Origin of the sequence: Streptococcus sp. HMSC078H03 (assembly GCF_001808655.1) — a bacterium.
In the GTDB taxonomy this organism is placed as follows: Bacteria; Bacillota; Bacilli; order Lactobacillales; family Streptococcaceae; genus Streptococcus; species Streptococcus salivarius_G.
The window spans coordinates 1-57,671 of the sequence record NZ_KV794086.1 but is presented as its reverse complement, the minus strand read 5'-3'; the positions used below and the strand labels follow the sequence as shown (position 1 = coordinate 57,671).

58 protein-coding genes and 1 other annotated feature (1 of these 59 running past the window's edge) are annotated in these 57,671 nt (G+C 40.2%); of the genes, 9 read left to right on the top strand and 49 right to left on the bottom strand.

The window, feature by feature from the left end; genetic code table 11:
• The 13 genes from cvfB to gdhA all read right to left on the bottom strand — a co-directional run.
• A protein-coding gene (gene cvfB, locus HMPREF2607_RS02940) for an RNA-binding virulence regulatory protein CvfB (protein ID WP_070475754.1) crosses the window boundary here: on the bottom strand, positions 1-254 show its start. The gene continues 604 nt to the left of window position 1, outside the view; only the first 254 of its 858 coding nucleotides appear in the window; its start codon is at positions 252-254; its stop codon lies off the left edge, out of view.
• 90 nt (positions 255-344) lie between these two features.
• A complete protein-coding gene (gene frr / locus HMPREF2607_RS02935) occupies positions 345-902 on the bottom strand; it encodes a ribosome recycling factor (RefSeq protein ID WP_014633971.1) in 558 nt (185 codons plus the stop codon).
• 14 nt (positions 903-916) lie between these two features.
• On the bottom strand, positions 917-1,654 hold the full coding sequence (pyrH, locus tag HMPREF2607_RS02930) for a UMP kinase (protein WP_002885551.1): 738 nt from the start codon (positions 1,652-1,654) through the stop codon (positions 917-919).
• A gap of 236 nt (positions 1,655-1,890) precedes the next feature.
• Entirely contained in the window at positions 1,891-3,114 is a 1,224-nt protein-coding gene (locus tag HMPREF2607_RS02925) for a sensor histidine kinase (RefSeq protein ID WP_070475742.1), read from the bottom strand.
• 13 nt (positions 3,115-3,127) lie between these two features.
• A complete protein-coding gene (locus HMPREF2607_RS02920; protein ID WP_070475739.1) occupies positions 3,128-3,805 on the bottom strand; it encodes a response regulator transcription factor in 678 nt (225 codons plus the stop codon).
• Position 3,806: 1 nt separating this feature from the next.
• Entirely contained in the window at positions 3,807-4,430 is a 624-nt protein-coding gene (locus HMPREF2607_RS02915) for a GTP pyrophosphokinase (protein ID WP_070475736.1), read from the bottom strand.
• Between the two features lie 148 nt (positions 4,431-4,578).
• On the bottom strand, positions 4,579-5,202 hold the full coding sequence (locus HMPREF2607_RS02910) for a GNAT family N-acetyltransferase (protein ID WP_070475733.1): 624 nt from the start codon (positions 5,200-5,202) through the stop codon (positions 4,579-4,581).
• Positions 5,203-5,309: 107 nt separating this feature from the next.
• Positions 5,310-7,088 (bottom strand): ABC transporter ATP-binding protein, encoded by a 1,779-nt coding sequence (locus HMPREF2607_RS02905; RefSeq protein WP_070475729.1) that lies wholly within the window; start codon positions 7,086-7,088, stop codon positions 5,310-5,312.
• A complete protein-coding gene (locus tag HMPREF2607_RS02900; RefSeq protein ID WP_070475726.1) occupies positions 7,078-8,892 on the bottom strand; it encodes an ABC transporter ATP-binding protein in 1,815 nt (604 codons plus the stop codon). The genes HMPREF2607_RS02905 and HMPREF2607_RS02900 overlap by 11 nt, the downstream gene beginning before the upstream one ends.
• A 3-nt stretch (positions 8,893-8,895) precedes the next feature.
• Complete coding sequence (locus HMPREF2607_RS02895; RefSeq protein ID WP_002885568.1) at positions 8,896-9,339, bottom strand: MarR family winged helix-turn-helix transcriptional regulator; 444 nt, start codon at positions 9,337-9,339, stop codon at positions 8,896-8,898.
• Between the two features lie 185 nt (positions 9,340-9,524).
• A complete protein-coding gene (locus tag HMPREF2607_RS02890; RefSeq protein ID WP_014633963.1) occupies positions 9,525-9,935 on the bottom strand; it encodes a peptide deformylase in 411 nt (136 codons plus the stop codon).
• Between the two features lie 157 nt (positions 9,936-10,092).
• Complete coding sequence (locus tag HMPREF2607_RS02885) at positions 10,093-11,340, bottom strand: YfhO family protein (RefSeq protein ID WP_261674263.1); 1,248 nt, start codon at positions 11,338-11,340, stop codon at positions 10,093-10,095.
• Between the two features lie 598 nt (positions 11,341-11,938).
• A complete protein-coding gene (gene gdhA / locus HMPREF2607_RS02880) occupies positions 11,939-13,291 on the bottom strand; it encodes an NADP-specific glutamate dehydrogenase (RefSeq protein ID WP_002885547.1) in 1,353 nt (450 codons plus the stop codon).
• 358 nt (positions 13,292-13,649) lie between these two features.
• Between gdhA and HMPREF2607_RS02875 the strand changes: the two genes are divergently transcribed.
• From HMPREF2607_RS02875 to HMPREF2607_RS02865, 3 genes are all read left to right on the top strand, one after another.
• Positions 13,650-14,756 carry an AAA family ATPase gene (locus tag HMPREF2607_RS02875; RefSeq protein WP_070475719.1) on the top strand — a complete coding sequence of 369 codons (1,107 nt, stop codon included), beginning with the start codon at positions 13,650-13,652 and terminating at the stop codon, positions 14,754-14,756.
• A 52-nt stretch (positions 14,757-14,808) separates the two neighbouring features.
• A complete protein-coding gene (locus HMPREF2607_RS02870; RefSeq protein ID WP_070475716.1) occupies positions 14,809-15,570 on the top strand; it encodes an NUDIX domain-containing protein in 762 nt (253 codons plus the stop codon).
• A 68-nt stretch (positions 15,571-15,638) separates the two neighbouring features.
• Positions 15,639-16,142: an HdeD family acid-resistance protein gene (locus HMPREF2607_RS02865; protein ID WP_021144633.1), complete on the top strand. Its 504-nt coding sequence runs from the start codon at positions 15,639-15,641 to the stop codon at positions 16,140-16,142.
• A gap of 78 nt (positions 16,143-16,220) precedes the next feature.
• Here the strand turns inward: HMPREF2607_RS02865 and HMPREF2607_RS02860 are convergent, their stop codons facing one another.
• The 13 genes from HMPREF2607_RS02860 to HMPREF2607_RS02800 form a co-directional block, all read right to left on the bottom strand.
• A complete protein-coding gene (locus HMPREF2607_RS02860; RefSeq protein ID WP_070475713.1) occupies positions 16,221-18,101 on the bottom strand; it encodes an ABC-F family ATP-binding cassette domain-containing protein in 1,881 nt (626 codons plus the stop codon).
• Positions 18,102-18,184: 83 nt separating this feature from the next.
• Positions 18,185-19,387, bottom strand: a complete 1,203-nt coding sequence (locus tag HMPREF2607_RS02855) for a CCA tRNA nucleotidyltransferase (RefSeq protein ID WP_070475710.1) — start codon at positions 19,385-19,387, stop codon at positions 18,185-18,187.
• A complete protein-coding gene (gene dapB / locus HMPREF2607_RS02850) occupies positions 19,384-20,151 on the bottom strand; it encodes a 4-hydroxy-tetrahydrodipicolinate reductase (protein ID WP_037601855.1) in 768 nt (255 codons plus the stop codon). The genes HMPREF2607_RS02855 and dapB overlap by 4 nt, the downstream gene beginning before the upstream one ends.
• Positions 20,152-20,211: 60 nt before the next feature.
• Positions 20,212-21,054, bottom strand: coding sequence for a DegV family protein (locus tag HMPREF2607_RS02845; RefSeq protein ID WP_070475706.1), 843 nt, complete (start codon positions 21,052-21,054; stop codon positions 20,212-20,214).
• Between the two features lies 1 nt (position 21,055).
• On the bottom strand, positions 21,056-21,430 hold the full coding sequence (locus HMPREF2607_RS02840; RefSeq protein ID WP_002885550.1) for a DUF1149 family protein: 375 nt from the start codon (positions 21,428-21,430) through the stop codon (positions 21,056-21,058).
• 199 nt (positions 21,431-21,629) lie between these two features.
• Positions 21,630-22,325 (bottom strand): GNAT family N-acetyltransferase, encoded by a 696-nt coding sequence (locus tag HMPREF2607_RS02835; protein ID WP_070475703.1) that lies wholly within the window; start codon positions 22,323-22,325, stop codon positions 21,630-21,632.
• A gap of 57 nt (positions 22,326-22,382) precedes the next feature.
• Positions 22,383-22,673: a 50S ribosomal protein L27 gene (gene rpmA, locus HMPREF2607_RS02830; RefSeq protein ID WP_002885483.1), complete on the bottom strand. Its 291-nt coding sequence runs from the start codon at positions 22,671-22,673 to the stop codon at positions 22,383-22,385.
• Between the two features lie 35 nt (positions 22,674-22,708).
• Entirely contained in the window at positions 22,709-23,023 is a 315-nt protein-coding gene (gene rplU / locus HMPREF2607_RS02825; RefSeq protein ID WP_002885597.1) for a 50S ribosomal protein L21, read from the bottom strand.
• A 40-nt stretch (positions 23,024-23,063) separates the two neighbouring features.
• Positions 23,064-23,138, bottom strand: a sequence feature (ribosomal protein L21 leader region).
• 112 nt (positions 23,139-23,250) lie between these two features.
• On the bottom strand, positions 23,251-23,787 hold the full coding sequence (locus tag HMPREF2607_RS02820; protein WP_070475751.1) for a GNAT family N-acetyltransferase: 537 nt from the start codon (positions 23,785-23,787) through the stop codon (positions 23,251-23,253).
• Between the two features lie 4 nt (positions 23,788-23,791).
• Positions 23,792-25,111, bottom strand: a complete 1,320-nt coding sequence (gene gtfB, locus HMPREF2607_RS02815; RefSeq protein ID WP_070475699.1) for an accessory Sec system glycosylation chaperone GtfB — start codon at positions 25,109-25,111, stop codon at positions 23,792-23,794.
• Entirely contained in the window at positions 25,104-26,615 is a 1,512-nt protein-coding gene (gene gtfA, locus HMPREF2607_RS02810) for an accessory Sec system glycosyltransferase GtfA (RefSeq protein WP_070475696.1), read from the bottom strand. Before gtfA ends, gtfB begins: the two co-directional genes overlap by 8 nt.
• 105 nt (positions 26,616-26,720) lie before the next feature.
• Entirely contained in the window at positions 26,721-27,944 is a 1,224-nt protein-coding gene (thiI, locus tag HMPREF2607_RS02805) for a tRNA uracil 4-sulfurtransferase ThiI (protein WP_070475693.1), read from the bottom strand.
• 54 nt (positions 27,945-27,998) lie between these two features.
• Positions 27,999-29,144 carry a cysteine desulfurase family protein gene (locus HMPREF2607_RS02800; protein ID WP_021144643.1) on the bottom strand — a complete coding sequence of 382 codons (1,146 nt, stop codon included), beginning with the start codon at positions 29,142-29,144 and terminating at the stop codon, positions 27,999-28,001.
• Positions 29,145-29,252: 108 nt separating this feature from the next.
• Between HMPREF2607_RS02800 and HMPREF2607_RS02795 the strand changes: the two genes are divergently transcribed.
• Both HMPREF2607_RS02795 and HMPREF2607_RS02790 read left to right on the top strand, forming a co-directional pair.
• Positions 29,253-29,714, top strand: coding sequence for a DUF6556 family protein (locus HMPREF2607_RS02795; protein ID WP_002885527.1), 462 nt, complete (start codon positions 29,253-29,255; stop codon positions 29,712-29,714).
• A gap of 44 nt (positions 29,715-29,758) precedes the next feature.
• The gene (locus tag HMPREF2607_RS02790; RefSeq protein WP_002885570.1) at positions 29,759-31,003 is read left to right on the top strand and encodes a bifunctional folylpolyglutamate synthase/dihydrofolate synthase; all 1,245 of its coding nucleotides are present in this window, start codon (positions 29,759-29,761) and stop codon (positions 31,001-31,003) included.
• 224 nt (positions 31,004-31,227) lie between these two features.
• On the opposite strand, the gene gorA is transcribed toward HMPREF2607_RS02790, so the two are convergent.
• The 5 genes from gorA to HMPREF2607_RS02765 all read right to left on the bottom strand — a co-directional run bounded on the left by gorA (position 31,228) and on the right by HMPREF2607_RS02765 (position 38,174).
• Positions 31,228-32,580 (bottom strand): glutathione-disulfide reductase, encoded by a 1,353-nt coding sequence (gorA, locus tag HMPREF2607_RS02785; RefSeq protein ID WP_070475690.1) that lies wholly within the window; start codon positions 32,578-32,580, stop codon positions 31,228-31,230.
• A 147-nt stretch (positions 32,581-32,727) separates the two neighbouring features.
• Positions 32,728-34,704, bottom strand: a complete 1,977-nt coding sequence (locus tag HMPREF2607_RS02780; RefSeq protein WP_002885474.1) for a PTS fructose transporter subunit IIABC — start codon at positions 34,702-34,704, stop codon at positions 32,728-32,730.
• Positions 34,701-35,612: a 1-phosphofructokinase gene (pfkB, locus tag HMPREF2607_RS02775; protein ID WP_002885581.1), complete on the bottom strand. Its 912-nt coding sequence runs from the start codon at positions 35,610-35,612 to the stop codon at positions 34,701-34,703. Before pfkB ends, HMPREF2607_RS02780 begins: the two co-directional genes overlap by 4 nt.
• Positions 35,609-36,355 (bottom strand): DeoR/GlpR family DNA-binding transcription regulator, encoded by a 747-nt coding sequence (locus tag HMPREF2607_RS02770; protein ID WP_014633945.1) that lies wholly within the window; start codon positions 36,353-36,355, stop codon positions 35,609-35,611. The genes pfkB and HMPREF2607_RS02770 overlap by 4 nt, the downstream gene beginning before the upstream one ends.
• Before the next feature lie 211 nt (positions 36,356-36,566).
• Complete coding sequence (locus tag HMPREF2607_RS02765) at positions 36,567-38,174, bottom strand: ribonuclease Y (RefSeq protein ID WP_002885478.1); 1,608 nt, start codon at positions 38,172-38,174, stop codon at positions 36,567-36,569.
• A gap of 143 nt (positions 38,175-38,317) precedes the next feature.
• Here HMPREF2607_RS02765 and HMPREF2607_RS02760 point away from each other — a divergent pair, with 143 nt between their 5' ends.
• Positions 38,318-38,800 (top strand): S-ribosylhomocysteine lyase, encoded by a 483-nt coding sequence (locus HMPREF2607_RS02760; protein ID WP_002885585.1) that lies wholly within the window; start codon positions 38,318-38,320, stop codon positions 38,798-38,800.
• 29 nt (positions 38,801-38,829) lie between these two features.
• Here HMPREF2607_RS02760 and HMPREF2607_RS02755 read toward each other — a convergent pair whose 3' ends face one another.
• From HMPREF2607_RS02755 to HMPREF2607_RS02690, 14 genes are all read right to left on the bottom strand, one after another.
• Positions 38,830-39,600, bottom strand: coding sequence for an acetyl-CoA carboxylase carboxyl transferase subunit alpha (locus tag HMPREF2607_RS02755; RefSeq protein ID WP_002886662.1), 771 nt, complete (start codon positions 39,598-39,600; stop codon positions 38,830-38,832).
• Positions 39,597-40,463 (bottom strand): acetyl-CoA carboxylase, carboxyltransferase subunit beta, encoded by an 867-nt coding sequence (accD, locus tag HMPREF2607_RS02750; RefSeq protein WP_070475687.1) that lies wholly within the window; start codon positions 40,461-40,463, stop codon positions 39,597-39,599. Before accD ends, HMPREF2607_RS02755 begins: the two co-directional genes overlap by 4 nt.
• 5 nt (positions 40,464-40,468) lie before the next feature.
• Positions 40,469-41,839 (bottom strand): acetyl-CoA carboxylase biotin carboxylase subunit, encoded by a 1,371-nt coding sequence (locus tag HMPREF2607_RS02745; RefSeq protein ID WP_002885488.1) that lies wholly within the window; start codon positions 41,837-41,839, stop codon positions 40,469-40,471.
• A gap of 118 nt (positions 41,840-41,957) precedes the next feature.
• A complete protein-coding gene (gene fabZ / locus HMPREF2607_RS02740) occupies positions 41,958-42,383 on the bottom strand; it encodes a 3-hydroxyacyl-ACP dehydratase FabZ (RefSeq protein WP_002885470.1) in 426 nt (141 codons plus the stop codon).
• The gene (accB, locus tag HMPREF2607_RS02735) at positions 42,380-42,874 is read right to left on the bottom strand and encodes an acetyl-CoA carboxylase biotin carboxyl carrier protein (RefSeq protein ID WP_002885548.1); all 495 of its coding nucleotides are present in this window, start codon (positions 42,872-42,874) and stop codon (positions 42,380-42,382) included. The genes fabZ and accB overlap by 4 nt, the downstream gene beginning before the upstream one ends.
• A 3-nt stretch (positions 42,875-42,877) precedes the next feature.
• Positions 42,878-44,110, bottom strand: a complete 1,233-nt coding sequence (fabF, locus tag HMPREF2607_RS02730; protein ID WP_002885574.1) for a beta-ketoacyl-ACP synthase II — start codon at positions 44,108-44,110, stop codon at positions 42,878-42,880.
• Between the two features lie 61 nt (positions 44,111-44,171).
• Complete coding sequence (gene fabG, locus HMPREF2607_RS02725) at positions 44,172-44,906, bottom strand: 3-oxoacyl-[acyl-carrier-protein] reductase (protein ID WP_002886656.1); 735 nt, start codon at positions 44,904-44,906, stop codon at positions 44,172-44,174.
• A gap of 12 nt (positions 44,907-44,918) precedes the next feature.
• Complete coding sequence (fabD, locus tag HMPREF2607_RS02720) at positions 44,919-45,839, bottom strand: ACP S-malonyltransferase (RefSeq protein ID WP_021147171.1); 921 nt, start codon at positions 45,837-45,839, stop codon at positions 44,919-44,921.
• Between the two features lie 22 nt (positions 45,840-45,861).
• Positions 45,862-46,827, bottom strand: coding sequence for an enoyl-[acyl-carrier-protein] reductase FabK (fabK, locus tag HMPREF2607_RS02715; protein ID WP_021144652.1), 966 nt, complete (start codon positions 46,825-46,827; stop codon positions 45,862-45,864).
• 105 nt (positions 46,828-46,932) lie between these two features.
• Positions 46,933-47,157 carry an acyl carrier protein gene (locus tag HMPREF2607_RS02710; RefSeq protein WP_002885495.1) on the bottom strand — a complete coding sequence of 75 codons (225 nt, stop codon included), beginning with the start codon at positions 47,155-47,157 and terminating at the stop codon, positions 46,933-46,935.
• Between the two features lie 63 nt (positions 47,158-47,220).
• Entirely contained in the window at positions 47,221-48,183 is a 963-nt protein-coding gene (locus HMPREF2607_RS02705) for a beta-ketoacyl-ACP synthase III (protein ID WP_021144653.1), read from the bottom strand.
• Entirely contained in the window at positions 48,183-48,617 is a 435-nt protein-coding gene (locus HMPREF2607_RS02700) for a fatty acid biosynthesis transcriptional regulator FabT (RefSeq protein WP_002885562.1), read from the bottom strand. The genes HMPREF2607_RS02705 and HMPREF2607_RS02700 overlap by 1 nt, the downstream gene beginning before the upstream one ends.
• Positions 48,618-48,721: 104 nt before the next feature.
• Positions 48,722-49,513: an enoyl-CoA hydratase gene (locus HMPREF2607_RS02695; RefSeq protein WP_013990100.1), complete on the bottom strand. Its 792-nt coding sequence runs from the start codon at positions 49,511-49,513 to the stop codon at positions 48,722-48,724.
• Between the two features lie 211 nt (positions 49,514-49,724).
• Positions 49,725-50,363, bottom strand: coding sequence for an HAD family hydrolase (locus HMPREF2607_RS02690; protein ID WP_002886650.1), 639 nt, complete (start codon positions 50,361-50,363; stop codon positions 49,725-49,727).
• Positions 50,364-50,492: 129 nt separating this feature from the next.
• Here HMPREF2607_RS02690 and HMPREF2607_RS02685 point away from each other — a divergent pair, with 129 nt between their 5' ends.
• On the top strand, positions 50,493-51,851 hold the full coding sequence (locus HMPREF2607_RS02685; protein ID WP_002886649.1) for an aspartate kinase: 1,359 nt from the start codon (positions 50,493-50,495) through the stop codon (positions 51,849-51,851).
• 149 nt (positions 51,852-52,000) lie between these two features.
• On the opposite strand, the gene asnA is transcribed toward HMPREF2607_RS02685, so the two are convergent.
• On the bottom strand, positions 52,001-52,993 hold the full coding sequence (gene asnA, locus HMPREF2607_RS02680) for an aspartate--ammonia ligase (RefSeq protein ID WP_013990097.1): 993 nt from the start codon (positions 52,991-52,993) through the stop codon (positions 52,001-52,003).
• A 109-nt stretch (positions 52,994-53,102) separates the two neighbouring features.
• The gene (gene rlmD / locus HMPREF2607_RS02675; protein ID WP_070475684.1) at positions 53,103-54,458 is read right to left on the bottom strand and encodes a 23S rRNA (uracil(1939)-C(5))-methyltransferase RlmD; all 1,356 of its coding nucleotides are present in this window, start codon (positions 54,456-54,458) and stop codon (positions 53,103-53,105) included.
• A 34-nt stretch (positions 54,459-54,492) separates the two neighbouring features.
• Between rlmD and recX the strand changes: the two genes are divergently transcribed.
• Together recX and HMPREF2607_RS02665 are read left to right on the top strand one after the other, a co-directional pair.
• Entirely contained in the window at positions 54,493-55,269 is a 777-nt protein-coding gene (gene recX / locus HMPREF2607_RS02670) for a recombination regulator RecX (protein WP_070475681.1), read from the top strand.
• A gap of 70 nt (positions 55,270-55,339) precedes the next feature.
• On the top strand, positions 55,340-55,873 hold the full coding sequence (locus HMPREF2607_RS02665) for a nucleoside tri-diphosphate phosphatase (RefSeq protein ID WP_002886644.1): 534 nt from the start codon (positions 55,340-55,342) through the stop codon (positions 55,871-55,873).
• Positions 55,874-55,902: 29 nt separating this feature from the next.
• Here the strand turns inward: HMPREF2607_RS02665 and HMPREF2607_RS02660 are convergent, their stop codons facing one another.
• Positions 55,903-56,562 carry a DUF1803 domain-containing protein gene (locus tag HMPREF2607_RS02660; RefSeq protein WP_070475677.1) on the bottom strand — a complete coding sequence of 220 codons (660 nt, stop codon included), beginning with the start codon at positions 56,560-56,562 and terminating at the stop codon, positions 55,903-55,905.
• 54 nt (positions 56,563-56,616) lie between these two features.
• A complete protein-coding gene (locus tag HMPREF2607_RS02655; protein WP_048790253.1) occupies positions 56,617-57,549 on the bottom strand; it encodes a manganese-dependent inorganic pyrophosphatase in 933 nt (310 codons plus the stop codon).
• Positions 57,550-57,671 lie beyond the last annotated feature (122 nt).

The window sequence follows — 57,671 nt, the reverse complement described above, 5'->3', positions numbered from 1 at the left end:
ACACCCAAATCCTTACGAACTTCAGTGACCTCTCCCCAATCATAAGAATCACGAGTTGCTTTGATCTCCTTTTGAGTCAGACGTGATTTTTGCTTGCTATCTGTATAGGCGAAACCTGTCACCATGTCACCAATGGCGTGTTTCCCTTCTTCTTTGGACAAGGCAAAGGTCACACCGTCCTTTTGAACAAAATAAAATTTGTCATTTTCATCAGTTACTAGGGCAGTAATAATTGTTCCAAGTAATGTATTCATCTTTTTTCCTCTAAAAAGAGAGTCGGACAAGGAAGCTAACATAGTCCATGCTCTTTTGCTTCTGTCCCACTCTCCTTATTTTTCTATTGATTAAACAGTAAGGAGTTCTTTTTCCTTTTCTGCTGTCATGCTGTCAATCTTCTTAACAGCGTCATCAGTTGCTTTTTGAATATCTTTTTCCAAAGATTTCAATTGATCTTCTGTGATTTCTTTGTCTTTTTCTTGCTTCTTAGCTTCATCCATAGCATCACGACGGATGTTACGGATAGCGATTTTAGCATTTTCACCGACTTTTTTCACTTCTTTAGCCAACTCTTTACGCGTTTCTTCTGTAAGTGCTGGGATAACCAAGCGCACAACAGAACCATCGTTAGCTGGGTTAATACCAAGATCAGATTCGTTGATTGCACGTTCGATATCAGCAATTGAACCTTTATCAAATGGTGAAATCAAAAGGACACGTGCTTCAGGAACAGTGATTGAAGCCAATTGGTTAAGTGGTGTTGGAGCACCATAGTATTCTACAGTGATGCGGTCAAGAAGTGATGCATTGGCACGGCCTGCACGGATAGATCCAAATTCACGGGCCAATGACTCGTGTGAGTGGGCGAAACGTTCTTTTGCTTTTTCAATAATTGCGTTTGTCATAAATTCTCTCTTTCTTATTTGTGTGATTCTGCTTTGTTAGATACAGTTGTTCCAATTTGTTCACCAAAGATAACACGTTTGATGTTTCCTGGTTCGTTCATATTGAAGACAACAAGGTCAATGTCATTATCCATTGAAAGGGTAGAAGCTGTGGCATCCATAATTTTCAAACCACGTTTAATTACTTCCACGTGTGTCAATTCATCAAATTTGACAGCATCAGCGTTTTTACGAGGGTCGTCATTGTAGACACCATCAACGCCGTTTTTAGCCATAAGAATAGCATCAGCTTCAATTTCAGCTGCACGAAGAGCCGCTGTTGTATCTGTTGAGAAGTACGGTGAACCAATACCTGCTGCAAAGATAACAATACGACCTTTTTCAAGGTGACGAAGGGCACGACCACGAATATAAGGCTCTGCCACAGATTTCATATCAATCGCTGTCTGAACACGTGTATCAACACCGAGTTGTTTCAAACTATCTGCCATAACAAGGGCATTCATAGTTGTTCCAAGCATTCCAGTATAGTCCGCTTGAACACGATCCATTCCTGCTTCAGCTGCAGGTTCCCCACGCCAAAGGTTACCGCCACCGATAACTAGAGCAATTTGAATACCTGAATCCGCTACCTCAGCAATTTCCTTAGCCATAGCTTGGACAGTTGGAAGATCAATCCCAACACCTCGTTCACCAGCTAGAGCTTCACCTGAAAGCTTAATGAGGACACGTTTGTATTTTGGTTCTGCCATGATTTCTCCCTATTAACTATTTTGTTTTATGATTTGATTCTTAGCTGAGATTTATCTTTCCTAAGTCATCCATTACCAGCCTTTTAAGGTGGTTAAGGGGGCTCATTCGAGCATCTCCTTTTTATGATTAGGATAGGAAAATGGTTTCTTTTTTGCAAAGAAAACACTAAATCTTCATCCTTACTATTTTATCATAAATTAGGGTTTTCACCTAGTCAAATATTTAAAAAATATCCTTACAAGATGACCGTAAAGGTGATGGTGTCATTTTTATAAGAGGCAAAGATTCGACCTTTAAATAATTTGACCATGCTTTGAGCCATAGAGAGGCCAATACCAAAACCCTTGTGTTCTCTGTTATTATGGGATTCTTCAATACGATAAAAACGTTCAAAAAATTTACTATAGTCAACATCCTTACCATCTTTATAGGTGTTCGATACTTCTAAACGAGCCCGTTTTCGTGTCCTTCCAATCTGACGGAGCCTTACGGTTACTGTCCCTTCTGGATCACAATACTTGTTAGCATTATCCACAAGGAGGGTTACAAGTTCAAAGAGGGACTTTTCCTCTGCTTTCACATGAATATCCGGTGTGATGTCCATAACGAAAGATTTACCATCTCGGACAACAGGCCCCTTAAAGTCCTCTGCTGCATCCTCAGTAATATAGGAAAAATCTACATCTTGAAGAACAATATCCGGCTGCTCCTCCAGACGAGATAGGGCTACAAGAGAATTGATTAGAGTGGTCAAACGTGCCACCTGGTCGTTCGTCGACTTGGTCCATTCGTTCTCTCCAGTCATGAGTTCTTGTAGCTCAGTATTAGCAGAAATAATGGCCAATGGTGTCTTTAATTCATGACCGGCATTGGTAATAAAACGTCGCTGCTTTTCGTAGTTTCGAATGAAGGGACGAATGACAATTCCTGATAAGGCACTGACAATGATGACAAAAAAGATAAAGCCAAACATTGATAAAAGGATAGAAAGACTTAACAAGGCTTGGGAAGAATTATAATAAGAGGTTGTGTCCAGAAAGACCACAAGGATCTTATTTTTGCTGACTTTACTAACCTGATAACTGAGATTGATATTTTTTTCTCTAATGGTTCCAAGAGTGCCTGTCATTCGGCTAGCTGCACGGGCATAAGTAGCGGCCTCTTCATCATTTATCAAGGAAGTATGACTGGTGTCCTGACTGACCACTTCATCACCAGACAAGGTCACGCTGAAAAAACGAAAACTATCTGATGGAATTTCACGCCCTTGATTGGTCTCAATTTTTTTAGTTTTTCCAAAACTACCATTATTTTCTGTGAGTGTGTTGAGAACCTTACTAATTTCCTGCTCCGTCTGAAAGGACCTCACAGTATTGATGATTCCCACCGTAAAGACCAAGATAAAGAGGATAGCCAAGGAAGCAATCGTAATAAATTGAAGTCGTAAACGTCTAAACATGAGCTACTCCTCTCTAATTGGCGAGAAGGCAAAAGTCGCCTCCTTTTTCACCAAGAATGCTGATGTCGGCCTGGATGGCTTGCAATTTCTGACGCAGATAGGATATATAGACCCAGACAATCGACTCATCCACATCCTCCTCATCCTCCCAGACGGTCTTAAAAAGGTGCTCAGTCGTTAATTTCTTGGCAGGATTAAGCATAAAGTGGGCCATTAACTTGGTCTCTCTGCTTGAAAGTCGAATGGCGTTCCCAGCTACCAACTCCTGCTCTTCTTGGTCCAAACGAACAGAACCAAGAGTCAAAATTTTGGCTGTGAAGCTCTCACTCACACGACGCTCTAATGAGCGCAAACGCGCCAAAAGTTCCTTCAGGGAAATAGGCTTGGTCAAGTAATCGTCTGCCCCAGCATCAAGCCCGGTCACACGATCATCAATTTCAGCCATAGCTGTCAACATAATGACATGCGTCCTATCCCCAGAGGAGCGAATCTCTTTCAGGGCCTCAATACCTGTTTTGATAGGCATCATAATATCCATAATCATTACTTGATAGGCATTCTGTGCAGCTAGGTCTACTGCCTCTTGCCCATTGAATGCTTGATCCACCTCATAACCCTGATGCTCTAGGGCTGCCTTATAAACTCGAGAAAGAGCTTCTTCATCCTCAGCTAGTAGAATTTTCAAAGCCATTCTAGTCCCCTCCTTCTTGAATTAAGTTACGGATGGTCTGCATGGTCAAATCGCATGAAGCTAATTCATCCGCACAACGCTTAAGCTCACGGGTAATCATTTCTGGATTCTTGATGTCATGCTTGTACTTCATCTGATGCTCCAAACTGGCCCAGGAATCCTGAGCAATGGTCCGTAGCTGAACCTCAACAAAATAGGTCCCTCTCTCATTTCCTAGCACATCTGGAAACTCGGTTTCGATTTCCAAAATGAGATGGTAAGAACGATAACCATTGGGCTTAGCATTTAAAATATAATCTTTCTCATTATAGATAGAAACGCCAGGGATAGCCTTGATGACATCAATAGTTTTGTAAATATCATCGACAAAGCCACAAACGATTCGAATACCAATACTGTCACGAATTTCCTTGAGGGCAGATTGGCTGGTTTCAGGCAAATTTTTCCTACGACACTTTTCACGCATAGAATCGATTTCTTTGATTCGTGAAATAAAATGTTCATAGAGTTTAAAGCCTGTTTCTTTTTTGCTAGTAATATTAGCCGCAATAATTGGGTCTGTTATTTCTTGTAAAATCTTGGGGAGATACTGAGCATATTCCCCATAAATACTTGGAGTTGACATATAAACCTCCTCTAATAGCGTTTCTTAATTATAGCATAGTTAGGCTTAAAATTAAGGAATGAGCCAGACAAGAAGGACTCTAAAGCTAAGAAAAAAATCCAGCCGAAGCCGGATTTTTTTTAGTTATCTAAGTTTCATTAGCACTCGACTATTCATCAAGCGATTTGACAAAAGGCCAGTTGCCTAGTTTGTGTGTTTCATAAGTCAAAACCTTATAACCACATTGCTTGTAGCCATTTTTCTCGTAGAAAGGTACATTGTAATCGCGATTGGTAATCAAGCCAAGACTGTGACCTCCTGTACTACGTACAAAGGGTTCAACCCCTTCAAGCAAGAAGCGACTCCCTATCCCTTTTCTTTGATAATCTGGAGTCACTGCCAACATCATCAGGTACCAGTCATATTCCGCAGAATCTTCCAGATGTCTTTCAGACTCTTCAACAAAGTTAAAATACTTGAACAACTTAGTGATGCTTATAAAACGGAAAAGCTTGGTCGCTCCGTTCTGGAGATAGTTAAGCATAGAAATCGTCTGATGCTGTAAAATAGCTGCCGCAACAATGCGACCGTCCTTTTCAGCCACCAAACATGAGTCCCGTTTAATCGCCAAACGCACCAATATTTCCTGCAAGGCTAAGACAAATTCCTTATACTGTTCAGGCTTCTTTAAATTACTGGCAATCATTGAAAGATAGGGGTAATCTTCAAAGGCATCTGCACATACTTGTGCAACTTCCTGAACTTCGTCTAGTCTTGCTTTGCGATATTGCATCATAATCTCCTAATCTGTCTGTTTTTTTTAGTATAACACAAAACGTATGACTGACAGTCATACGTTCTATGGCCTTTTGTAAAATCTTATAATTTTATAAGAAAAGTTTAGGCAACTTCTTCTGTAAATTGACTATTATAAAGATCAGCATAGAAACCATCTGCTGCCATGAGCTCATCATGATTGCCCTGTTCAATAATGTTACCATCTTTCATGACAAGGATAAGGTCAGCATTTCGAATGGTTGATAAGCGGTGGGCAATGACAAAAGAAGTCCGACCTTCCATAAGCTTGTCCATGGCTTTTTGAATCAATTCTTCTGTTCGGGTGTCAACTGATGAGGTCGCTTCATCCAATATAAGAAGAGGGGCGTCCTTAAGAAGCGCACGCGCAATGGTCAAGAGCTGCTTCTGTCCAACCGATAAGGTCACAGAATCATCCAAATAAGTATCATAACCTTTTGGAAGTGTGGTGATGAAGTGGTGAACACCTACAGCCTTAGCTGCAGCAACAACTTGCTCGTCAGAGATATTTTCTTGGTTGTAAATCAAATTCTCACGAATAGTACCTTCAAAGAGCCAAGTGTCTTGAAGTACCATAGAGAATTGATCATGAACGGTCTCACGCTTCATGTCGTTAGTATCCACACCGTCAATGGTGATACGACCTTGGTCGATGTTATAGAACTTCATAAGCAGGTTAACAATAGTCGTCTTACCAGCACCCGTTGGACCAACGATCGCAATCTTTTGACCTGGCTTAGCAAGAGCTGAAAAGTCATGAATAATAGTCTTTTCAGGAGTATAACCAAAGGAAACATGGTCAAAGACTACTTGACCTTTAGTATCTGTCAACTCGGCTGTCTTAGCTGACTCGTCGTCCATATCTTTTTCTTCCAAAAATTCAAAGATACGACCAATGGCTGCAGTAGCTGATTGGAGTTGTGTAATCCCTTGTGCAATTTGAGAAAGAGGTTGGGAGAAGATACGAACATAGGTCATGAAGGCTACCACATCACCAATCGTCAAGCTACCATCAATAACTTTGATAGCACCTACAAGACAGACCATGACATAACCAAAGTTCCCAATGAAAATCATAAGTGGCATCATAATACCTGAGATAAACTGTGATTGCCACATCGATTTATAGAGTTTATCATTAAGCCCCTTGAAAGCCTGACTGCTTTCTTGAGCGGCATTGTAACTCGTTACGACTGCTTGACCTGTGTAGATTTCTTCAATATAACCATTAATATTAGCCAAATTTTCTTGTTGGCGTTTGAAAAGGGGTTGTGAGAAGCCCATGATGAAGGCTACTAGAACAAACCCTATCAAGACTGAACCAATCGCAGTGAAAGCCATAGTGACATTTGAGTAGAACATCATAATAATGGCTGCCACCAAGAGAACACTTGAAGTAATCAAGGTACCTAACCCTTGGCTAAGCGATTGTCCCAAAAGGTCAACGTCATTGGTCACACGAGAGAGGGTATCCCCTTGAGAGTGACTATCAAAATAATTAAGAGGAACACCGTTGATTTTCTTTTGGATAGCTGTACGGAAACGTTGTGAAAAGCGTTGTGTAACCGTCGCAACGGTAAAGCTTTGTAAGTAACCCACAATCGCTGAAATGGCATAGAGAACAGCCAAGGTCATAGCAATACCTGCTACCTTGTCCAAATCAATACCTGGAATCGTCCCCATTTTTGTAGGTGTGATACCTTCAGTAATAGTATTGGTAATTTCTTTAAGCTTATCTGGTCCAATAACTGTAATGACCGCTGAAATAATTGCTCCAAAAATCGCAAGGACAAACGGAATTTGGAAACCTTTAATATAGGGTTTTAAGCGTTTATAGGATGATGTTTTTGGCTTATTTTCCATTTTCTAACTCCTCCTTAGACAATTGTGAATAGGCAATTTCTTGGTAAACCTCATTATCTGCCAAGAGTTCCTTGTGAGTTCCTTGACCAACGACCTTACCTTGGTCAAGTACCAAGATTTGGTCCGCATCCATAATAGTAGAGATACGTTGAGCAACAATCAACTTGGTCATATCTTGTGTTTTTTCAGCCAATTCTTGACGTAACTTACGATCGGTCTTATAATCCAAGGCTGAGAAGGAATCATCGAAAATCAAGATTTCAGGCTTACGTGCCAAAGCACGCGCAATAGCCAAACGTTGCTTCTGTCCACCTGAGAAGTTAGACCCAGCTTGGGCAACTTCTGCTTTAAGTTGACCTTCTTTATTTTCAACAAAGTCTTTTCCTTGAGCCAATTCGAGAGCTTCCCAAATCTTAGCATCATCAAGAGGACTGTTATTGCTCGTTCCCATCGTCATATTTGACGTGATATCACCTGAGAAAAGCACTGCCTTCTGTGGAATATAACCGACTATATTGTGCAAGGTTTCATGGTCATAATGTCGCACATCGACACCGTCAACCTTGATCATTCCTTGCGTGGCATCATAAAAACGTGGGATAAGGTTGACAAGCGTTGATTTACCAGATCCAGTCGAACCAATAAAGGCCACCGTGTCACCTTTTTTAGCTTTGAAGCTAACATGCTCCAAAACAGGCTCTGAAGTTTCAGAATAACGGAAGGAAACATCATCAAATTCGACAGTACCCACTTCTTTAGGTTTTTCAGAACTATTTTCAGGGTAAGAGACTGACGATTGGGTATCTAGAACTTCATTGATACGACTAGCTGCTACAACTGCACGTGGAAGAAGGAAGAAAACAACAATCATCATCATGAATCCCATAACAACCTGCATGGCATAAGATGAATAAACCACCATGTCTGAGAAGAGATGGACCTTATTTTCCATGGCACCAGCAATCTTAGTTGGATCTGTTGGAATCTTAACATCTTCAATCAAATGCGCACCAATCCAATAAATAGCCAGTGTCAAACCACTTGATACAGCAGTCATCACGGGTGTCAGTAAGGCAAAAGAACGACCGATAAAGAGGTTGTTTTGGGTCAAATCAGTATTGGCCTTTTCAAATTTATCCTCTTGATAACTTTCAGCGTTATAGGCACGCACCACACGAATTCCTGTAAGAGATTCACGCGTTACGCTATTCAGTTTATCGGTCAGAGTTTGAATCAAGCGTTGCTTAGGCATAACCATAATCAAGAGGAAGAGCATGAGAATGGCAATCACTGCCACAGCGACAAGCAAGGCAAGGAGCCAGTTCCCATTTTTATCGGCAATCTTTGTAATCGCCCAAATGGCCATGATAGGCCCCTGTGTAATAACCTGTAACCCCATGGTAAGTACCAGCTGCAATTGGGTAATATCATTTGTCGTACGGGTCAAAAGACTAGGAATTGAGAATTTCTTAATCTCAGCATCCGAAAAATCTAGAACCTGATGGAAGATATCATCACGAAGACGGGTGGTAAAACTTGCCGCTGTTCTGGCAGCTAAGAAACCAACAACTACAGAGGCCATAAAGCCTGCAAATGACATTAAAAGCATTCGCATCCCTGGGGCATCTGTATTCCAGGCAAAAATATCCGACGCTTTAGTTCCCTTAGTTGATAAGAGTGTCGTAATATCAGACATATAGTCTGGAATTTTCAAGTTTAGATAGACGTTCAAGCAAACAAAAATCACCACTAAGACAATCATGATTAACTCTTTTGTCGTCAAACGTTTAAAAATTTTAAACATAAGTTACTCCTTATTTTTTTCTAAATTCATACGAATTTGGTGAAAGACACGGAAAGCTGTTTCAGCATCTTCTTTGGAAATACCTTCTAACAGCTGTTCATGGATGGCCTCTCGAAAATGTTTGACATCTCGAGCTTTCTTTTTACCTAAGTCTGTCAGATGAACATACTTGTAGCGTTTATCCTTGTCCGATGTCACCAACTCAACAAAACCATTTTTTTCCATTCGTTTGACCAAATTACTAGCCACTGATTTAGAAATACATAGTCTTTTTTCAATGTCTTTGATAAAGATTTCTTTATCTTGATTGTCAGACAAATACTTGACAGCAAATCCTTGAGGGCCAGCTAAATGCTCAACCCCATGGACCTTTCCTAACTCTTGCACGCGAGATTCCATAGTATTGATGAATTCTCTGAATTCACTAAAAGTATCTTTTCCATGCATCGCAAGTCCCTCCTTGAATAATTCTCATGGAAACTATTTTAGTTCTTATGAGAACTAATGTCAAGAAAAAAGTTCTTATGAGAACTAAAAAAGAGTGAGAAAAAAATTGCTTTCCACTCTCACTCCCATAACTATGATTATTAAGGATTTGAACTCAAAAACCTAGCCCACTTGGGCTAGGCTATCTAAATAATAATCCCCTCCAAATGATCCAATTCATGTTGAATAATTTGGGCTGGCATGCCAGAAAAACTTAACTGTTTAGGCATCCATTGTTCATCTAAATAAGCAACCTCAATCGACTCATAACGTTTTGTTGGACGACTTCCCTCTAATGACAAACAAGACTCCTCTGTTTGAAAAGGTGAGGACTTGCTGACTAAAATAGGATTAAACATAACTAGATTAACAAAACCGATATTGACGATAATAACACGCTTTTTAACGCCAATCATATTGGCAGCCATACCCACACAGGCATCCTTATGAAACTCCAGTGTATCACGTAAATCTTTAGCCAAATAGAGGTCTTCTTTAGTCGCTTCTGTCGATTTTTGTCCAAGGAAAAAGACATCCTTTACGATAGTTTTTATCATCTATTTACTCCCTTTTCTTATCTAAACTATGAAATCATATACCCTTCTTTTATCGAAACCAAAGGTTTTCAATTTCATATTAATGATCTTGACCTATTATATCAAAAGGCCTACCCTCTAGTAAAACAGACAAAAAAAGAAACCCGCAGGCTTCTTTTTAGTCATCTTTCTTCACTCTATACAAATAACCAATAAACGCCAAAAGACTAATAGTTGAAACACCCATTGCCAATTTGGCAACTGGGGTATAGCTATAGGTCAAAACGACACCATGCTTACCTGATGGTAGGACTAGATTAGTTGGATTCTTTTCCTTAGCTAAGTAAGTAGTTACTCGCTTCCCATCAATTCTCGCTTCTTGTCCTTTGTAGTAGAAAACTGGTAGCGACAAGACCTTAGCTTCTTTTGACTCGTTGTTTACCTTAAGTCTTAGTTCATTTGAGGTACGACTAATCGTTGACTTAATTTCCTGATTATCCAAGAACAGGTATTTGTCAAAAACAAAGCCAAAGGGTACCTCTTTATTAGTATAATCACCATTTATATTTTTGTAAGTTCCCTTGGCCAACATTTCTCTTGTGACTTTTATATTGCTTGGCAATATATTCTTGGCTTTAGTCATCTTATCTTGGACAGTAACAATCTGAAACATATTCAGACAAAGACCCATCAAGACAAGCATCGTCGTTGCCTTCATAGACATATTTTCCAAGATATTCGCCAAGGCTAAACTGAAGAAAAGCAAGGCAAAGCTCCATAATCTCCAAGGAAATTGAAGGTTGGACACTGGACTCTCCTGTAATAACTGCCAAGGAAAACTCTTCAAGGTTAAAAAGGCTAAAACAAGAGAAATAAAAAGGTAAATTCTAGCTTCTCTAGCCTTCACAAAACGCTTAGCAAAGATTAAGCTTAGAACTAGGCCCACAAGATAGAGAAGATTAACTGACGGAGTCCTTAGATCGCTTCTTAGAATAAGCTCCCAGTTGTCTACCAGACTTAAAGCAGTCTTGGATAGGAGTGGTTTAAAAGTCGTTCGTAGGGTGACATACTTGAATTGCTCTATCATAGGAACAAAGAAAGCTAGCGACATACTCAGAGTGACTAAGGTGGCCTTAAGAAATCCTTGGATACGTTCTTTTTTATCACCCCATGTCCAAAAACTAGTTACCACTGCTAAGAAAATCATAAGGGAAGCCAAAAGGACCGATAAAACATGGGAATAGACTAAGCCAAGCATCCCAAGGGTCAAGACCCACCATTTCTTATAATCTCCAAATGTTATCAATCGGACACCAACGAAAACTAGAGGTAGAAAAATCATCGCCAGCGTTTCGCCAACGGCTGCCCTATAATAAGAATTGTGCAAGAAATAACCCGAAAAGAGATAAAAGGTAGCAAATATCATCACCTGTTTATCAGAATATTTCAATAAACGTAATCCGTAAAAACTAAGTAAACAGGTTACAAAGCGAACAAGAAATTGAAAACTCATCCAGGCTACAAAGACTGACTGAGTCAGCTTATAGATTAAAAAAATAGGATAATAGGTCAACCAGGGATAAAAGGTATTGATTAACTGTCCAGTCCCTCCGTTAGTGGTAAAATTGATAGGACCCTTCCAGACAGTATCTAAGGATAACAGTCGGTTAATGTGAAAGACAATGTCATCACCATAAAGCTTGTCCCTAAAAAAGAACATGGGCAGTATTGACACTATACTAATCAAAAAGCTTATTAGAAGGATTGTCTGATTCGTAAACTTCTTCTCTTTTGCCCCACAGGGAGTCTTTTCAACACTCACAATTATTCCTCTCTTATTCTATTTCATAAAGTCTGCTCTAAAAAGAGTTTTCACACAAGCCCATTATACCAAAAAAGCACTGGACTCCTCCCCCATATCTGTCTAAGCAAAATATCCTAGTATAAATCTTCCTATACAAAAAAAGAAACCCGCAGGCTTCTTTTCTTATTTTATTGAGAGGCTAGCGGTAATTGTTTCTTAATTAGACAATACCTTGAGCTGACATAGCATCTGCAACTTTAAGGAATCCAGCAATGTTAGCACCTACAACAAGGTTACCTTCATGACCAAATTCTTTAGCAGCTGCTGCAGCATTTTCGTAGATACCTTTCATGATATCGTAAAGTTTAGCATCAACTTCTTCGAATGTCCATTGTGTACGTCCGCTGTTTTGTGCCATTTCAAGTGCTGATACAGCAACACCACCAGCGTTAGCAGCTTTGGCAGGACCAAATGATACACCAGCTTTAAGGAAGACATCAATAGCACCCAAAGTTGATGGCATGTTAGCACCTTCTGAAACAGCCAATACACCATTTGCTACAAGTGTTTCTGCATCTGTTTCATCCAATTCATTTTGAGTTGCACATGGGAATGCCAAGTCAGCTTTAACTGACCAAACTGTCTTTTCACCACCAGCAGGTGTGAAGGTTGCATTTGGACGAGCTTCCGCATATTTAACGATACGTTCACGTTTAACTTCTTTGATTTCTTTCAACAAGTCAACGTCGATTCCGTCTGGATCATAAACAAAACCAGATGAGTCAGAACATGTCACCGCTTTAGCACCAAGGCTTTGCAATTTTTCGATAGCGTAGATGGCAACGTTACCAGCACCTGAAACAACTGCAGTTTTACCGTTAAAGTTTTCACCACGTGCATTAAGCATTTGTTCTGCAAAGTAAACAGCACCGTAACCAGTTGCTTCTGTACGAGCAAGTGATCCACCCCAGTTCAAACCTTTACCAGTAAGAACACCTGTGTACTCGTTACGAAGACGTTTGTATTGGCCGTAGAGGTAACCAATTTCACGTCCACCAACACCGATATCACCTGCAGGTACGTCTGTATCTGCACCAATGTGTTTGCTCAATTCAGTCATGAAGCTTTGGCAGAAACGCATGATTTCGTTATCTGATTTACCTTTAGGATCGAAGTTTGATCCACCTTTACCACCACCGATTGGTTGACCAGTCAATGAGTTTTTAAAGATTTGTTCGAAACCAAGGAATTTGATGATTGATTGGTTTACAGATGGGTGGAAACGAAGACCACCTTTGTAAGGACCAATAGCTGATGAGAATTGTACACGGAAACCACGGTTTACTTGTACTTGTCCTTTATCGTCAACCCATGGCACACGGAATGAAACGATACGTTCTGGTTCAACCAAACGTTCCAAAAGGTTTTCTTCAATATATTTAGGATATTTATCGAAGACAGGAACAAGTGAATCGAAAACTTCTTCAACTGCTTGAAGGAACTCAGCCTCATGGCCATTTTGAGCTTTCACTTTTTCAAAAACGCTAGCAACGTACTCTTTACCTGTTGTCATATCAATGTTTCCTTTCAAATAATTACCTTAGTAATTTAATTACATGAATAGTATAAATTTTCAGAATCTTCTTGTCAAGTATTTTCTGCTATTTTTTTGATTTTTATGTTAGGTTTTGTGACATAACAAGTGACCTCTCTTTTTTTAGTTAATCCTAAAATGTTATCAATTCAACAATGTAAGCGGATTCTATTTTTCTGGTTTTTCTCCAAAATTTTTTAAACTTTTTTTGAACTTTAAGGCTAAAATGGGTAAAAAAACAATTTAGTAAATTTACTATTTTTACATTTACAAAGATTCCCAACTATGTTATCATTAATTTAGTAATTTTACTAAATCTCAAAAAGGATCATTTTTTATGAAAAGAAAACAATTATCAGGAAAGCGCATCGGCATTGTTTTTGGAACTTTCGCTCCAATGCACGTTGGACACGTTGACCTCATTACCAAGGCAAAACGCGCTAATGACAATGTGCTTGTCATCGTAAGTGGCAGCAACACACAAGAAGATCGTGGGACACGCGCAGGCCTATCACTCAATCGACGTTTCCGTTATGTTCGAGAAGTGTTCTATGATGATGAATTAGTCGTTGTGGATAAACTAGACGAAGCTGGGATGCCAGCCTATCCTGAAGGCTGGGTGCCTTGGGTAAATCGTGTCAAAGAGCTTATCGCTAAGAATACGGATGATCCTGGAAAGATTACCTTCTATGTTGGAGAGCCAGAGTATGTGACTGAGCTCAATCGCTATTACCCTCAAGCTCAGGTAGAACTCATCGAACGTTCTATTATCAATATCTCTGCTACTGAGATTCGCGACAATCCGATGGAAAATTGGCGTTTTATCACCAAGCCTTTCCGTCGCCACTTTACGCGCAAGGTCCTTGTTGTGGGCTCTGCTAGTGGTGGAAAGACTACTCTTGTTAAGGATTTGGCCCGCACTTACAATGCTCCCTGCTCTCTGGAATATGCTAGGGAATATCAAGAAAAGTATAATGTACGAGATGACGAGTTAGATACCAACGACTATATTCACCTCCTAACAGATCAATATGCCCAGACCTCTGATATCATTGACAAGGGGCAACACTCAGGACTTATCTTTGCGGATACCAATTCAACAGTCACTAAGGTCTATATCGACTACTATTTGAAAGAAAATATCTCCCAAGAAGAGTTCGACATGTTGGATCGTCTCTATCAGGTAACTCAGGCCCGTGAAAAATGGGATTTGATTTTTGTGATCCTTCCAAAATCAAACTATGTAGATGATGGTTTCCGTGACATGACTATGGCCGATAATCAAACACGTGACTGGTTTACCAAGCATCTCTTAAACCTCCTATCACCATTCAAGGATAAAATCGTTATTTTAGGGGAAAATAGTAATAGCGACAGCTTCTTTGCGGACAACTACCACAATGCCAAAAAAGCAATCAAGGAACGTCTACACATCGAGATTTAGAAGACTGGTGTAAAGCAATCATTGAACTTACAATAAATAAAGGAGGAAACCTATGACTAAAACCTTCGAAAACTCTGGTAGTGAAAAGGAGTTTTTGGACATCTATCGGCGAGAAGAGATAGATAAGTACGTTAAGCCCTCAGTGACCGTTGACTCAGTCATCTTCCGCTATTATGAAGGAAGAGTCCAAACCTTACTTATCAAGCGAAAAAACCATCCCTTCATGGGGAAATACGCCCTCAGTGGTGGCTTCGTTCAGGAGCAAGAAGACCTCAATCTAGCTGTCTGTCGCGAAGTACAGGAGGAAACATCTGTTAAACTCGACCCTGATCATATTGAGCAACTCATTACAGTGGGAACACCTTATCGTGATCCTCGAATGTGGACCATTACAGTGGCTTATCTCTGCTTTATGACCTTTAATGACATTCAAGTGGAAAAAGCTGCCGACGATGCAGCATCTACGCATTGGTTAGACATCGCCATGGTAGACGGTCAACTGCAACTTGTTGATGGCGATAAGCAACTCTCACACGATGACCTCGCATTTGACCACTGGGAAATCCTCTTAACGGCTATGGAACGTATCAAGGGGCGACTCGAATACTATCCAACTATCCTTTCCATTATGCCCGAGGAAAACACCTTGACCACCTACCGTCAACTTTTTGGTACCTTTAATGAGGACTACCTCAAGATGGATTCCACAAATTTCTTGCGCCGCTTTAAACACCTCTTCCAAAAAACAGGTCGTCAGGTAGCTACGAGAACCAGAAAGGCTGCCACCTACACTTATCACATCAAGCCACTCTAAACGGGGTCTTTGTTTGACAATTTGATACTTACATAGTAGTATTAAGAAAAATTAATAAGAGGTATCCTATGAAAAGTTTTACATTGATTAGTGGCATTCTCATTACACTCTTGGGTGTCTTTTTCTTCGCTAATCCTACAAATCTTCTTGCCATCGTTGGTTGGCTATTTGCCCTAGTAATGCTGGTATCTGGTGTTTCAAGTCTCATGGTTTATTTTAAACGAGATAACGAAAACCGCTCCTTCTTCCAACTACTTCAGAGTATCATTTCCATTGTTTTTGGAATTATTTTGCTATCAACATCAGCATGGGTACTCTCAGGTGTAGCTGTAACCATTATCGCTTGGTGGCTTCTTGTCTCAGCCTTTACACAAGGCTTTCAAGCTTATCGCCAACGTCAATTCGGTTTCTCAGGACAACCTGCCCTGTCAGTCGCCTTGATTTGTTTGGTATTTGGGCTCTTGCTCTTTAGCGCTCCGTTTTTCTCAGCATTTCTTATTGGGCGCTTAGTAGCTTCCTTAATTATCTTTACGGGTGTTTCAGTCCTCTCCTTTTCATTCCGCTTGTGGTAGGAAGAAACTAGACACTACATAAACATAAAAAAGCCTTGCATATGCAAGGCTTTTGTCATACTTTGATTACTAAAGAGCTTATCCCTCTAGCTCACTCAAATACTCATAGCGTTCATACTTTTCAAGTAAAGTTTCGTTAGTAGCATCCAAATCACGTTGAAGGGTAGCTAACTGTCCATAATCGCTAGCATTTTCAAGCATAGCTGCTTCAATCTCTTCGATTTTAGCTTCAAGGTCAGCAATCTCATCCTCGATGGTCGCCCACTCTTGTTTTTCAAAGTAGCTCATGCGTTTTTTGTCTTCTTTGACTTTCTCAACTTTAGCGCTAGCTTGCTCTTTTTCCTTCTCTAAGAGGGTTGCTTGCTCTTGGAAGAAGGCTTTTTCATCAAGGTAGTCAGTGTAGTTACCAAAGAACTCTCGCACACCACCCTCTTCAAAGGCTAGAATCTTGTTAGCCACCTTGTCCAAGAAATAGCGGTCGTGACTTACGGTAACGACAGGGCCGCCAAAACCATTAAGGAAGTTTTCCAAAACCGTCAAAGTCGCAATGTCCAAATCATTTGTCGGCTCATCCAAGAGCAGAACGTTAGGCTTTTCAATCAGAATCTTAAGTAGATAAAGACGTTTCTTTTCCCCACCAGAGAGCTTAGCAATCTGTGTCCCATGGGTAGAACGAGGGAAAAGGAATTGCTCTAAGAGCTCTGTGATACTGGTTGTCCCAACCGTTGTCTTAACCTCATCTGCAACTTCTTGCAAGTAGTTAATGACACGCTTGCTCTCATCCATGTCCTTAATTTGCTGCGAGAAATAGCCAATACGTACCGTCTCACCAATATCCAGGACACCAGCTGTAGGCACAAGGTCACCATTAATCAGATTGAGCAAGGTCGATTTCCCGACACCATTATCCCCAACAATACCGATACGATCACGGTTTTGCATGATAAGATTGAAATCACTGAGAATTTGCTTGCCATCTTCATAAGCAAAATCGACATGCTCGAAGTTCACTACTTTCTTACCAATACGGCTAGTCTCAAAATTAATTTCAAGATCGTCATTATTAACCGTTTGGTGAACCTCACCCTTAAGCTCCTTAAAACGATTGATACGAGCTTGTTGCTTGGTCGCACGTGCCTGTGGTTGCGTTCGCATCCATGCCAACTCCTGCTTATAGAGTTGCTTTTTCTTGTGAAGAGCTGCTGCATCTCGTTCATCTTGTTCGGCCTTTAGACGCACATAGTCTTGATAATTCCCCTGGTATTCAATCAGATTAGCCTGGTCTAACTCAAAGATACGTGTGGCTACATTGTCCAAGAAATAACGGTCGTGGGTAATAAAGAGTACCGTCTTTTTAGAAGACTTGAGAAAATTCGTCAACCAAGCAATAGTATCAATATCCAAATGGTTGGTTGGCTCATCCAAGAGCAGGAGATCTGCATCATTCAAGAGAACCTGAGCCAACTGCACACGGCGACGAAGACCACCTGAGAGGTCCCCGACCTTTTGCGAGAGGTCTGACAATCCTAGCTTAGATAAAACCGTCTTAACCTCGCTCTCAATGGACCAAGCATCAAGACTATCCATCTCAGCCATAACCTTCTCTAAACGAGATTGATTCTCCTCAGAATAATCTGCCATAAGGGTTTCATATTCACGAATCAAAGCCATCTCACGAAGGTCTGATGACAAGACAGTATCAAGCACTGTCTTGCTATCATCAAATTCTGGCTCCTGAGTCAAATAAGCAATCTTATAGCCATTAGCCTTAGTGAAAGGTGACACATCACCATCAAAACCAATACGCTCAGAGACAACATCTAGCAAGGTTGTCTTACCTGTCCCATTGACACCAATAATCCCAATACGATCCAAATCATGAATAATGAATGAAATCTCTTTAAAAACCGTCTTATCTCCAACGGACTTGGTTAATTTTTCAACAATAAAATCTGACATCTTACTTCCTTCTTACAAATAACACCGCTACGGATCCTACGCATGCTCTGTAGCGGTGTGTCATTTTTATAACGTCCGTAGACTTATTTCATCGCTTGAACAAAGGCCATAATGGCTTCCTTGTCATTAGCTAGTTTCCCATCAACGATGGCATTTTCAATGGCTTTAAGTGCACGTCCAAGGTCCGGACCAGGTTTGAATCCTAGCTCCTTCATCAGCGTGCCACCATTCACAACGATTTCGTGCTTATCATGGATGAGCAACTGACCATCCAAATCGGCAATACGCTCATAATCGACGTCCAAGCCCTGAGCCTGTCTCAAAGTTTCAGCCGCTTCTAAGAGCTCCTTACCATACTGATAAACATCTTGTTTAGTCACGACTCTCTCCAAACGGAAATTGAAAATCTCAATCAAGGACTGAACTGTCTTTTGGAAATTAACAGACGTCTTCCATTTTTTTAGGAAAGAGCGTGGATTATCATGCTTGAGAGCCAAAAGAGTTGCCGCCCAAGCCTGTTCAGAACTTGTAAATCTAAAGTCCTCCACATAGTCTGCCACAAAAGACTGCCATTCTTCAGCAGTTTCTTGAAAATCCGGAAGGTACTGATAAGCCTTAGTCGCTAGAAGTGCCTTGATTCCCTTTTTCCAATGTGGGGCCAAAAGCAACTTATCGAACTCGATGAAACTTCGCTCAATCGAGATCTTTTCCAGAAGTGGGGCATGGCTGGTCATAGCCTGAAAAGTCTTTTCTTCGATATCAAAGTCTAAGCTCGCGGCAAAACGTAGTCCTCGCATGATACGAAGGGCATCCTCGTTAAAGCGTTCCTCAGCCTTACCAACAGCCCTTAAGACACGGTTGTCCAAATCAGCTAGACCATTGAACTTGTCGATAACCTCAGCATTTTCATTAAGAGCAAAAGCATTGACTGTAAAATCACGACGCTTAAGATCTTCTTCCAATGAACGCACAAAGGACACGCTAGACGGACGACGGTAATCTACATAGACGTCCTCTGTTCGGAAGGTCGTCACTTCATACTCACCGCCATTTTCCAAGACCAAAACGGTCCCATGCTCAATACCGATATCCACCGTACGCTCGAAAATCTGCTTGGTCTCTTCAGGATATGAAGACGAAGCAATATCTACATCATGAATGGGGCGGTTAAGAAGGGCATCTCGTACCGAACCACCAACAAAGTAAGCCTCAAAACCCGCAGCCTTAATCTTCTCTAATATTGGTAAAGCCTTCTGAAACTCAGAAGGCAAATAACTTAATCTCATAGTAAATGTTCCAAACCATAAACAAGCTGATCACGTTTAACCACTTCTTTAATACCGAGGTTAACCCCACCCATAAAGGATATACGGTCATAAGAATCATGACGCAAGGTCAAACCTTCTCCTTGAGCACCAAAGATAACCTCTTGGTGAGCCACAAGTCCTGGCAAACGTACACTGTGAATACGGAAACCATCAAACTCTGCACCACGTGCTCCAGCAAGTGTTTCCACCTCATCCTCAGCACCTTGACGTTTCGTTTCGCGAACCTCACGAATAAGTTCAGCTGTTTTCACTGCTGTACCTGAAGGCGCATCCTTTTTCTTGTCATGGTGAAGCTCAATGATTTCAAGATCTGGGAAATATTTGCTAGCTTCTGCCGCAAACTTCATAAGAAGGATAGCACCAATAGCAAAGTTAGGTGCAATCAAACCACCAATAGACTTGTCTTTAGAAAGGTCTGTCAATTCCTGAATTTGTGCTTCAGTAAATCCTGTGGTACCCACAACTGGTGCAAAACCATTCTCCAAAGCAAAACGAGTATTTTCATAGGCAACAGCTGGCATAGTGAAATCCACCCAGACATCTGCGTCAAAGCCAACCAAATCCGCTTTATCTGTGAAGACAGGAACACCGTCCACTTCTTTTTCTGTCGCAAATGGGTCAAGCAAGGCAGCCAAAGTCAATTCGTCATCTCCCTTGACCATTTCAACCGCAGTTGAACCCATTCTTCCTTTAAATCCAGCAACAATAACTTTAATAGACATGTCATTTTTCCTCTCTATTGATCTTAATCATAGACAAGCCCCACCCCAGATGGATAGTACTTATTTGGTAAATTTAGGTGTTAGACCTAACACTAGTGCTCCTTCACCCAAGTGTGTCGCAATTACGGCACATAAGGATACCACTGTTGAAACGCTAATTCCCTGTGCTTCTAGCTGTCTTTTAAAATCTTCAGCTTTTTCAGGAGCATTCGTGTGAAGGATACTAAGTTCCATTTCACGATTTTCCTCAGCTAGGGCAACCAAACGTTTCACAGCTTTCTTCTCTGTACGCACCTTTTCAAAAACAACGATTTTTCCTTCGTCATTAAAATTCAAAATAGGTTTGATAGACAAAAGATTTCCTAAAATCGCCGAACCATTCGACAAACGACCACCTTTTACCAGATGATTAAGATCATCCACAAGAATATAAGCCGTCGTTTGGTCAACCTGCTCCTCAAGCTTCTTCAAAATGTTCTCAAAAGACACCCCTTGAGCTGACCAATGCAAAACGTTTCTCACCATGGCTCCCATAGGAGCTGCTGTGATTTTTGTATCAGGAAAAGCAATCTTCAACTTGGCATGGTCCTCAATCAAAAACTGACTATTAGCCCAAAAACCAGAGATTCCTGAAGAAAGGAAAAGCCCAATGACATGGGTATAACCTTCCGCCTCCAACTCCATAAGCAAGTTATCCAAGTCAGCTAGATTTGGTTGTGATGTCTTGAGCAGTTCCTCAGAGTTTGCCATTTGCGCATAAAACTGATTGACATCCAAGTTTTTTCCTTCAACAAAAGGCTGCCCCTCAATGATGACCGGAATATCTAAAACATAAACATCAGCATGACCCTGAATTTCAGCAGGGAGATTAACCGATGAGTCCGTAATAACTGCAAGAGACATCTTAGAACTCCAAATTGATACCTGGACGATCCAAGGCAATTTCAGTTACTTCATAAGTCAAACGTTGAAGCGTATCCAAGAGCGGTGCAGCCAAGGCTTCTGCTTCTTCTTGTGAAAAGTCTTTTGGTTCATTGACGATACGGTTTTGAATGTGGTCCATTTGAGAAACAATCCCTGAGATAACAAACTCATCACGGACAATCATAAATTGCAAAACAGCTACAACAGACGTATTGTTAGCTTCTTCATCTTTATTGTGCAACTGGAAAGTTACTTCAACATTTGTTTTAGGAACACCATTCTCTTTTTCCCACTCATGGTTACGAACATCATAGTGGTAACGGTTAACAAATACTTTTTCGCGAATTAAATCCATTAGTCATATTCTCCTTGATACAATTACTCTTTATTATAGCATAAATATGCTTTATTATGGGAATATTATTGACAGAAAAATGAGTATTTAGACTGATTTTGACAGCAACAATAATCACTAGAAAAGTAGGATCTTTGATTTAGGACTAAGACTACTAAAATAAGGCTCCTTCATCAGAAGAGAGCCCTTATATTGCCAGCTAACAGTCTCTTAAAGAATGTTTCTGCTGTCCCTTTTCATCAAAATTCTCAGGATCTAGCCAATTCTCAAATCGTTTCTTAAGTGCCGGCCACTCACTATCAATAATCGAGAACCAGTCCGTATCACGGCTACGTCCCTTATAGATAGCATGGTTACGAAAACGCCCCTCATAGGTGAACCCTAAACGCATGGCAGCATTGGCAGAAGGACGGTTGAGACTATCACATTTCCACTCATAACGACGATAGTTAAGATCTTCAAAGACATATTTCATAAGCAGGTATTGAGCTTCTGTAGCTGCTCGAGTCTTTTGTAAAGCAGGTGCCAAAATCACCCGCCCCATCTCAACACTACGATTTTTGGGTGTAATAGCCATAAGTGAAAAGGTTCCTAGAACCTTCCCAGAAGCCTTGTCCCTGATGGCAAAGAAATAAGGATTTTGGGATTGCTCATAATCCTCCAAACACTGACGTACAGCTTCTTCAGATTCAAAAGGATCCGCATACATATAGGTCCAATCAGAAAGGATCTGATTCGTAAAGTAAAAGTCTAAAATGTCCTCATAATGTTCTGCTACCGTCAAATGTTCAACGCTACAATAACGACCTTCTAATAGGGCAACATCTGGCATCTTACCCGGACTAGCATCCGCTAGACTTGGCCCCACCTCTTGTTGGTAGTGATTTAAAGGCATAGGATTCTCCTTTTTTCATAAAGAAAAGCCTACACAAAAGTGCAGACTTTAGCTTAATTATTTAGCAACTGGGTATACAGATACTTGTTTTTTGTCGCGACCTTTACGTTCGAAACGTACAACACCTTCAACTTTAGCGAAGAGTGTATCGTCACCACCACGGCCTACGTTTACACCTGGGTAGATGTGTGTACCGCGTTGACGGTAAAGGATTGATCCACCTGATACAGTTTGTCCATCAGCTGCTTTAGCACCAAGACGTTTAGCTTGTGAATCACGACCATTGGAAGTAGAACCCCCACCTTTTTTGTGGGCGAAAAGTTGCAAGTTTTCAAGAGTTTTCAACATAAGATTGTGTCCTTTCTTAGTGATTAGTCGCTAACTTACGCGTTGATAGCGTTGATAACAACTTTTGTATAAGGTTGACGGTGACCTTGTTTACGGTGGCTACCTTTTTTAGGTTTGTATTTGAAAGTAACAACTTTCTTTTGTTTACCTTGTTTTTCGATAGTTCCGACAACAGTAGCTCCCTCAACAACTGGAGTACCTACTACAGTTTTATCACCACCGACAAGAACAACTTCGTTAAAAGTTACTTCTGATCCTGCTTCAGCGTTGATTTTTTCAACGTAGATTGCTTGACCTACTTCAACTTTAACTTGTTTTCCACCAGTTTTGATGATTGCGTATGTGCTCATGATGCACCTCCTATTAAAATTTTTAATGTGTCTGAGGTTTCCCTCTGTGAAGACTCGCCTAGTACTGCGGGGACGAACCCACTTGCAAACAGTAGTCGTGCGGTTGCACAGGACGTGCATTTAGTCAACGTTACAATTCTATCATTTTTTCCCTCTAATGACAAGAGAAAAAGTTATTTTGATTATTCTTATTCTGCTCATTGACCTTTAACCAAGTAATGATTCCCCTACTCAACCCTTATACCATATTTTCCTAAGAAGGTCTTAGCTAGATCCTGCTCCAAATCAGCTAAACAAAGGCTCCTATCCGTTGTCAAAATTTGATAGCGTTCAGTCCCTTCGAAATAGAAGTGATTCAATAACTGATAGCCATTTCGCTCATAAAATGCCAAACGTTTTAAGCGCTGATTACGATTAGAAGCATCCTTCTCATCCATGGGTTCAATCGTAAGCACACACGGTCGTACCCCTGCTTCTTTCTTAACTTGTGCCAAAATCTGACTGCCATATCCCAGAGATTGTTTACTTTCCTCAACTGCAAGAAAAAGTAGGTAGACCAGGTTGTCAGTATAAATGGTATAGGTCAAGCCAACGAAGACTCCCTGATCAAAATAGGCCAAGAAAGATTGTCCTCTTTTCAAGCTGTTCCAAGACAATTGCCAAAGTGGGAGACGCTCCTCCACAGGAAAAGCCACTTCATAAAGCGAAGCGACCTTCTTAAATGTTGGTGTCAGAGGATAAATGTTACGAACCTCTAATGTCATTTCCCTAACCAATAACCTTCTTATAATCTTCTGGTGTTGCTACATGAGCATGCTCACGTTGACGATCAAGCAAGTGACTAAGGAAATCACGGTTGCCCAAGGCTTCTTTAAGTGTTTGCTTAAATTGCCCAGCATTCATTGGTGAGAAGATATTACTTGGCGCGGTATACTCAGGACCATGGCTAGTGTTCGTAAAGGCAAGGATAAGCAAGTTATTTTCAAAGGCAGCACGTGTCGCTGACAAGATTTCATTTTGATGGTTAATATCCAAGTAGAAATCAGCTTCCTTATAAAGACGCTTAACCTGCTCTGTTGTAATATTAGGGTAAAGGCTAACATTACTATATTTAGCCAAATCCATCAAGCGGCTTGACATTTCTGTGATTGCCCCAACATGATAGTGCATGGTAGGCACTTCACTGACAATGCTTTCCAAATGTTCAATCTGATCTGAATTGGTCAAGATAAGCGCTTGATTTTGGAAGTTGTTCTGACGGGCAAATGGATACATGAAGCCAAGGAAGGCCACGCGAGAAGCTTGCTCTGGACTAACCAACTTTAGAAGATTCGTATAAGCTGTGTAATCTTGTACAACAATCTTAGTCTGACGATGGTTGCTCTCAAGAAGCAGACGCATATTCCCAGGAACTGAATCAGTGATAGGCTCTTGCCAGAAGAGAACGTCTTGACCAGAATTTGGAAGATTCATAGTTGTCAAGAAAGGTGTCGCCAGTGAGTTGTATAGAATACGACTCAAATCATAACCAGCTTCTTTAAGATAGAAGACTACAAATTCAGATTTATTTTTGAAAATGTAGACCCTGTCTTTCCAATTCAAGATAACGTCTTTAGTCAAATGATTGATGACGATAACTTCCTTGTTGTCAGGAGTGAAATAGCTCGTAATGGTCGCTTCTTGCTTAACATTATAGGTTGTTTGTGAGAATCGGTAACCCTTGTTATTGTAGCGATCAGTCACGCGCAAGCGTCCTGACTCATCATACCAGTCCACTGCTTTAACTAAACGTTGGTGAGCAGGATGGGCATAATGAATATGACCACGTTTCTTATCAAAACGGAAGATTTCCGCATTGCTATTTGTTCCTATAATTTCCCAGTAGTCAGGCACAGGGACCTGATTAAAGTAAAGTGCAGAACCTTGAACCTTGTCAAAACCAGTGAAATAAAGGTAAGGTGAGGTCACATCACTAGGCAGAAAGCCATCATCTGAAAGACAAACTGTTGTATTTACATAGCCAGCGACAATCAGTGAGTAATGGAGATCCCAACTACCCTGACTATAGTTTTCAAATAAATTAATCATGACTAGTCATCTCCTTTACTAAGTTAAGCCACTTCTGCTCGATTTCCTCTGTCAAAAAGCCTTTGGCGATATCATAAGAAACTTGATGAACATGCTCCAAATCTGAGCGATTGAAGAAAGCTACAATTTTCTCTGCCAAGGCAGCTACGATAGCAGGCTCATCATCTTTTTCAAAACGAGGAATGAGGTACCCATTCTCATTATCCTTGATAAAGGTTTGGTTCCCATAACGAACATCAAAACCAATCATACCTAGACCAGATCCCACAGCTTCTAGAAGTGTCAAGCCAAACCCTTCACTCTTAGAACCTGATAGGTAAAGTTCGTAGTCCTTGTAGACTTCTGTTAAGTCTTGGTGACCCTTGAGGTGGATATAATCCTGAGCTTGATTTTCCTCGATAATGGCCTTAAGTTTGGCTTCTTCAGCACCTGTTCCATAGATATCAAAGTTTACTTGTGGCAGACTTTCTTTAGCCTTAACGACAGCCTTGGCCAACCAGTCCACGTGTTTTTCATTGGCCAAACGTGAGGCTGTGATGATTGAGAATGGTTTACGCTCTCCTTCAGGCTTTCTCAGTTTATCCACACTTCCCACAGGGATGGTTACGATATGAGGTGTAAATGGTGTGTATTTATTGAACTGATCTAGCATAATGCTACGTTGACGTTCTGTCGCTGTGATAAAGAAATCAACCTTATCTGCATTGCTGAATTGGTACTCGTAGAAGTTATTCCATAAAATAGTCTTGTCTGTCACAGCATTTTCACTAAAGTGCTCTGCATGAACCACAACCCCAAGCTTAGCAGGTTTGGTGTTACGGAAAACAGCCTGTCCGGTACCAGTTGCACGGTCCAAGATGACGATATCTTGGTCAGTTAGACCAAGTTGCGACATGAAGTAAGCGATAAATTCATGCTTAGATGACAAAATCTTATCTGGAAAACGGAAGACACTATCCTTACCATCAACAATTTCATCATAAGCAACACTGCCATCCTCATTGAAGAAACGGCGTTGATAGAGGTGAGCCTTATTGTCTACCGGTGTGTAGTACTCCGTGAACATCTTAGTGTAAGAGTAAAAATCTTTACGGATTAAGCAACCACGCGATACTTTTTCCACACGGTGAACAATATCTTCACCTTCTTTACGCAAGTAGGCTGCATAGAAGATATCTTCCTTGGCACAAAAAAGCTTAACCACTTTACCATTAATCTCACGACGCGTGATGTCATAAGGAATTTCCTTTTCCAAATCCTTGACAGTATAGGTCGTTGGAGCAATTTTTAGGTCTGTAAAATAGCTGTAGAGCCAGATGATGTCTTCATCCGCAAACCCCATGTTACGGGTCAAATCAGAAAGATTGTCCTGCAAGAACATATCCATAAAGACAAATTTGGCCTTAATACCTGTGTTTTTGAAAATTGTAGAACGATAGGCCTGGGCGTACTCAACACCACTTGATGCCCAACCGATTCCTAAATTGATGTTATAAACAGTCATGTATTTTCCTTTCTGGGTAAAAGTTCAACATCGACATTTCTTTTTCGACATACCTTACTCTAGTAGCACCTAGGCACTACTATGTTAGTACTATAGCCTCCTAGATTAGAGCAAGTCTTCAATAAGTGTATCCACTTCGTCTTGCGCCTCTTCAATAGGTGTGATTTCAGTTACCATGATTCCTGCAACCGCACGTTCAACCAAGGCGTCAACATCCATACGACGTTCATATTGTTCGACATTTTTGATTTTTGGATTAGTTTTTGGACGGTCAGGTGCAAAGATAGTACAGCAATCCTCAAAAGGTTGGATGGAAATGTCAAAGGTATCAATTTTTTGTGCCAAATCAATGATTTCCAACTTGTCCATAGTGACAACCGGGCGAATCACTGGCGTACATGTAACAGCATTAATCGCCTGCATAGACTCCATAGTCTGACTAGCAACCTGACCAAGACTTTCACCATTGATAATCACAAGGCCTCGGCGTTCTTCACGAATACGGTCAGTAATACGCATCATAAAGCGACGTGTCAAGGTCATCAAATAAGCTTCTGGTGCTTTTTCTTTGATTTCTTCTTGAATTTCAGTAAATGGTACTTCGATGAACTGAATATTACCACCAAATTTAGTCAACTTACGGGTCAAATCTTGAGCCTTTTTAAGAGCTCCAGGACTAGTGTAAGGAGGACTTGCAAAGTGGACAGCTTCAATATCCACACCACGTTTAAGGGCAAGATAACCTGCCACTGGCGAATCAATCCCACCTGAAAGCATGAGCATTCCTTTACCAGCAGTACCTACAGGTAGACCGCCTGCTCCTTTGATTTCCTCGTGAGAAATATAAGCCGCCTCGGCACGAATTTCTACCTTGAGGTTGACATCTGGTCCCTTCATCTGAGCCTTAATGTCAGGCAATACATCAAAAACTGCATTTCCTAAAGTAAGATTGAGCTCACGACTGTCGAGAACAAAGTCATGGTCACTACGTTTAGCAGTTACTTTAAAAGTAAGACCGTCACGATAGAGTCCAGTCATAATGTCTTGAACAGCTTTTTTCAAGACCTCGACATCTTTTTCAAACTTGTAAACAGGACTAAAGGCTTGAATACCAAAAATTTGCTTCAAAGACTCTGCTACTAGCTCGTATTCTGTACCATTGAGGTAGATATGTCCACGGTCTCGATCAAAAGTCACTTTAACTTCTGGATAGATGGATAGGACATCTTTAATATTATTTCTAAGTTTATTGATAAATCGCATACGGTTCTTGCCCTTAGTAGACAATTCACCATAGCGAACCATAATTTCTGAATATGTTAGTGTCATTCCTTTTCCTTTTAAATGTGAATTTAGTTTTATTGTTTAATCGATTAAATCTTGCTATCTCACTTTTTGTGTCTTGGCGTAGACCTGCTTGAAAATCGTGAGGAACTGTTCCACCTGTCCCATATCATTGTCATCATCAAGACTGATACGAACAGCTGTTTGAGCTAACTTAGTCGGTACACCCATAGAAATAAGGGTTCCCGCTGGTTTACCCGCCTTAGATGAACATGCTGATGTCGTTGAAATATAGATTTGATGCTCTTCAAAAGCATGGACAATAACTTCACCTCGAACACCCTTGATTCCAAAGGTTAAAATATTGGGAGCAAAGTCTTCACCCTCACCTGAGAAAATAGTAATATCCTCGTACTTAGCCAATTCGTCAAAGATAATCTTTTTCATCTTGGCAATTTTAGGAAGAGAAAATTCCTCTTTGTCAGTTACCAAGCGCAAGGCCTTGGCCATACTCGCAATGCCGGCAACATTTTCAGTTGTTGAACGAAAATCTTTTTCTTGACCACCACCGGTTAAGAGTGGCGTAATCTTTTTCCCTGCCTTTTTGTAGACAAAACCGACACCACGAACAGCATGAAACTTGTGACCAGAAAATGTCGCAAAATCTACACGATCAGTTAAATAGGACGATACTGGAATCTTCCCAATAGCCTGAACAGCATCCACATGGAAAGATATGGTAGGCTCATTAGCCAAGAGATCTGAGATGGCTTGAATAGGTTGAATTGATCCAATTTCATTATTGACTGCCATAACCGAAACCAAGATCGTGTCAGAGCGCAATAATCCAGCAAGAGCTTCAACATCCACAAAGCCTTGCTCATTAACTGGTGCATAGGACACTTCGAAACCATGCTCTGAAAGCCATTTGGCAGACTCTTTTACCGCAGGGTGCTCGATATCAGAAACAATGATGTGTTTGCCGTAAGGTTCTTTTTCAAAAGCCACTCCTTTAATGACCCAGTTGTCGCCTTCGGTTCCTCCAGACGTAAAGAAAATCTCATCGGCTGATTTTCCAATGAGTTCCGCAACTTGCTTACGAGAAGCCTCCAAAATACGTGTCGCAGATGTTCCTAATTGGTGTAGGCTGGATGGGTTCCCAAAAATTTTAGTAGCCACTTCTTGATAGGTTCTAAGTGCCTCTGGATAAGGCACCGTCGTGGCCGAATTATCAAAATAAATCATGATTTTTCCTCGATTTTTATTTACTATTTATTATAGCATAATTTTTTTAGCAATTTTTGCGAGAAAATCATATAATAGAAAGTACGAAATATTTTTAAGGAGAGCATCATGTCTGAAAATTACTCACGCCGTAATCATTCATCAAAAGAAGAAAAAAAATCTGCCCCAAAGGTGACTGAACACGTTACAAAAGGCTTCACTGCCTTCCAAAAAGTCCTTACTGCCGTCGGGACAATTTTGTCAATCATCGTGGCTTCAATCACTATCATGAATTTCACAGCCTCTAAAAATAAGGACACTTCTGATTCATCAGCCAATCAATCAACTGTAGTCATCAAAGAAGGCAATAATAAGACTCAAGAATCTAGTGCTTCCTCATCTAGTTATGGCAATGCGACTGATTCAGAAACAGAAACAAGTAGCCAAGCAGGAACTAACACCTATTCGTCATCTGCAGATACAACAACGGGTGGCAATACGACTACCTCTTCATCAGCAGCTACTGCAGACACAACATCTGGCAATGCGACTACTGGTGGTGCAACAACTGGTGACGCCGCTTCTAACTAAGACATGTAAAAGGCTAGGAAACCCTGCCTTTTTTCTATAATCCTATGAACTATACAGAAACTCTAAATTTTATCCATTCTTTCAAGGGCAATGGCCGTCGCCCTCAACTCGAACGTATGCGTTGGCTCTTGAAACAAGCTGGAGATCCCCAGTCTCACTATCCAACGGTACATATTGTCGGGACCAACGGTAAGGGGTCAACAACTAGCTACCTACAAAATATCCTAACAAAGTCAGGCTATCAGGTCGGGACTTTCACCTCCCCTTATATTACTCGCTTCAACGAACGTATTAGTATTAACGGCACAGAAATTCCTGATAAGGATTTGATTAGCCTTGTCGCGAAAGCTCAGGTTATTCTCAATGGTTTAGAAGAGCACACTAATTTTGGCAGACCAACGGAATTTGAATTGGTCACCTTACTCATGTTCCTCTACTTCGACCTTAAACAGGTTGATATGGCTATCATTGAAGCTGGAATTGGTGGACGACTTGATTCGACCAATGTTCTTTCGCCGGAGCTTGTCATCTGTACTTCGATTGGCTTTGATCACACTGAGACCTTGGGCAATAGCCTTTTGGACATTGCCAATCATAAGGCAGGCGTCATGCGAGAAAATACACCCATCTTACTTGGTCGGGTCTCTACAGAAGTTGAACATTTCTTCGACCAAAAATCACATGACCTACAAGCTCCTTTAGCCATCATTGATAGGGAAATTCAGCTGCTTTCGAAAGAAGATCAAACGATCCAAATTTCTTATGACCATTGGGAAAGTCCAAATCTTAAACTTCCAATGTTAGGACAGCATCAAGAAAACAATGCTGGGCTAGCTGTCACTGCTGCCCATCTCTTAGCTCAAACATTTTCTAAGATTACCGATAAGAGCATCCAAGAAGGAATCGAAGAGACGCATTGGCCTGGTCGTAGTGAGTGGATAGGAAATAACATTTATCTAGATGGTGCCCATAACCCTCAAGGAATTGCCAGCTTAAAGCAGGTACTAAAAGATAACTTCGCTAATCGTAGGGTACATATCCTCTTTGCAGGACTTAGACGAAAGCCTTTGGCAGACTTACTAGAGGAATTGAAAGATTATGATATAACGGTAACCAGCTTTGACTTTTTTGAGGCACTGCCCTTGGACGACTATCCCAAAGACTTCAAACGTGCAGCCGACTATAGAGACTGGCTAGCACAAGCTGAATCATCAGATTCTGAGGACTTATTTGTTGTCACTGGATCTCTTTACTTTATATCAGCAGTAAGAAACTACTTAATTAAATAAAATAAGGCCTGAAGGCCTTATTTTATTTAGACAATCTATAATTTTACACAAAGTGTAGGCTGCTATTTGAACACAAAGAAAAGTCTGAAACTCTCGGTTAACAGCCTTCACTTTTCTACCGCATCGTCACAAATTCTTCTGAACCCGTTGAGTGAATGGTTTCAATTGAAGCCATTCAGACACAAAGAAAAGTCTGAAACTCTCAGTTAACAGACTTCACTTTTCTATCGCATCGTTACAAATTCTTCTGAACCTGTTGGATGAATGGCAACTGTATTATCAAAATCAGCCTTAGTTGCTCCCATCTTAATAGCCACAGAGAAACCTTGAATCATCTCATCAACACCATAGCCAATACCGTGAAGACCAATGATTTTTTCATCGTCACCAAGCGTTACTAATTTCATGGTTGAAGGCTGACGATTCTCTCCAAGGGCCGTATACATTGGTGTGAAACTAGATTTATAAACCTTAATATTCTCCGCACCATACTTAGCGATTGCTTTTTCTTCAGTCAAGCCAACAGAACCAATAACTGGATGGCTAAAGACCACGGTGGCTACATCAGTGTAATCAAGCTTAGCATCAGCTTTATTGTTGAAGAGTCGCTCTGACAATTGACGTCCAGCCTTGACTGCAACTGGTGTCAAATCAAGTTTACCAGTCACATCACCAAGGGCATAGATTCCAGGAACAGATGTATTTTCAAACTCATCCGAATAGATTGTTCCTTTTTCAGTCAATTTAACACCTGTCTTTTCAAGTCTAAAACCAGAAGTGTTGGCTGCGCGTCCAATAGCCCAGATGAGGCAATCAACAGTAATCGTTTCTCCATTATCAAAACTAATGGTCAAGGAATCATCTGCATTCTTCACTACCTCTGTCGCATTAGCATGCGTATGGAGGGTTGGACCAGATTTAGCCATTTCATCAACTAAAACATCAACGATATCCTTGTCAAAGGTACGCAATGGACGATCTTTACGCACAAAGAGGTGTGTATCACTTCCAAGAGCATTGAGAACACCAGCAACCTCAACGGCGATGTAGCCAGCACCAATAACAGCTGTACGTTTTGGCACCTCATCTAGTTCAAAGAAACCATCGGAGGTAATCCCATATTCACTACCTGGAATGTTTGGATAAAGGGCGTGACCACCAGTCGCAATAAGGATATGGGGTGCTGTATAACGCTCACCCGCTACTTCAACCGTATGAGGGTCAACAAATCTTGCATACTCGTATACACGTTCAACGCCATTGCTATCAAAACCACGCTCATAAGAACCATGGATACGGTCGATATAAGCCTGACGATTGGCCTTAAGCGTTGCAAAATCAAACTTATTAATCGTCACATCAAAACCGTACTCACCTGCATAACGGTGAAGGGTTTCAGCAACCTGAGCACCATACCACATGACCTTTTTAGGCACACAACCTACATTGACACAGGTACCTCCGACCTCTTTTCCTTCAAAGAGAATCACCTTAGCACCATGCATGGCAGCACGATTGGCACTAGCAATACCACCAGAACCACCTCCAATGACAATATAATCGTATTCTTTTACCATATTTTACCTCTTATGTTTCTTTATACAGCGTATTAGCTACTAGATAAGCCATTTCTGCCTATACTTTATCATAAAATAGGTACCCTGACAAAAATCTGCTACGACACAAAAAACAACCCCGTCACAACGAGATTGTTTTGTCATATCTTATTTATCAAGTGGTTTGCGAAGGAATCCGAAGAGGATACCTGATACCACAGCACCAATCAAGATGAAGAGAAGGTAGAGAAGGGCATTTGATGTTAGGGCAATAACGAAGATACCTCCGTGTGGTGCCATCAATTTGATTCCTGCCATACCTACAAGAGCACCTGTAAGAGCTGAACCGACGATAAAGCTTGGGATAGCGCGTGCTGGGTCAGCTGCACCAAATGGGATTGCACCTTCAGTGATGAATGAGAGTCCCATAACGATGTTTGTCAAACCAGAGTTGCGTTCTTCTTCAGTGAATTTGTCCTTAAACAAGAGTGTTGCTACAAATACTGCCAACGGAGGAACCATACCAGCCGCCATAACTGCTGCCATAACAACTGAACCACCTGAAGTTACTGTTGCTGCGAGAGTACCTGTACCAAAGACATAAGCTGCTTTGTTGACTGGTCCACCCATATCCACTGCCATCATACCACCAACAAGGAGACCAAGTAGTACGGCTGAGCTTCCTGACAAGCTTGACAAGAAGTTATTAAGACCAGTATTAATTGCTGCCATTGGGATATTTACTGCCAACATCAAGAAACCAGTAGCAAATACACCAAGAAGTGGCAAGAGCAAGATAGAACGGATTCCTTCAAGGGCACGTGGAATACCTGCCAAGAGTTTACGAAGAACAAGGATAACACCACCTGCAAGGAAACCACCAACAAGAGCTCCAAGGAAACCTGAAGATACGCCAGCAAGGGCAAGGGTTGCTTTACCACCTGAAGCAAATGGAACACCACCAAAGGCTGCACCACTTGAAGCAATAGCACCAGCTACGAAACCTGATACCAAACCTGGTTTTTCAGCGATAGAGTAAGCAATGTAACCTGCAAGTACTGGAAGCATGAAGCCAAAGGCAGCGCCACCAATTGCCTTGAATTGAGCAGCAATTTCATGGTAAGAACCAAGTTGTGACAATTGATCTTTAGGAACACCCATGATTTGGTCAAGCAAGAAGGCAAGCGCAATCATGATACCACCACCGATAACGAATGGAAGCATTTGTGATACTCCACTCATCAGGTGTTTATAGAAGGCACCACCGAGGCTCAATTTCTCACTTGATTCTTGAGCAGCTCCAGCATTTTCAGCATGGAAGACTTCAGCTTTTCCATCCAAGATGTTTTGGATTAATTCTTGAGGTTGACGAATACCTGCAGCGACTGGTTTAGAAAGCAATTTTTTACCATCGAAACGTGCTGTTTCAACTGCCTTGTCTGCTGCTACGATAACACCTACAGCCTTACTGATTTCTTCAGCAGTCAATGGTGTTCCGACACCTGAAGCACCGTTAGTTTCAACACGAACATTGACACCCATTTCTTCACCTGTTTTAATCAGTGATTCTTCAGCCATGTAAGTGTGAGCAATACCAGTTGTACAAGCTGTTACGGCTACGATAAGTGGTTTATCGCTTGAAGCTGCTTCTTTAACAGCTTGTGCTTTCTTAGCTTCCTCAGCTTGTGCTTCTTCTTCACCCGTATTGAAAGCAGCAATCACTTCATCTGGAGAAGTCACCTTACGCAAACGATCTGCAAAACCATCTTGCATAAGGTATTTTGACAACTCAGCGAGGGCTGCCAAGTGAGTGTCATTTGCTCCCTCTGGAGCAGCAATCATAAAGAAGAGGTCTGTAGGTTGACCATCAAGTGATTCGTAATCTACACCTTTATTAGATTTAGCAAAAAGTACTGTTGCTTCTTTTACTGCAGCATTTTTGCTGTGTGGCATAGCGATTCCATCACCCAAACCAGTTGATGTTTGTGCTTCACGAGCCATAATACCTGCTTTGAAAACATCAAAGTCAGTCACAACACCATTGTCAACCAAGCTGTTAATCATTTCATCGATAGCAGCTTCTTTTGTAGTTGCTTGAAGGTCAAGCAACATTACTTTTTTGTTCAGTAAATCCTGAATTTTCATAGTTTTTCTACCTCTACTTTATTGTATGTTTCTTTAATAAATTCAATTGTCGCTAAGTCATCTGAGAAAGCTGTAGATGTTCCACACGCTACTCCCCACTTGAGAGCCTCAATCGGATCACCAGATTTAACAAACTCACCAGTGAAACCAGCAACCATCGAGTCACCCGCACCAACAGAGTTTTTAACTGTTCCCTTGATTGGTTTGGCAAAATAAGCAGCCTCTGGTGTGACAAGCAGCGCTCCATCACCTGCCATTGAGATGATAACGTTCTGTGCCCCCTTAGCAAGGATTTCACGCGCATATTTTTCAACATCAGCCAAACCATTAAGTTTGACATTGAAAATAGCTTCTAACTCATGATTATTTGGTTTAACCAAGAGTGGTTGATAAGCCAAGGAATCAAGCAAGGTTTGTCCTTCAAAGTCACAGACAACCTGTGCACCCGTTTCACGCACTAGTGGAATCAATTTGTTATAGACCTTATTTCCAAGATTGCTTGGTGCTGATCCAGCAAAAACAACCACATCATCGGCACTTACACTTGAAAGAACTGCTTCCAATTCAGCCAATTGATACTCATTAATGACAGGTCCTGCACCATTAATTTCAGTTTCTTGGTCAGCCTTGATTTTAACATTAATACGTGTGTCTTGATCCACTGCTACAAACTTGGTTTTAATGCCCTCTGCATCCAAACCATCTGTCACAAAACGTCCTGTAAAACCACCGATGAAGCCCGTTGCAGTATTATCAACACCTAAGCGTTGCAAAATACGACTAACATTAATACCCTTACCGCCAGCGAACTTATCATCACTCTCCATACGGTTAACTTCACCAATCTCTACTTTATCGATACGAACAATGAAGTCGATTGATGGATTCAGCGTTACAGTATAAATCATACTTCAATAACCCTCGTTTTCTCTTTTAATTCTTTTAGGAGCTCTTCTTCCGAAGCATTTGTAATTATGGTTACTTTTTCAACCTCAGCTACCTTAGCATAGGTAATCTGACCAAGTTTAGAGGCATCAGCTAGAACATAGGCTTTTTGCGCATTAGCTATAACCGTCCGTTTGATAACTGCCTCTTCCATGTCTGGTGTGGTGAAATAATGAGCATCAACGCCATTAGCACCAATGAAAGCACAATCAAAATTCAGTTGTCTGATTTGCTCTTGAGCAGTACTTCCAATAGACGCATCCGTTGAATGTTTAACCTTTCCTCCAACAATCCTAGTGCTAACACCAAGATCTACCAGCTTAACCGCATGATGGATAGAATTAGTCACAACCGTTACCTGACGATTGGCCAAATGTGGAATCAAAAGTTCATTTGTTGTACTAGCCTCAAGAAAGACGACATCACCTTCCTTAATCAAATCGGCAGCATAACCAGCTAACTGAGCCTTTTCTTGAACGTTTCTAATAGCTTTTTGACTATTGGCAATTTCTTCCTTTAGACCATGAATGCTTTCAGCACCGCCATGAACACGTTTAAGTTGGCCATCTGCCGCTAACTCGTCCAAGTCTCGACGAATCGTCGACTCGGAAGTATCACTTAACAAAACAGTTAGGTTTTCCAAAGTGACAAAACCATCTTGTTTCAACTGAGACAAGATAATCTGCTTACGTTCAGACTTTAGCATAATCTCTCCTTCTGTAATCGTTTACAAAAACTATTATACTAAATTTTTAATAACTGTCAACTAGAAACAGTCAAAAAAAATCAAAATATTTCATTATAAAATACTTATCTACCAAAATGACGCAATTTGATAAGAAAGTTCTTACATTTTCAAAAAGAATACCCCTTTCAGTATGAAGGGCAAAATAAAAAAGCCTTTCGGCTCTCTTATCTTATTTGGCATAGTCAACCGCACGGAATTCACGAATGACTGTAACCTTAATATTTCCTGGGTAATCCAAATTCTTCTCAATTTGTTCACGTACCTTATGAGACAAGATCGTAACTTCATCATCCGAGATTTTGTTTGGATGAACCATAATACGAATTTCACGACCAGCTTGAAGGGCGAAGCTTGTTTGAACACCGTCAAAACTTGATGCAATTTCTTCCAAATCACGAAGGCGTTTGACATAATTCTCAACCGATTCATTACGAGCCCCTGGACGAGCCGAACTCAAAGCATCTGCTGCAGCTACAATAACTGCAATAACGCTCTCAGGTTCTACATCGCCATGGTGGCTGGCAATAGCATTGACCACAACTGGATGTTCTTTGTACTTACGTGCAAACTCTGCACCAATCTCTACGTGGCTACCTTCGACTTCTTTGTCAATGGCTTTCCCCATATCGTGAAGGAATCCAGCACGACGAGCAAGGGCAACATTTTCACCCAATTCACCAGCCATGATACCTGCTAGTTTACCAACTTCAACTGAGTGACGAAGGACGTTTTGACCATACGACGTACGGAACTGCAAGCGTCCCATAATCTTAATCAAATCAGGGTGAAGATTCATAGCACCAATTTCGTAGGCTGCTTCCTCACCATATTCACGGATACGGTTATCCATTTCCTGACGACTCTTCTCAACCAACTCTTCAATACGAGCTGGATGGATGCGTCCATCCTTAATCAAGGCTTCGAGAGTCATACGTGCAATTTCACGACGAACTGGATCAAAACCAGAAAGGACAACCACTTCTGGAGTGTCATCAATAATAACGTCAATACCTGTTAGACTTTCAAGCGTACGGATGTTACGCCCCTCACGTCCAATGATACGACCTTTCATATTGTCATCTGGAAGGTGAACAGTAGTTACTGTTTGTTCAGTAACATAATCTCCAGCCAAGCGTTGCATAGCTTGAGCCAACACGTTTTTGGCTTTCTTATCAACAGTATCTTTAACCTGTGCTTCCGCATCTTTGATACGTGTTGCAATCTCATGAGTCAGATTATTCTCAGTCTCCGTTAAGATTACCTCACGCGCCTCTGCAATGGTCATCTGACCAACACGTTCAAGTTCAGCTTGCTTCTCAGCCTCTAACTGAGTCACATTCTCTTCACGCTCATTAAGATGTTTAGATTTGTCAGCAAGACTCTGCTCTTTCTTCTCGAGGGCAAGTTCTTTACTTGATAGATTTTCATCCTTACGATCAAGGCTGGTTGCACGTTCTGTTAAACGATTTTCCATTTGTTTAAGCTCTTGACGTTCAGATTTGAATTCTTTTTCAATATCTTCTCGATATTTTCTAGCTTCCTCTTTTGCTTCTAACAAGAACTCTTTACGTTGAGCCTTACTTTCGCGTTCAGCAGTCACACGCAGATGATCTGCATCATGTTCCGCCTGACTGCGAAGGTTCACAGCGTCTTGTTCTGCCTTTAGCAAGGTAGTTTCTGCTTGCTCCTTAGCTTTGCTAAGTTTAATAGAAATTGCTAAATATCCAACGACTAAACCAATGAGTGCAAAGACAACTAAAATTATCATGTTTATCATGTCTTTACCTCAACTTTTCTAAGGTTTCCATAAAGAAATCCGTCTTCTAGTGTATCATATTTACAGCGATTCCTCAAATAAATACTAGAACTTTAAACTGATTTTGTGGTATCATAACTCTATTAGAATAGGGAGGTATTACCATGCCAAAAGACGTTACTGTTGAAAGTTTTGAACTTGATCACACTATTGTAAAAGCACCTTATGTCCGTCTTATTTCAGAGGAAGTTGGACCTAAAGGAGATATCATCACAAACTTTGATATCCGTTTGATCCAACCCAATGAAAACAGTATTGATACAGGTGGTCTTCATACTATCGAACACCTACTCGCTAAACTGATCCGTCAACGTATCGATGGCCTTATTGATTGCTCACCATTTGGTTGCCGTACAGGTTTCCATATGATTATGTGGGGTAAACAAGATCCTACAGAAATTGCCAAAGTTATCAAATCTAGTCTTGAAGCTATCGCTAACGAGATTACATGGGAAGATGTTCCAGGGACAACCATTGAATCTTGTGGTAACTACAAGGATCACAGTCTTCATTCAGCTAAGGAATGGGCTAAACTTATCCTTGAACAAGGTATCTCAGACCAAGCCTTCGAACGCCATACCGTATAAAAAAACATTGGGGTAAATCCCAATGTTTTTTAATATTTTCTAAAACGTTGATAACGCGCTTCAAGTAAGTCTTCTGTTGATAATTGGCTTAATTCTGCCAACTCATCTACAATTGCTGTCTTAATTGCTTCAATAATTTCACTTGTAAAGTAACCACGTTCTGGGATAACCTTATCAACGATTCCCATGTTAAGCAACTCGCCTGATGTAATCTTCATCAACTCTGCCGCCTCTTCTGAACGTGAGCCATCTTTCCAGAGGATAGTTGCAAATCCTTCAGGACTCAAGATAGAATAGATGGTATTTTCAAGCATCCAAACCTTATCGGCTACTGCCAAGGCAAGAGCTCCTCCCGAACCACCTTCACCAATGATAATGGCAATAATTGGCACCTTAAGGTCGCTCATTTCCATAAGGTTACGCGCAATTGCCTCACCTTGTCCGCGTTCTTCTGCCCCAACACCAGGATAAGCACCTGCAGTATTGATAAATGTAACGACTGGACGACCAAACTTTTCAGCCTGTTTCATGAGGCGAAGAGCCTTACGATAACCCTCTGGATGAGGTTGGCCAAAGTTACGGTTGAGGTTATCTTGTAGGTTTCTACCTTTTTGGATACCCACTACAGTAACCGCTTGGCCATTTAAACGACCAATACCACCAATAATGGCACCATCGTCACGGAAATTACGATCGCCATGAAGTTCGATAAAGTCATCGAAGATTCCTTGGGCAAAGTCCAAAGCAGTTAAACGGCCTTGGTCACGCGCTTCTTTTAAAATACGTGCTACGTCGCTCATTGAACACCTCCATGGAATGATAAGAGTGTGGCAATGGTATCAGCCAACTCTGTACGTTTAACAATGGCATCAACAAAACCATGTTCTTGAAGGAACTCAGCCTTTTGAAAATCATCTGGCAAAGTTTCGCGAACTGTGTTTTCAATGACACGACGACCTGCAAAACCAATCAAGGTTTGTGGCTCAGCTAAGATGATATCACCTTCCATGGCGAAACTTGCTGTAACCCCACCAGTTGTTGGATCTGTCAATACAGTCAAATACAACAAGCCAGCATTCGAATGACGTTTTACAGCAGCTGAAATCTTAGCCATTTGCATCAAACTCATGATTCCTTCTTGCATACGGGCCCCACCAGATGCTGTAAAAATAACAACTGGAAGTTTTTCCTCAATCGCATGTTCAAAGAGTTTAGTGATTTTCTCACCAACAACAGTTCCCATTGAAGCCATGATAAAGTTAGAATCCATAATGGCCAAGGCTGTTTTTTGCCCCTTGATTGTTGCAACACCGGTTACAACAGCTTCATCAAGACCTGTTTTTTCCTTAGTCGCTGCTAATTTCTCCATATAACCTGGGAAATTCAATGGATTTTCAGTTTTAATACCAGTAAAAAGTTCTTGGAATGAACCCTCATCAACCGTTAAATCGAGACGTTCTTTAGCGGAAATACGGAAGGTATAAGAACAATTTGGACAGATTTTAGCTTGTCCCAAGTCCTTTTGATAAATAGCTTGTTTACAACCAGGACATTTGGCAAAAAGTTCATCTGGAACTTCTGGCACTTGGTGATCAACCCCATTACGTACAGAACGGTTAGGATTGATACGGATATACTTTTCTTTTCGATCAAATAATCCCATAAACTTTATTCCTCACGATTCTGATAATCTGGTAGGAAGGTCTCCATCAAGAAGGAAGTATCATAATCCCCAGCGATAACGCTACGATCTGAAATCAAATCCAACTGGAAGTCAGCATTAGTCACAACACCATCGATTTCTAGCTCATAAAGAGCACGTTGCATCTTCATGAGTGCCTCAAATCGATTCTCTCCATGAACAATGATTTTAGCAATCATTGAATCATAGTAAGGTGGAATAGTATAGCCAGGATAAACTGCACTGTCTACACGGAGACCAACGCCACCACTAGGTAGGTAGAGATTGCTAATTTTCCCTGGACTAGGTGCAAAGTTGAACTTAGGATTTTCTGCATTGATACGACACTCAATAGCATGTCCCTTGATTTCAATATCATCTTGGGTCACAGAGAGTTTTTCACCTGCGGCAATACGGATTTGTTCTTTAACAATATCCACACCACTTACAAATTCTGTAACTGGGTGCTCAACTTGAACACGGGTATTCATTTCCATGAAGTAGAACTGACCTGTTTTTTCATCAAGAAGAAACTCGATAGTACCCGCATTTTCATAATTAACAGCCTTAGCAGCACGGACGGCCGCTGAACCAATTTCGTGACGAAGAGTCTTACCAATAGCAACTGAAGGTGATTCTTCCAAGACCTTTTGGTTATTACGTTGAAGAGAGCAATCACGCTCACCTAGGTGAACAATGTTACCGTAGCTATCTCCCAAAATTTGAACCTCGATATGACGAGCTGGGTAAATAACTTTTTCAATATACATTGCCCCATTACCAAAGGCTGCTTTAGCTTCTTGTGACGCAGATTCGAAGGCAGGTGCTAACTCTTCTTCAGTGTTAACCTTACGAATCCCCTTACCGCCACCACCAGCAGAAGCCTTAAGCATTACTGGATAACCAAGACGGTTGGCAACTTCCAAAGCCTCCTCAGCTGTAAAGACTTCACCATCTGAACCAGGAATTACAGGGACATTAGCCTTAATCATTTCAGCACGGGCATTGATTTTGTCACCCATCTTGTCCATGACTTCGCCTGAAGGACCAATAAACTTGATGTTCATTTCTTCACAGAGAGTGGCAAATTTAGAGTTTTCACTCAAGAAACCAAACCCTGGGTGAATAGCTTGAGCCTCAGTCACAATAGCAGCTGATAGGACACGATTCATATTCAAATAAGAATCCGTTGATTTTGCAGGCCCGATACAAATAGCTTCATCAGCGAGCATAGTATGGAGAGAATCCTTATCTGCTTCAGAATAAATAGCAACCGTTTGGATACCCAATTCACGCGCTGCACGGATAATACGCACTGCAATTTCACCACGATTGGCAATCAATAATTTTTTAAACATAAAACAAGATAACATCAGACATTTTTTGATAGTCTGTGTTGATTTCCTTTCTATGTGATAGACCAATGTCTAAAGAAAAATCCTTTCCGACTGTCGCCAGAAGGATTTTCACAAAACATTAGCTTCCAATAGCAAAAGTCAAAGTACCTGATGCAGCAAGTTTCCCATCGACTTCAGCCTTAGCTTCAACAACAGCAATTGTTCCACGACGTTTAACAAACTTAGCTGTCATAACAAGTTGGTCACCAGGAACCACTTGTTTTTTAAATTTAACCTTATCCATACCTGCGTAAAAGACTAATTTGCCTTTGTTTTCAGGTTTAGACAATTCAAGAACACCAGCTGTTTGCGCAAGAGCTTCCATGATAAGAACGCCAGGCATAACTGGGTATTGAGGAAAATGTCCATTAAAGAAAGGTTCATTGATCGTTACATTTTTAATAGCTGTGATTTCGTCTTCTGAAACTTCTAGCACACGGTCAACCAAAAGCATTGGATAACGGTGTGGTAAAGCTTCACGAATAGCATTAATATCAATTGTCATTTGATGCGTACCAATCCTTTTCCATAGTCAACAACTTCTTCATTCGCTACCAAGATCTCAGTAATAACACCATCTTTAGGCGCTGGCACTTCATTCATAACCTTCATCGCTTCAACGATAAGAAGAGTTTGACCTTTCTTAACAGTGTCGCCAACAGAAACAAAGGCTGGTTTTTCAGGTGATGGAGACAAGTAAGCCACACCGACAAGTGGACTTTCAACCACTTCTCCTTCAGCAGCTTGAGCTGGTGCAGAAGCTTCTTCAACTGGTGTTGCTGGAGTTTCAACAGCAGCAGGTGCTGCTACTGGAGCAACCGGAGCCTGAGGAGCTGGCGCAACTACTTCAACTGTAGGAGCTACTGGGGCAGCTGTTACTGAACTTGTTTGATTTTTGCTCAAGTTCAATTCTTCACCATTGTTTTTGTATGAAAATTCACGCAAAGTTGATGCATCAAATTGAGCCAACAAATCTTTGATTTCAGAAATATTCATGAATTAAGCCTCCCAACGTTTAAAGGCAAGAACAGCATTGTGTCCACCAAAACCGAAAGTATTTGAAATTGCGTACTCAATATCAGCTTCTTGACCTTCACCATAAACAACATTAGCTTCTATGTAGTCAGACAATTCTTTTGTACCAGCAGTTTTCGGTACATAGCTATGACGAATAGCTTCGATTGTTGCAATAGCCTCAACCGCACCAGCAGCACCTAGCAAGTGACCTGTAAATGATTTAGTAGATGAAACTGGAACATCTTTACCAAGTACAGAAACAATGGCGCCACTTTCACCTTTTTCATTGGCAGGTGTTGATGTCCCGTGAGCATTAACATAATCAACATCTTCAGGTTTGATACCAGCTTCATTGATAGCCAATTTAATTGCTTTAGCAGCACCAGAACCGTCTGGAGTTGGTGTTGTCATGTGATAGGCATCACAGTTTGATCCGTAACCAACAATCTCAGCCAAGATGTTAGCACCACGTTTTTGGGCATGTTCCAAGCTTTCGATAACGAGAACCCCTGCACCTTCACCCATAACAAAACCATTACGGTCTTTATCAAATGGAATTGATGAACGTTCTGGATCCTCTGTTGTTGAAAGTGCTGTAAGAGCATTGAAACCACCAATACCAATCTTAGTGATTGAAGCTTCAGCACCACCAGCCAAGACAACATCATGCAAACCGAATTTAATTTCACGGAAGGCTTCACCGATTGCATCATTGGCAGAGGCACAAGCAGTCGTCACTGATTTACATACCCCTTGAGCACCAATTTTAAGAGCAATGTTACCAGCACCCATGTTTGAAAGTGCTTTAGGGATAAACATTGGTTTGATACGTTTCATCCCACGTTCGTGCATACGAATGATTTGATCTTCAAGTTCTTGAAGACCACCGATACCAGATGACACGATGACACCAACACGATCACGATCTTCTTCTTCCATGTTAAGTCCTGAATTTTCAAGAGCTTCCATAGCAGCATAAATCGCATAAAGTGAGTAAGTGTCCATACGGTTAGTATCTTTTTTCACAAAGTACTTATCGAACGGGAAATCTTGGATTTCACCAGCGTTAAAGACTGGAATTTCAGAAGCATCGAACTTCGTAATTGGTTTGATACCAATTTTACCGTCATGAAGACTGTTCCAAAATTCTTCTGGTGTATTACCGATTGGTGAGGTTACGCCGTAACCTGTAACAACAACACGATTTGTAGACATATATATTCTCCTTTTGTCGGGTGGATATTCTAGTAAATGACTTTTTGATATTGACATTCAATTATTGCATGGTCATACCACCATCAATAGCGATGGTTTGACCTGTGAGATATTCTTGACTAGCCAAGAATGCTGCAACTTCAGCCACTTCTTCTGCTTGACCAATACGTTTCATTGGCACTTGAGCAATCATAGCATCTTTCATTTTCTCTGGAATAGCGTCAGTCATATCTGATTCAATGAAACCAGGAGCAATAGCATTGACACGGACACCACGAGCCGCAACTTCACGCGCCACTGATTTTGTAAAACCAATCAAACCAGCTTTTGAAGCCGCATAGTTAGCTTGACCAATATTCCCCATGAGACCTACAACAGATGACATATTGATGATGGCACCTTGACGAGCCTTAGACATTGGTTTTAAGACAGCCTGTGTCATATTGAAAGCACCAGTCAAGTTGATTTTCAAGACACGTTCAAAATCTTCTTCACTCATCTTCAACATCAACTTATCATTAGTGATCCCAGCATTATTAACTAGCACATCAACACTACCAAGCTTTTCAATAGCTTCAGCTACCATACGTTTAGCATCTTCACCGTTAGAAATATCACCTGAGATACCTACAACTGTTACACCATAATCTGCAAACTGTGCAAGCAAGTCCTCAGAGATTTCAGAACGTCCATTTAGAACAACATTGGCACCAAGACTAGCAAATTTGTGTGCCACAGCTAATCCAATTCCACGTGTTGAACCTGTTACAAAAACATTTTTATTCTTAAGTTCCATGTTTACCTCGTTTTAAGCATTAAGAAGGGCATCAAGACTAGCTTGATCTTCAACATTATAAGTTGGTAAGGTTTTATCAATTTTCTTCAAGAAGCCTGACAAGACTTTTCCTGGACCAATCTCAATTACTTCATCTACACCAAATTCTTGGATAGTGGCAATCGAATCATAAAAACGTACAGGTTCCATCACCTGACGAGCCAAAAGTGCTTTGACGTCTTCTGACTTCATGATTTGAGCCTCAGTATTACCTACTAAAGGAAGCGTAAAGTCCTTGAATGACACTTTCTCAAGTTCTGCTGCCAATTTTTGACTAGCTGATTCAAGTAAAGCTGTATGGAACGGCCCTGAAACATTAAGAGGAATCAGACGTTTAGCACCAGCTTCTTTAAGCAATTCCACAGCATAATCAACAGCCTCAACTTCACCACCAATAACAATTTGTGCTGGAGTATTATAGTTAGCAGGCGTTACTACACCCTTTTCAGATGCTTTTTGACAGATTTCTTCAATCAAACTTGGATCTGTATTCATGACAGCAACCATTTTCCCACTTCCAGCAGGAGCAGCTGTTTCCATGAATTCTCCACGTTTAGCAACCAGGGCTACCGCATCCTCAAATGAGAGTGCTCCAGCCGCAACTAGGGCAGAATATTCACCCAAAGAGAGACCGGCAACAATATCAGGAGTGATACCATTTTCTGCCAAAAGGCGATAAATGGCTACTGACGTTGTCAAAATAGCTGGTTGAGTATAGCGTGTCTGATTAAGTTTTTCTTCGTTAGAATCAATCAATTCACGCAAATCATAACCTAGAATACGACTTGCCGTATCAAATGTCTCTTTGACAACGGGATAAGTCGCATACAAATCGCTCGCCATGCCCAATTTCTGAGCCCCTTGACCAGCAAATAAGAACGCACGTTTTGTCACTATCCTAATCCTTTCGACGTTTTTAGACGTTTACATCTGCCCAACGAGCAGCTTCTTCTTTAATCACCTTGGCAGCACCTGTGTATAGGTCTTCCAAGATTTCTGCACATGTTTCTTCTTTACGAACAAGACCTGCAATTTGTCCAGCCATAACTGAACCATATTCCACATCTCCATCAACAACCGCGTTACGAAGGGCACCTGCACCAAGCTCTTCAATTTCCTCTTGAGTCTTCTTACCAGCCAAGAAATCTTTTTCAGCTTGGTTATATTCAGTAGCCAATTTATTCTTAATCGCACGAACTGGGTGTCCAACAACTGAGGCTGAAATAACAGTATCAATATCTTTAGCCTTCAAAATCTTATCTTTGAAGTTTTGGTGTGCATTAGATTCTTTAGCAACAGCGAAACGCGTACCAACCTGAACAGCTTCTGCTCCAAGCATAAGAACAGCAGCCATACCACGTCCATCAGCAACACCACCAGCTCCAATAACTGGGATAGATACCGCATCAGCAACTTGGCGAACAAGTGCCATAGTTGTCAATTTACCGATGTGACCACCAGCTTCCATACCTTCTGCGACAACAGCATCTGCTCCAAGTTTTTCCATACGTTTAGCAAGTGCTACCGATGGAATAACTGGGATTACTGTAATTCCAGCATCGTGGAAACGCTCCATATATTTACCTGGATTTCCGGCTCCTGTTGTAACAACCTTAACGCCCTCTTCGATAACGAGGTCAACGATGTCATCTGCAAATGGTGACAAAAGCATGATATTAACACCGAAAGGTTTGTCAGTGATTTGTTTTACTCTATCAATATTAGCTTTTACCACTTCTTTAGGGGCATTACCGCCACCAATAATTCCGAGTCCACCAGCATTTGAAACGGCTCCTGCCAAGTCGCCATCAGCAACCCAGGCCATACCACCTTGGAAGATTGGATATTTAATTCCTAACAGTTCTGTAATACGAGATTTCATTTTGCACCTTTTTTCGATTTTCTAATCAAATAAATAGTTTAATAATCAAAGTAATTGTATAAACAAAGGAGAATATCCCAAATAAGAATATTCTCTATGCCCTGCTCATTTAGTTTTTTCTTCTACGTAAGCAACAAGGTCACCAACAGTGTTAAGACCTTCTTCAGTTTCGATTTGGATATCGAACTCATCTTCGATTTCTGAGATAACTTGGAACACGTCAAGTGAGTCAGCGTCAAGTTCGTCAAAAGTAGTTTCTACTTTTACTTCTTCTGCATCTTTCCCAAGTTCTTCAACGATGATTTCTTGTACTTTTTCAAATACTGCCATTTTAATTTCTCCTTTAAGATAAATATATTTCTTATAATCTATGCTGGTGCATAATTTATATAACTAGATTTTAACAATAAGACTGCCCCATGTCAAACCCCCACCAAAACCTGATAAGAGAATTGTTTGACCGCTGTCTAATTTTAAGGTCCCATTCGCCACGTTTTCAGAAAGCAGAATTGGGATACTTGCCGCACTGGTATTACCATAAGACATCATGTTTGCCAAGAATTTGTCACGATTGACATCGATTTTCTTAGCCATAATATCCAAAATACGAATATTAGCTTGATGAAGAAGGAAGTAATCAGGCTCACCTTTTTCTTCAACCAAGGCCTTAATACTCTTTGAAACCGTCTTAACGGCAAAATCAAAGATTGCTTTCCCATCCATTTGCATATAGGGATTGGGCTGATCAGACTCATCTGAATAAGGCGAGATAACTGCAGAGGCTCCTGACTCAAGACCACCCTTGCTACCATCGGTATTTAAAGATTCTCCCAAGAAATGTTCTTCTTCAGTTTCTTCCAAAAGGACTCCGCCAGCACCATCTCCAAAGAGGACAGCTGTTGTACGGTCAGACCAGTCTAACGTTTTAGAAAGGACTTCAGCACCAATAACTAGACCTCTTTTGTAGACACCTGACTTAATCAATTTTTCTGCGGTTGCCAGGGCAAAGACAAACCCACTACATGCCGCAGTAATATCAAAAGCAAAGGCATTGACTGCTCCAATTGTTCCTTGAACACGCGCTGCCACTGACGGCATCGAGCTATCAGGAGAAATCGTTGCAACTAAAACAAAGTCTAGCTCCTCAGGAGCTAATCCTGATTTTTCTAATAGCTGATGAGCAACATTGGTAGCTAAATCACTCGTATTCTCATTCAATGAGATGCGACGTTCCTGAATACCGGTACGTGAGCGAATCCACTCATCGCTAGTATCCATGATTTTTGATAGGTCATCATTAGTCACGACCTGAGCAGGTGCATAATGGGCAACCTGACTAATTTTTGCAAATGCCATTATTTCAACTCCTCAAGAAAGGCGTGGAGATTTTCCAATCCCTTGCTCATAACCTTCAATTCCTCGTCGTTAAAGCCTTCTGTAATCCTCATCACCATTGATTTATGAAAACGACGGTGAAGACGATATACCAAACGACCCTTTTTAGAAAGCGAAAGATGGACCACACGACGGTCAACTGATGAACGCGTACGGACAATATAACCTTTCTTTTCAAGTTTATTGAGAGATGTTGTTACAGTACCAAGAGTTAGCATGAGTTCTTTAGCTACTGCACTTGGTGTCGTATCTGGATGTGTACCGATCACATCAATGGTATGCATTTCCTTGAGGGAAACATCGTTAAACTTTGAATTCTTTAAACTTGCTTCTTCGATAATAACTACGTTATTAAAAATATCAACAAGATAGCCATCAATTTTGTCGTAATTCACACCAGACTCCTTTCAATAAAACTTTGACTTTCAAATTATATCAGACTCAAACTAATTTCGCAAGCCCGATTAAAAAACTTTAGTTTTTCTTTTAGAAAATGTGGCTATTTTCCTTGGAATTTAGGTCGACGACGCTCACTATAAGCACGTACCCCTTCTTTGAAGTCTTCTGTGAAAGCAAGAGATTTTTGCAAGTCAAGTTCCAACTTAGCGTAGTTTTCCCATCCTGCAAATTCAGATTCCCAAACCATTTCTTTAATAGCTTTAAAGGAATTCACTGAAGAGCGGTTCAATTTTTTAATCAATTGACTCACAGTTTTTTCAAGTTTTTCTGACTCAACAACTTTGTAGGCAATTCCCCAGTCCAAGGCTTTTTCAGCTGATACTGGCTCTCCTGTCATGGTAATTTGAGTCGCACGGTTAATACCGATTGAACGTGTCAAAAGGTAGAGACCTCCAGCGTCAGGTGCCAAACCAACACCTACAAAAGCTTGGATGAATTTAGCTTTATCAGATGCAATCGTAAAGTCTGCTGCAACAGCTAAGTTAGCTGCAGCACCTGCACATGGTCCATCAACTACCATGATGACTGGCTTAGGCAATTTTTTAAGAGCAAAAGAAATTTCATTTACCTGCTCAGCAATACGAACCAAAGACTGTACATCATCTACAGCAACCGCTTTTTGCATTTGATCAAGGTCACCACCAACAGAAAAGACTTTTCCATTAGCATTGATTACCAAGAATTTTACTGACGCATCTTGTTTAGCTTCCTCAATTGCAGCCATAATCTCATCACAAACTGGAATATTAAATCCATTTTGCACTTCTGGACGATTAAGCGTTAAAGTTGCTACTCCATCTTCAACACTATAAAGAATTGTTTCGTAAGCCATTTTTTGCATTCCTCCGATAACTAGTTCCTATATGAAAACCGTATGTTCTTTATTTTTTTATCACAATTTTATTTGATGAATAGATAATTTGATTATCAAATCATTCATCGTTAATTTCTAGTATACCATAGTCCATCTAAAGGTCAACAAAAACTTAGAGTTTTTTAATTTGATACATCAAAACACCGAGTTCTACAACTCGGTGTCTCTTCTATTTTAATAAATCTAAAACATCCATAAGGTTATCCAACAAGCCTTTGGCTGCACCTTGATCCATGCCAAAACGATTATCTTTAATGGCCCAAACCTCAACACCTGCAGCGACTCCAGCAGCAATCCCCTTTTCGCTATCTTCGATAATCAGCGCCTGATTTGCTTCCACGTTCAAATGCTGTAATGCTGTCAGATAAATCTCTGGATTGGGTTTACTCTCTTTAAATTCTTCTCCTGAGAGAACCACATCAAAGAAACCATTCAAATGATTTTCCTCCAAAGCTCTAAGGATATCTGCCTTTACTGAGCTAGAAGCTAAACCTATTTTCAACCCTCGAGAATTCACTTCATTCAAGACCTTGAAAACATCAGGAAAGATTAATTCTTTATAGGGTAAGGGGTTGTCTTGTTTATAGGCATTGTACTCTTCTTGTAAAGTTGGCACATCCCAGTTATCATAGTCATCTCTGAGAATATTTTCCCAAACTTGCTTGGTATTTCCACCTATAAAGAAAGACGGGGGTAAATGGTCTATTGAAATTCCCTTTTGAGCTAAGAAATTTGCACGTCGATCATAATAATATTTTTCAGTGTCAAAAAGGACACCATCCATATCAAAAATAATTGCCTCTACCACGGGATATCCTCCTTTTCTTTTCTTATTGTACCATAATCAGACTAAATCTTACTTGCTTTTAAAAACAATGTGACAAATTGTCAGAATTTTGCTATAATTGTAGAGTAATTTAAAATTTTTGGAGTAACTATGAAAGTCATCAAATTCGGTGGAAGCTCGCTTGCTTCAGCCACACAATTAGAAAAAGTCTTAAACATTGTAAAATCTGACCCTGAACGTCGCTTTGTCGTTGTCTCTGCCCCAGGTAAACGTAACGATGAAGATACCAAAGTCACAGACGCCTTGATTAAATACTATAAACACTACACAAAAGGTGCTGATGTCAAAGCTGACCAAGAATGGATTATTAACCGCTATCAAGCTATGGTCGATGAGCTAGGCTTCAAATCAACAGAAATGGCGAAGATTGCTAAATCTATCAACGATCTTGCCACTCTTCCTATTGAAGACAATGATTTCCTTTATGATACTTTCCTAGCTGCAGGGGAAGATAATAACGCAAAATTAATCGCAGAATATTTCCGTAATAACGGTATTGAAGCACGTTACGTTCACCCTCGCCAAGCTGGTATTTTTGTCTCAAGCGAACCTGGAAATGCTCGTATCCTTCCAGGAGCTTATGACAAGTTGGAAGAGCTTCGCGAATCAGATGAGGTTCTTGTAATCCCTGGTTTCTTCGGTGTTACCCCTGATAATCAAATTTGTACTTTCTCACGTGGAGGCTCTGATATCACTGGTTCTATCGTTGCAGCTGGAGTTAAGGCAGACTTATATGAAAACTTCACAGATGTAGATGGTATTTTCGCAGCCCATCCTGGTGTCGTTCATGAACCACATTCAATTCCAGAGTTGACTTACAAGGAAATGCGTGAATTGGCATATGCTGGCTTCTCAGTTCTTCATGACGAAGCCCTTCTCCCTGCCTACCGTGGTAAAATTCCACTCGTTATTAAAAATACAAATAACCCAGACCACCCAGGCACACGCATTATTCTTGAACACAAGGGTGCAACTGTTCCTGTCGTTGGTATCGCGAGTGATGATAAATTCGTCAGCATCAATATGACCAAATACCTCATGAACCGTGAAGTTGGTTTTGGACGTAAGGTCCTCCAAATTTTGGAAGATTTAAACATCCGTTGGGAACACATGCCTTCTGGAATCGATGATCTCTCAATCATTATTCGAGAACGTGAACTTACCCCAATCAAAGAACAAGAAATTCTTTCATACTTGACTCGTGAACTCGGTGTTGATGAAGTTGAAATTGAACATGGCCTTTCAATCCTCATGATTGTTGGTGAAAATATGAAAGACCACATCGGTGTTACAGCGACAGCGGCTAAAGCGCTCTCTGAAAAACATATTAACCTAGAAATGATTTCTCAAGGTTCTAGTGAAGTTTCTGTTATGTTTGTAATTGAAACCGAGCAAGAAAAAGCAGCTGTCAGAGCTCTTTACGATGCTTTTTTCCGTAGTGACGACTAATCTAAAAACCTATCTCCTTCAAGGGATAGGTTTTTTCTTTATGAAAAAATAAGTCATCTCTCATGATATTTACTCCAATAGAAAATTCGTTGAGCAATTATACACAGCAATTGCTAACCAAAAAACACTAACTTTCGTTAGTGCTTTTTTTACAAGATATTTTCGTAAGTTTCACGAACGGCATCTGGCCAAACTGAAGTTTGAACCTCACCAATATGTTTCTTACGAAGCAAGAACATAGCCATACGTGACTGACCAATACCTCCACCAATTGTTAGTGGGAAAAGGCCATGTAACAAGGCTTGGTGCCAATCCAATTTCAAACGATCTTGGTCGCCAGTAATTTCAACCTGACGTTTAAGGGCATCTTCATCAACACGAATACCCATTGATGACAATTCAAAGGCATGTCCTAATTGTTCATTCCAAACCAAGATATCCCCATTCAAACCATGGTAACCATTCTCAGACTCAGTTGTCCAGTCATCATAGTCAGGTGCACGGCCATCATGTGGTTTTCCATCAGGAAGAACACCACCGATACCAATCAAGAATACAGCGCCATATTCCTTGGTAATAGCATCTTCACGCTCTTTTGGTGTCAAATCAGGGTACTTCTCAACAAGTTCTTCTGAATGGATGAAGGTAATTTTCTTTGGTAAAATTGCTTCAATATCGTAACGTGCTTCAACTGCTAGCTCAGTCAAACGAATGACCTTATAAATGGTTTCAACAGTTTCTTTCAAGTAAGCGATATTACGATGTCCGTCAGGAATAACTTTTTCCCAGTCCCATTGGTCAACGTAAACAGAGTGCGTTGCATCCAATGAATCTTCATCTGGACGAAGAGCCTTCATATTAACCACGAGCCCTTCACCTTCATTGAAACCAAAACGAGCCAAAGTATGGCGTTTCCATTTTGCTAATGAGTGAACAACTTCGTATGTTGCGTCAGGAATCTGAAGCACATTAACAGTTACAGGATTTTCAATACCGCTCAAATTATCCTGCATACCATCCCCGACCTTACTCAAAATAGGCCCTTGCACTTCAACGACGTCAAGTTTATCAATCAAATACTGTGTAAAAGTATTCTTCACAAAAGAAATTTCCTCTTGTTGATGAATGAAGCTCTTTTTCATACGCTCCTCCTTTAAAAAATCGATAAGCCTATTATACTCCTATTTTTCAGAAAAATAAAGAAATTTTCCAACAATTTGGAAAATTTCTTGTTTTTTATGTTAGGTTTTATCACATTTTCTTAGCCAGCTTCACAACTGCTTCTGTTCGAGCTGTATGAGGAAACATGTCTACTGACTGAATATAATTAACATCATAAACTTTAGCCAAAGAAACTAGGTCTCTAGCCAAAGTAGATACATTACATGAAACATAAACCATTTTTTCAGGAGTGTAGGCCAGTATCGTTTTAAGTAGCTTATCATCTAAACCAGTTCTAGGTGGATCCACAATAAGAGCATCTGCTCGATAGCCTTCCTTGTACCAACGAGGAATGATATCTTCTGCTTTCCCCACCTCATAGTGAGCATTTTCCAGTCCAAGTGATTTAGCATTCTTTCTAGCATCCTCAATAGCCTCTGGAATAATATCCATACCTCGAATACTCTTTACCTTATTTGCAAAAGCCAGTCCAATAGTACCAACCCCACAATAAGCATCAATAAGGTGTTCAGCTTTACCTACATCCAAAGCTTCAACGGCCTGACCATAGAGTACCTCTGTTTGTTGAGGATTCAACTGGTAAAATGCACGAGGAGAGAGAGCAAAGCTATAGTCCAGTACCTCTTCTTGAATAGTGTCTTGCCCCCAAAGAATTTCCGTCTCTTTACCATAAATCTCGCTAGATTTCGAATAATTATAATTGACAGCAATAGTTACAATCTCTGGAAAACTTTCCGTCAATTCCTTAACCAATTTAGTGAAAGAAACTGATTTAGAGGTTACAAAAATCAACTGGACCTGATTTGAACCCAAAGCACGTCGTATCATAACAGTACGAATTCCAGCAATTTTACGCTCATTATAAATTGGGAACTTGTATTTATCTAACAAATTTGTCACCTTATTCATAATGGCTTGAGTTAGATCATCCTGAACTAGACAATCATCAATATTAATGAGGCGATGACTCCCTTCCGCAAATAAGCCAGCTTTAACTGAGCCATCAAAAGAACGGGTTTGAAATTGTAGTTTAGCTCGGTAATGTTGTGGTTGCTCCATACCAATTGTTGGACGAATGTCATATGACTCAAAATTAGCCGGTTTAAACTTCTTCAAGGCTTGTCCTAATAAGTCAGTTTTAAACTCTAATTGCTTATCATAACGAAGATGCATTAACTGGCAACCGCCACAGTCTTCATAAATACTACATGCAGGTTCAACACGAAACTTAGAAGGCTTATTAATCTTTAATAATTTTGCATGAACAAAGTTTCTCTTAACAGAAACAACCTGACAGAATACTTCTTCACCCTTCAAAGCCCCTGGCACAAAAACTAGAGTTTTCTTATAAAAACCAATGCCTTCGCCATTGATTCCCATGCGTTTTATCTTAAGCGGGATACGCTGTTTCACTTGTAAATTCATACTACCATTCTAACATTTTGATATAATAATAACTATGAAAATCACAAAAATTGAGAAGAAAAAGAAACTTTATCTCATTGAGATAGACAAAAAAGAGAGTCTCTACGTTACAGAAGATACCATCGTTAAATACATGTTGACAAAAGAAATGATACTGGACAAAAATCAACTTGAGGATATTAAATCCTTTTCCCAGTTCTCACATGGTAAAAACTTAGCCCTCTATTTTATTTCATTTAAACAACGTACTGAGAAAGAAGTAAAAGATTACCTTTTTAAACATGAAATAAACCCTCATATAATCCCAAAAATTATTGATAATCTAAAAAGAGATCACTGGATTGATGATTACAAACTCCTAGAAAGTCTAGCTCAACAAAATCTGAATTCAGGCGATAAAGGAGCCTATGTGCTGAAGCAAAAATGGCTTCAAAAAGGTTGTAACAAACAGATCATTGACGATGTTTTAAGTCAATTTGATTTCTCAGAAATAGCCATTAGAGTAGCTTCAAAACTGTTACGAAAATATCAGGGAAAACTACCATCTAAAGCCCTAAAAGATAAATTAACTCAAAGCCTTATCAATAAAGGTTTTTCATTTCAAGAAAGTAAACTAGCAATCGATCATCTAGAACTTGAAGCAGATGAAGAAACTGAACAAGCTCTCCTTTATAAAGAAATAGATAAGCAATATCAAAAATTTAGTAAAAAATACGACGGTTATGAACTTAAGCAGCGCTTGACACAATCTTTAGCCAGAAAAGGTTATGACTTTGATGCCATAGCATCCGCTCTAAGAGAATATTTATAGGAATTTCCCCTCTTTTCACAAAATTATGATACAATAGTGGGGATAACCCTTATTGTAGAAAGAGGACGCCATGAAATTACCGAAAGAAGGCGACTTTATCACAATTCAAAGTTATAAGCATGATGGTAGTTTGCACCGTACTTGGCGCGATACTATGGTACTAAAGACAACTGAGAATGCTGTTATTGGCGTTAACGACCACACCCTCGTTACTGAAGCAGACGGAAGACGATGGGTAACACGTGAACCTGCTATTGTTTATTTCCACAAAAAATACTGGTTTAATATTATAGCCATGATTAGGGATAACGGCATTTCCTACTACTGCAATTTAGCTAGTCCATATATTTTGGACCAAGAAGCACTAAAATATATTGACTACGACCTAGATGTCAAAGTCTTCGCTGATGGTGAAAAAAAATTGCTAGATGTAGATGAGTATGAAACACATAAAAAAGAAATGCATTACTCTCCTGATATTGACTATATCTTAAAGGAACATGTTAAAATCTTAGTAGATTGGATTAACAATGGTAAGGGGCCATTTTCACAATCTTATGTTAACATCTGGTACAAACGTTATCTTGAACTAAGGAATCGTTAAAGTTGTCATAAAAAAGACTAGTAATAATACTAGTCTTTTTTTGCACTAAAAACTAATGCTTCGGAATCTAGGTCCATATTCAAAAGATAACGCCCCTCTTCTACTTGAACAAGATACCCTAATAATACTAAAGCATCAACAAAAATATTCCTCCTTTTTTGAAGTGCATATTCCTTCCTAACGTATTTTAAAAGAAAAGTCGTAACATGTTTTAAAAAATATTCAGGATTAACATCCCCTAATATATCATATAATCTATTCTGCTCTTCCGATAATGGTAGATTTTCTTTTAATTTATATAAATAGTTTGAAATTGTAAGATCATCTCTCGTGATACTCGTTTGTTCAATAATGACAACTTCATTAGTAGAATTAGATATCTCAGTAACAAATCTACGATTTAATAGCTCTAAATAACAAGTAGAATCATCTTCAATAAAAAAATGCTGATCTAAGTCAATTGTAGAAGAATCCAACACTAGATTAATTAATAGACGATAACGCTTCTCAAATCGTTCAATATAGCCTGCTTTTACAAACTCCTCAATTAATTTATCTATATTCTTTTGAAAAGGAAACTCCCTTTTTATTGCTCTCAGGGTCACAGGCTGATTAAGATATAGATAATTCACTATTTCCATAAAAAAAGCTTGCTTACATAGTTTGTTTGGGTTAAATTGTATTATCATAAGAAGTATTATACCATTAATCAGACCACTAAAAAAAGGCCTGACGGCCTAATTTTATGCATTAAAGCTTTCAGTCAACTGTGGTACTACTTGTTTCTTACGAGAAACGGCACCTTCAAGGAAAGCATGATTATTTTCTAAAACAAAATCAAAGGCTTCTTCAACATTATCAGTATTTGAACCAAGTGCAAGAATTTCTGAATTTGAATTAAGGATATCAGTAATCATTAAGACAAAGTCAGAGTATCCATTGCTTTTAATTGAGTTATTAATAGCTTCTTCGATTTCCTCTTGACGAGAAAGAACATCGGAAATATCAACTGTATTAACTTGTGCAACACGAACTTGATTGCCATTCAATTCAAAAGTTTTGGCATCAATATCAATAAGTTCTTCAGCAGATTTAGAAGAAAGATTAGTACCAGCTTTAAGCATAGCAAGCCCATATTCTTCCAAATTAACTCCAGCAATTTCTGCAAGTTCAGCTGCAACTGCAGGATCTGAAGCATGTGTAGTTGGAGATTTAAGGAGAAGAGTATCCGAAATCAAACCTGACAAAAGCAAACCAGCCACTTCCTTAGGAACTTCAACATTGTTTTCTTTGAACATACGATAAACAATTGAAGAAGCTGATCCAACAGGTTCCAATCGCATCATTAATGGATTAGCGGTTTCAAAGTTAGCCACACGGTGATGGTCTACTACCTCAATAACCTCAACATCCTTAATATCTGAAATAGATTGTTGAAACTCATTATGGTCTGTAAGAATTACTTGATTAACTCCCTCTGACAAAGCTGATTCAACAACTCGTGGTGCCTCAACACCAAAATAATCAAGAACGAAAGCTGTTTCTTCGTTAGGAGTACCTAAAGCAACAGCTTCAGCATCAACGCCAAGTTGACGTTTCAAATAAGCGTATCCATAAGAAGACCCAATCGCATCAGAATCAGGGTTTTGATGACCAAAAACAAAAACTTTAGACATAAATTCACCTCAAAAATAGTATTATAAGTTATTATAACATATAAAAAAAAGAAACAAAATAAAAAGAGTAACCTAAGTTACTCGAAATATAGTCCGTACGGGATTCGAACCCGTGTTACCGC

Excerpts from the sequence above, each read along its gene's own strand:
- frr (WP_014633971.1), bottom strand. The coding sequence starts at position 902 with ATGACAAACGCAATTATTGAAAAAGCAAAAGAACGTTTCGCCCACTCA.
- pyrH (WP_002885551.1), bottom strand. The coding sequence starts at position 1,654 with ATGGCAGAACCAAAATACAAACGTGTCCTCATTAAGCTTTCAGGTGAA.
- HMPREF2607_RS02925 (WP_070475742.1), bottom strand. The coding sequence starts at position 3,114 with ATGTTTAGACGTTTACGACTTCAATTTATTACGATTGCTTCCTTGGCT.
- HMPREF2607_RS02920 (WP_070475739.1), bottom strand. The coding sequence starts at position 3,805 with ATGGCTTTGAAAATTCTACTAGCTGAGGATGAAGAAGCTCTTTCTCGA.
- HMPREF2607_RS02915 (WP_070475736.1), bottom strand. The coding sequence starts at position 4,430 with ATGTCAACTCCAAGTATTTATGGGGAATATGCTCAGTATCTCCCCAAG.
- HMPREF2607_RS02910 (WP_070475733.1), bottom strand. The coding sequence starts at position 5,202 with ATGCAATATCGCAAAGCAAGACTAGACGAAGTTCAGGAAGTTGCACAA.
- HMPREF2607_RS02905 (WP_070475729.1), bottom strand. The coding sequence starts at position 7,088 with ATGGAAAATAAGCCAAAAACATCATCCTATAAACGCTTAAAACCCTAT.
- HMPREF2607_RS02900 (WP_070475726.1), bottom strand. The coding sequence starts at position 8,892 with ATGTTTAAAATTTTTAAACGTTTGACGACAAAAGAGTTAATCATGATT.
- HMPREF2607_RS02895 (WP_002885568.1), bottom strand. The coding sequence starts at position 9,339 with ATGCATGGAAAAGATACTTTTAGTGAATTCAGAGAATTCATCAATACT.
- HMPREF2607_RS02890 (WP_014633963.1), bottom strand. The coding sequence starts at position 9,935 with ATGATAAAAACTATCGTAAAGGATGTCTTTTTCCTTGGACAAAAATCG.
- HMPREF2607_RS02885 (WP_261674263.1), bottom strand. The coding sequence starts at position 11,340 with ATGATATTTGCTACCTTTTATCTCTTTTCGGGTTATTTCTTGCACAAT.
- gdhA (WP_002885547.1), bottom strand. The coding sequence starts at position 13,291 with ATGACAACAGGTAAAGAGTACGTTGCTAGCGTTTTTGAAAAAGTGAAA.
- HMPREF2607_RS02875 (WP_070475719.1), top strand. The coding sequence starts at position 13,650 with ATGAAAAGAAAACAATTATCAGGAAAGCGCATCGGCATTGTTTTTGGA.
- HMPREF2607_RS02870 (WP_070475716.1), top strand. The coding sequence starts at position 14,809 with ATGACTAAAACCTTCGAAAACTCTGGTAGTGAAAAGGAGTTTTTGGAC.
- HMPREF2607_RS02865 (WP_021144633.1), top strand. The coding sequence starts at position 15,639 with ATGAAAAGTTTTACATTGATTAGTGGCATTCTCATTACACTCTTGGGT.
- HMPREF2607_RS02860 (WP_070475713.1), bottom strand. The coding sequence starts at position 18,101 with ATGTCAGATTTTATTGTTGAAAAATTAACCAAGTCCGTTGGAGATAAG.
- HMPREF2607_RS02855 (WP_070475710.1), bottom strand. The coding sequence starts at position 19,387 with ATGAGATTAAGTTATTTGCCTTCTGAGTTTCAGAAGGCTTTACCAATA.
- dapB (WP_037601855.1), bottom strand. The coding sequence starts at position 20,151 with ATGTCTATTAAAGTTATTGTTGCTGGATTTAAAGGAAGAATGGGTTCA.
- HMPREF2607_RS02845 (WP_070475706.1), bottom strand. The coding sequence starts at position 21,054 with ATGTCTCTTGCAGTTATTACGGACTCATCGGTTAATCTCCCTGCTGAA.
- HMPREF2607_RS02840 (WP_002885550.1), bottom strand. The coding sequence starts at position 21,430 with ATGGATTTAATTCGCGAAAAAGTATTTGTTAACCGTTACCACTATGAT.
- HMPREF2607_RS02835 (WP_070475703.1), bottom strand. The coding sequence starts at position 22,325 with ATGCCTTTAAATCACTACCAACAAGAGGTGGGGCCAAGTCTAGCGGAT.
- rpmA (WP_002885483.1), bottom strand. The coding sequence starts at position 22,673 with ATGTTGAAAACTCTTGAAAACTTGCAACTTTTCGCCCACAAAAAAGGT.
- rplU (WP_002885597.1), bottom strand. The coding sequence starts at position 23,023 with ATGAGCACATACGCAATCATCAAAACTGGTGGAAAACAAGTTAAAGTT.
- HMPREF2607_RS02820 (WP_070475751.1), bottom strand. The coding sequence starts at position 23,787 with ATGACATTAGAGGTTCGTAACATTTATCCTCTGACACCAACATTTAAG.
- gtfB (WP_070475699.1), bottom strand. The coding sequence starts at position 25,111 with ATGATTAATTTATTTGAAAACTATAGTCAGGGTAGTTGGGATCTCCAT.
- gtfA (WP_070475696.1), bottom strand. The coding sequence starts at position 26,615 with ATGACTGTTTATAACATCAATTTAGGAATCGGTTGGGCATCAAGTGGT.
- thiI (WP_070475693.1), bottom strand. The coding sequence starts at position 27,944 with ATGACACTAACATATTCAGAAATTATGGTTCGCTATGGTGAATTGTCT.
- HMPREF2607_RS02800 (WP_021144643.1), bottom strand. The coding sequence starts at position 29,144 with ATGATTTATTTTGATAATTCGGCCACGACGGTGCCTTATCCAGAGGCA.
- HMPREF2607_RS02795 (WP_002885527.1), top strand. The coding sequence starts at position 29,253 with ATGTCTGAAAATTACTCACGCCGTAATCATTCATCAAAAGAAGAAAAA.
- HMPREF2607_RS02790 (WP_002885570.1), top strand. The coding sequence starts at position 29,759 with ATGAACTATACAGAAACTCTAAATTTTATCCATTCTTTCAAGGGCAAT.
- gorA (WP_070475690.1), bottom strand. The coding sequence starts at position 32,580 with ATGGTAAAAGAATACGATTATATTGTCATTGGAGGTGGTTCTGGTGGT.
- HMPREF2607_RS02780 (WP_002885474.1), bottom strand. The coding sequence starts at position 34,704 with ATGAAAATTCAGGATTTACTGAACAAAAAAGTAATGTTGCTTGACCTT.
- pfkB (WP_002885581.1), bottom strand. The coding sequence starts at position 35,612 with ATGATTTATACTGTAACGCTGAATCCATCAATCGACTTCATTGTTCGT.
- HMPREF2607_RS02770 (WP_014633945.1), bottom strand. The coding sequence starts at position 36,355 with ATGCTAAAGTCTGAACGTAAGCAGATTATCTTGTCTCAGTTGAAACAA.
- HMPREF2607_RS02765 (WP_002885478.1), bottom strand. The coding sequence starts at position 38,174 with ATGATAAACATGATAATTTTAGTTGTCTTTGCACTCATTGGTTTAGTC.
- HMPREF2607_RS02760 (WP_002885585.1), top strand. The coding sequence starts at position 38,318 with ATGCCAAAAGACGTTACTGTTGAAAGTTTTGAACTTGATCACACTATT.
- HMPREF2607_RS02755 (WP_002886662.1), bottom strand. The coding sequence starts at position 39,600 with ATGAGCGACGTAGCACGTATTTTAAAAGAAGCGCGTGACCAAGGCCGT.
- accD (WP_070475687.1), bottom strand. The coding sequence starts at position 40,463 with ATGGGATTATTTGATCGAAAAGAAAAGTATATCCGTATCAATCCTAAC.
- HMPREF2607_RS02745 (WP_002885488.1), bottom strand. The coding sequence starts at position 41,839 with ATGTTTAAAAAATTATTGATTGCCAATCGTGGTGAAATTGCAGTGCGT.
- fabZ (WP_002885470.1), bottom strand. The coding sequence starts at position 42,383 with ATGACAATTGATATTAATGCTATTCGTGAAGCTTTACCACACCGTTAT.
- accB (WP_002885548.1), bottom strand. The coding sequence starts at position 42,874 with ATGAATATTTCTGAAATCAAAGATTTGTTGGCTCAATTTGATGCATCA.
- fabF (WP_002885574.1), bottom strand. The coding sequence starts at position 44,110 with ATGTCTACAAATCGTGTTGTTGTTACAGGTTACGGCGTAACCTCACCA.
- fabG (WP_002886656.1), bottom strand. The coding sequence starts at position 44,906 with ATGGAACTTAAGAATAAAAATGTTTTTGTAACAGGTTCAACACGTGGA.
- fabK (WP_021144652.1), bottom strand. The coding sequence starts at position 46,827 with ATGAAATCTCGTATTACAGAACTGTTAGGAATTAAATATCCAATCTTC.
- HMPREF2607_RS02710 (WP_002885495.1), bottom strand. The coding sequence starts at position 47,157 with ATGGCAGTATTTGAAAAAGTACAAGAAATCATCGTTGAAGAACTTGGG.
- HMPREF2607_RS02705 (WP_021144653.1), bottom strand. The coding sequence starts at position 48,183 with ATGGCATTTGCAAAAATTAGTCAGGTTGCCCATTATGCACCTGCTCAG.
- HMPREF2607_RS02695 (WP_013990100.1), bottom strand. The coding sequence starts at position 49,513 with ATGGCTTACGAAACAATTCTTTATAGTGTTGAAGATGGAGTAGCAACT.
- HMPREF2607_RS02685 (WP_002886649.1), top strand. The coding sequence starts at position 50,493 with ATGAAAGTCATCAAATTCGGTGGAAGCTCGCTTGCTTCAGCCACACAA.
- asnA (WP_013990097.1), bottom strand. The coding sequence starts at position 52,993 with ATGAAAAAGAGCTTCATTCATCAACAAGAGGAAATTTCTTTTGTGAAG.
- rlmD (WP_070475684.1), bottom strand. The coding sequence starts at position 54,458 with ATGAATTTACAAGTGAAACAGCGTATCCCGCTTAAGATAAAACGCATG.
- recX (WP_070475681.1), top strand. The coding sequence starts at position 54,493 with ATGAAAATCACAAAAATTGAGAAGAAAAAGAAACTTTATCTCATTGAG.
- HMPREF2607_RS02665 (WP_002886644.1), top strand. The coding sequence starts at position 55,340 with ATGAAATTACCGAAAGAAGGCGACTTTATCACAATTCAAAGTTATAAG.
- HMPREF2607_RS02660 (WP_070475677.1), bottom strand. The coding sequence starts at position 56,562 with ATGATAATACAATTTAACCCAAACAAACTATGTAAGCAAGCTTTTTTT.
- HMPREF2607_RS02655 (WP_048790253.1), bottom strand. The coding sequence starts at position 57,549 with ATGTCTAAAGTTTTTGTTTTTGGTCATCAAAACCCTGATTCTGATGCG.